52 protein-coding genes and 1 tRNA gene (1 of these 53 running past the window's edge) are annotated in these 56,591 nt (G+C 65.6%); 36 read left to right on the top strand and 17 right to left on the bottom strand.

What is annotated here, in order from left to right:
* Positions 1–609 precede the first annotated feature (609 nt).
* On the top strand, positions 610–2,295 hold the full coding sequence (locus tag QCE69_RS03745) for a diguanylate cyclase (RefSeq protein WP_309929515.1): 1,686 nt from the start codon (positions 610–612) through the stop codon (positions 2,293–2,295).
* A gap of 121 nt (positions 2,296–2,416) precedes the next feature.
* Positions 2,417–2,680: a hypothetical protein gene (locus QCE69_RS03740; protein WP_309807664.1), complete on the top strand. Its 264-nt coding sequence runs from the start codon at positions 2,417–2,419 to the stop codon at positions 2,678–2,680.
* A 39-nt stretch (positions 2,681–2,719) separates the two neighbouring features.
* On the opposite strand, the gene QCE69_RS03735 is transcribed toward QCE69_RS03740, so the two are convergent.
* The gene (locus QCE69_RS03735) at positions 2,720–4,060 is read right to left on the bottom strand and encodes an ATP-binding protein (protein WP_309929514.1); all 1,341 of its coding nucleotides are present in this window, start codon (positions 4,058–4,060) and stop codon (positions 2,720–2,722) included.
* The gene (locus QCE69_RS03730) at positions 4,044–4,766 is read right to left on the bottom strand and encodes a response regulator (protein WP_309914640.1); all 723 of its coding nucleotides are present in this window, start codon (positions 4,764–4,766) and stop codon (positions 4,044–4,046) included. The genes QCE69_RS03735 and QCE69_RS03730 overlap by 17 nt, the downstream gene beginning before the upstream one ends.
* Positions 4,767–5,008: 242 nt before the next feature.
* Between QCE69_RS03730 and QCE69_RS03725 the strand changes: the two genes are divergently transcribed.
* A complete protein-coding gene (locus QCE69_RS03725; protein WP_309914637.1) occupies positions 5,009–5,620 on the top strand; it encodes a periplasmic heavy metal sensor in 612 nt (203 codons plus the stop codon).
* Positions 5,621–5,718: 98 nt separating this feature from the next.
* Here the strand turns inward: QCE69_RS03725 and QCE69_RS03720 are convergent, their stop codons facing one another.
* The gene (locus tag QCE69_RS03720; RefSeq protein ID WP_309914635.1) at positions 5,719–6,417 is read right to left on the bottom strand and encodes a pirin family protein; all 699 of its coding nucleotides are present in this window, start codon (positions 6,415–6,417) and stop codon (positions 5,719–5,721) included.
* Between the two features lie 588 nt (positions 6,418–7,005).
* On the opposite strand from QCE69_RS03720, the gene QCE69_RS03715 reads away from it, so the two are divergent.
* The 5 genes from QCE69_RS03715 (at position 7,006) to QCE69_RS03695 (ending at position 12,365) form a co-directional block, all read left to right on the top strand.
* Positions 7,006–7,692 carry a histidine ABC transporter permease HisQ gene (locus QCE69_RS03715; RefSeq protein ID WP_309929512.1) on the top strand — a complete coding sequence of 229 codons (687 nt, stop codon included), beginning with the start codon at positions 7,006–7,008 and terminating at the stop codon, positions 7,690–7,692.
* 35 nt (positions 7,693–7,727) lie between these two features.
* Entirely contained in the window at positions 7,728–8,441 is a 714-nt protein-coding gene (locus QCE69_RS03710) for an ABC transporter permease (protein WP_309807656.1), read from the top strand.
* A gap of 26 nt (positions 8,442–8,467) precedes the next feature.
* A complete protein-coding gene (locus QCE69_RS03705; protein WP_309914630.1) occupies positions 8,468–9,247 on the top strand; it encodes an ABC transporter ATP-binding protein in 780 nt (259 codons plus the stop codon).
* Between the two features lie 558 nt (positions 9,248–9,805).
* Positions 9,806–10,954, top strand: a complete 1,149-nt coding sequence (locus QCE69_RS03700) for a porin (protein ID WP_309807653.1) — start codon at positions 9,806–9,808, stop codon at positions 10,952–10,954.
* Between the two features lie 274 nt (positions 10,955–11,228).
* Entirely contained in the window at positions 11,229–12,365 is a 1,137-nt protein-coding gene (locus QCE69_RS03695) for a porin (protein WP_309914625.1), read from the top strand.
* 72 nt (positions 12,366–12,437) lie between these two features.
* On the opposite strand, the gene QCE69_RS03690 is transcribed toward QCE69_RS03695, so the two are convergent.
* The 3 genes from QCE69_RS03690 to zwf form a co-directional block, all read right to left on the bottom strand.
* Positions 12,438–14,360, bottom strand: coding sequence for a bifunctional transcriptional regulator/glucokinase (locus tag QCE69_RS03690; RefSeq protein ID WP_309914622.1), 1,923 nt, complete (start codon positions 14,358–14,360; stop codon positions 12,438–12,440).
* Entirely contained in the window at positions 14,341–15,057 is a 717-nt protein-coding gene (gene pgl, locus QCE69_RS03685) for a 6-phosphogluconolactonase (protein ID WP_309929511.1), read from the bottom strand. The genes QCE69_RS03690 and pgl overlap by 20 nt, the downstream gene beginning before the upstream one ends.
* Before the next feature lie 117 nt (positions 15,058–15,174).
* Positions 15,175–16,635 (bottom strand): glucose-6-phosphate dehydrogenase, encoded by a 1,461-nt coding sequence (zwf, locus tag QCE69_RS03680; protein WP_309914615.1) that lies wholly within the window; start codon positions 16,633–16,635, stop codon positions 15,175–15,177.
* A 645-nt stretch (positions 16,636–17,280) separates the two neighbouring features.
* Here zwf and QCE69_RS03675 point away from each other — a divergent pair.
* The 4 genes from QCE69_RS03675 (at position 17,281) to QCE69_RS03660 (ending at position 21,683) form a co-directional block, all read left to right on the top strand.
* The gene (locus tag QCE69_RS03675; protein WP_309807647.1) at positions 17,281–18,534 is read left to right on the top strand and encodes an ABC transporter substrate-binding protein; all 1,254 of its coding nucleotides are present in this window, start codon (positions 17,281–17,283) and stop codon (positions 18,532–18,534) included.
* 194 nt (positions 18,535–18,728) lie between these two features.
* Entirely contained in the window at positions 18,729–19,667 is a 939-nt protein-coding gene (locus QCE69_RS03670) for a sugar ABC transporter permease (protein WP_309914612.1), read from the top strand.
* Positions 19,657–20,514 (top strand): carbohydrate ABC transporter permease, encoded by an 858-nt coding sequence (locus QCE69_RS03665; RefSeq protein WP_309807645.1) that lies wholly within the window; start codon positions 19,657–19,659, stop codon positions 20,512–20,514. Before QCE69_RS03670 ends, QCE69_RS03665 begins: the two co-directional genes overlap by 11 nt.
* A gap of 50 nt (positions 20,515–20,564) precedes the next feature.
* On the top strand, positions 20,565–21,683 hold the full coding sequence (locus QCE69_RS03660) for a sn-glycerol-3-phosphate ABC transporter ATP-binding protein UgpC (RefSeq protein ID WP_309914610.1): 1,119 nt from the start codon (positions 20,565–20,567) through the stop codon (positions 21,681–21,683).
* Between the two features lie 2 nt (positions 21,684–21,685).
* Here the strand turns inward: QCE69_RS03660 and QCE69_RS03655 are convergent, their stop codons facing one another.
* Entirely contained in the window at positions 21,686–21,829 is a 144-nt protein-coding gene (locus QCE69_RS03655) for a hypothetical protein (RefSeq protein ID WP_309929510.1), read from the bottom strand.
* A gap of 161 nt (positions 21,830–21,990) precedes the next feature.
* On the opposite strand from QCE69_RS03655, the gene QCE69_RS03650 reads away from it, so the two are divergent.
* Positions 21,991–24,102, top strand: a complete 2,112-nt coding sequence (locus QCE69_RS03650) for a prolyl oligopeptidase family serine peptidase (RefSeq protein ID WP_309929509.1) — start codon at positions 21,991–21,993, stop codon at positions 24,100–24,102.
* Positions 24,103–24,117: 15 nt separating this feature from the next.
* Here QCE69_RS03650 and QCE69_RS03645 read toward each other — a convergent pair whose 3' ends face one another.
* The gene (locus QCE69_RS03645) at positions 24,118–25,329 is read right to left on the bottom strand and encodes a Bcr/CflA family multidrug efflux MFS transporter (RefSeq protein ID WP_309929508.1); all 1,212 of its coding nucleotides are present in this window, start codon (positions 25,327–25,329) and stop codon (positions 24,118–24,120) included.
* A gap of 151 nt (positions 25,330–25,480) precedes the next feature.
* Between QCE69_RS03645 and QCE69_RS03640 the strand changes: the two genes are divergently transcribed.
* The 4 genes from QCE69_RS03640 (at position 25,481) to QCE69_RS03625 (ending at position 29,266) form a co-directional block, all read left to right on the top strand.
* Complete coding sequence (locus tag QCE69_RS03640; RefSeq protein WP_309929507.1) at positions 25,481–26,029, top strand: hypothetical protein; 549 nt, start codon at positions 25,481–25,483, stop codon at positions 26,027–26,029.
* Positions 26,030–26,194: 165 nt separating this feature from the next.
* Entirely contained in the window at positions 26,195–27,478 is a 1,284-nt protein-coding gene (hemL, locus tag QCE69_RS03635; RefSeq protein ID WP_309929506.1) for a glutamate-1-semialdehyde 2,1-aminomutase, read from the top strand.
* 18 nt (positions 27,479–27,496) lie between these two features.
* On the top strand, positions 27,497–28,609 hold the full coding sequence (gene ribD / locus QCE69_RS03630) for a bifunctional diaminohydroxyphosphoribosylaminopyrimidine deaminase/5-amino-6-(5-phosphoribosylamino)uracil reductase RibD (protein WP_309914592.1): 1,113 nt from the start codon (positions 27,497–27,499) through the stop codon (positions 28,607–28,609).
* Positions 28,610–28,654: 45 nt separating this feature from the next.
* On the top strand, positions 28,655–29,266 hold the full coding sequence (locus tag QCE69_RS03625; protein WP_309929505.1) for a riboflavin synthase: 612 nt from the start codon (positions 28,655–28,657) through the stop codon (positions 29,264–29,266).
* Here the strand turns inward: QCE69_RS03625 and QCE69_RS03620 are convergent.
* Positions 29,190–29,702 (bottom strand): hypothetical protein, encoded by a 513-nt coding sequence (locus tag QCE69_RS03620; protein WP_309914585.1) that lies wholly within the window; start codon positions 29,700–29,702, stop codon positions 29,190–29,192. The two genes, QCE69_RS03625 and QCE69_RS03620, sit on opposite strands and share 77 nt — an antisense overlap.
* Positions 29,703–29,881: 179 nt before the next feature.
* On the opposite strand from QCE69_RS03620, the gene ribBA reads away from it, so the two are divergent.
* Genes ribBA through QCE69_RS03600 form a run of 4 tightly spaced genes read left to right on the top strand, consistent with a single transcriptional unit; the run spans position 29,882 to position 33,237 of the window.
* Complete coding sequence (gene ribBA / locus QCE69_RS03615; RefSeq protein ID WP_309914583.1) at positions 29,882–31,045, top strand: bifunctional 3,4-dihydroxy-2-butanone-4-phosphate synthase/GTP cyclohydrolase II; 1,164 nt, start codon at positions 29,882–29,884, stop codon at positions 31,043–31,045.
* Between the two features lie 51 nt (positions 31,046–31,096).
* On the top strand, positions 31,097–31,606 hold the full coding sequence (ribH, locus tag QCE69_RS03610; RefSeq protein ID WP_309807635.1) for a 6,7-dimethyl-8-ribityllumazine synthase: 510 nt from the start codon (positions 31,097–31,099) through the stop codon (positions 31,604–31,606).
* Entirely contained in the window at positions 31,603–32,040 is a 438-nt protein-coding gene (gene nusB / locus QCE69_RS03605) for a transcription antitermination factor NusB (RefSeq protein WP_309807634.1), read from the top strand. The genes ribH and nusB overlap by 4 nt, the downstream gene beginning before the upstream one ends.
* A 3-nt stretch (positions 32,041–32,043) precedes the next feature.
* Positions 32,044–33,237: a pyridoxal phosphate-dependent aminotransferase gene (locus QCE69_RS03600; RefSeq protein WP_309929504.1), complete on the top strand. Its 1,194-nt coding sequence runs from the start codon at positions 32,044–32,046 to the stop codon at positions 33,235–33,237.
* Between the two features lie 76 nt (positions 33,238–33,313).
* Here QCE69_RS03600 and QCE69_RS03595 read toward each other — a convergent pair whose 3' ends face one another.
* Positions 33,314–34,480, bottom strand: a complete 1,167-nt coding sequence (locus QCE69_RS03595) for a transglycosylase SLT domain-containing protein (RefSeq protein ID WP_309914573.1) — start codon at positions 34,478–34,480, stop codon at positions 33,314–33,316.
* Between the two features lie 588 nt (positions 34,481–35,068).
* Here QCE69_RS03595 and QCE69_RS03590 point away from each other — a divergent pair.
* The 3 genes from QCE69_RS03590 to QCE69_RS03580 are packed head-to-tail and all read left to right on the top strand — an operon-like array spanning position 35,069 to position 38,336.
* Positions 35,069–36,664 carry a UbiD family decarboxylase gene (locus QCE69_RS03590; RefSeq protein ID WP_309914571.1) on the top strand — a complete coding sequence of 532 codons (1,596 nt, stop codon included), beginning with the start codon at positions 35,069–35,071 and terminating at the stop codon, positions 36,662–36,664.
* A complete protein-coding gene (locus QCE69_RS03585) occupies positions 36,661–37,665 on the top strand; it encodes an asparaginase (RefSeq protein WP_309929502.1) in 1,005 nt (334 codons plus the stop codon). The genes QCE69_RS03590 and QCE69_RS03585 overlap by 4 nt, the downstream gene beginning before the upstream one ends.
* A 2-nt stretch (positions 37,666–37,667) precedes the next feature.
* Positions 37,668–38,336: a LysE family transporter gene (locus QCE69_RS03580; protein ID WP_309929501.1), complete on the top strand. Its 669-nt coding sequence runs from the start codon at positions 37,668–37,670 to the stop codon at positions 38,334–38,336.
* A gap of 20 nt (positions 38,337–38,356) precedes the next feature.
* On the opposite strand, the gene QCE69_RS03575 is transcribed toward QCE69_RS03580, so the two are convergent.
* The 3 genes from QCE69_RS03575 to QCE69_RS03565 form a co-directional block, all read right to left on the bottom strand.
* Positions 38,357–39,322 (bottom strand): threo-3-hydroxy-L-aspartate ammonia-lyase, encoded by a 966-nt coding sequence (locus tag QCE69_RS03575; RefSeq protein ID WP_309929499.1) that lies wholly within the window; start codon positions 39,320–39,322, stop codon positions 38,357–38,359.
* A 142-nt stretch (positions 39,323–39,464) separates the two neighbouring features.
* The gene (locus tag QCE69_RS03570; protein ID WP_309929497.1) at positions 39,465–39,755 is read right to left on the bottom strand and encodes a hypothetical protein; all 291 of its coding nucleotides are present in this window, start codon (positions 39,753–39,755) and stop codon (positions 39,465–39,467) included.
* 333 nt (positions 39,756–40,088) lie between these two features.
* Positions 40,089–40,250 carry a hypothetical protein gene (locus QCE69_RS03565; protein ID WP_309807623.1) on the bottom strand — a complete coding sequence of 54 codons (162 nt, stop codon included), beginning with the start codon at positions 40,248–40,250 and terminating at the stop codon, positions 40,089–40,091.
* 830 nt (positions 40,251–41,080) lie between these two features.
* On the opposite strand from QCE69_RS03565, the gene QCE69_RS03560 reads away from it, so the two are divergent.
* From QCE69_RS03560 to trmB, 3 genes are all read left to right on the top strand, one after another.
* A complete protein-coding gene (locus QCE69_RS03560; protein WP_309914558.1) occupies positions 41,081–41,641 on the top strand; it encodes a YggT family protein in 561 nt (186 codons plus the stop codon).
* A 67-nt stretch (positions 41,642–41,708) separates the two neighbouring features.
* Positions 41,709–41,783: transfer RNA gene (locus tag QCE69_RS03555), tRNA-Gly, on the top strand.
* Between the two features lie 93 nt (positions 41,784–41,876).
* Positions 41,877–42,620, top strand: coding sequence for a tRNA (guanosine(46)-N7)-methyltransferase TrmB (gene trmB, locus QCE69_RS03550; protein ID WP_309929496.1), 744 nt, complete (start codon positions 41,877–41,879; stop codon positions 42,618–42,620).
* Between the two features lie 49 nt (positions 42,621–42,669).
* Here trmB and QCE69_RS03545 read toward each other — a convergent pair whose 3' ends face one another.
* The 3 genes from QCE69_RS03545 to QCE69_RS03535 all read right to left on the bottom strand — a co-directional run bounded on the left by QCE69_RS03545 (position 42,670) and on the right by QCE69_RS03535 (position 44,534).
* Positions 42,670–43,503 carry an undecaprenyl-diphosphate phosphatase gene (locus QCE69_RS03545; protein ID WP_309929494.1) on the bottom strand — a complete coding sequence of 278 codons (834 nt, stop codon included), beginning with the start codon at positions 43,501–43,503 and terminating at the stop codon, positions 42,670–42,672.
* 62 nt (positions 43,504–43,565) lie between these two features.
* Positions 43,566–44,156 carry a DUF1439 domain-containing protein gene (locus QCE69_RS03540; protein WP_309929492.1) on the bottom strand — a complete coding sequence of 197 codons (591 nt, stop codon included), beginning with the start codon at positions 44,154–44,156 and terminating at the stop codon, positions 43,566–43,568.
* Between the two features lie 81 nt (positions 44,157–44,237).
* Positions 44,238–44,534, bottom strand: coding sequence for a YkgJ family cysteine cluster protein (locus tag QCE69_RS03535; protein ID WP_309914549.1), 297 nt, complete (start codon positions 44,532–44,534; stop codon positions 44,238–44,240).
* 157 nt (positions 44,535–44,691) lie between these two features.
* On the opposite strand from QCE69_RS03535, the gene hemN reads away from it, so the two are divergent.
* From hemN to QCE69_RS03490, 9 genes are all read left to right on the top strand, one after another.
* Positions 44,692–46,074, top strand: coding sequence for an oxygen-independent coproporphyrinogen III oxidase (gene hemN, locus QCE69_RS03530; protein WP_309929490.1), 1,383 nt, complete (start codon positions 44,692–44,694; stop codon positions 46,072–46,074).
* 187 nt (positions 46,075–46,261) lie between these two features.
* Positions 46,262–47,641 (top strand): amidase, encoded by a 1,380-nt coding sequence (locus tag QCE69_RS03525; RefSeq protein WP_309929488.1) that lies wholly within the window; start codon positions 46,262–46,264, stop codon positions 47,639–47,641.
* Between the two features lie 122 nt (positions 47,642–47,763).
* Entirely contained in the window at positions 47,764–48,282 is a 519-nt protein-coding gene (locus QCE69_RS03520) for a disulfide bond formation protein B (protein WP_309919601.1), read from the top strand.
* 469 nt (positions 48,283–48,751) lie between these two features.
* Positions 48,752–49,768, top strand: coding sequence for a xanthine dehydrogenase accessory protein XdhC (gene xdhC / locus QCE69_RS03515; protein ID WP_309914541.1), 1,017 nt, complete (start codon positions 48,752–48,754; stop codon positions 49,766–49,768).
* A gap of 37 nt (positions 49,769–49,805) precedes the next feature.
* On the top strand, positions 49,806–50,828 hold the full coding sequence (locus QCE69_RS03510; protein WP_309914538.1) for an adenosine deaminase: 1,023 nt from the start codon (positions 49,806–49,808) through the stop codon (positions 50,826–50,828).
* 4 nt (positions 50,829–50,832) lie between these two features.
* Positions 50,833–52,203, top strand: a complete 1,371-nt coding sequence (locus QCE69_RS03505; protein ID WP_309929486.1) for an NCS2 family permease — start codon at positions 50,833–50,835, stop codon at positions 52,201–52,203.
* Between the two features lie 29 nt (positions 52,204–52,232).
* A complete protein-coding gene (gene guaD / locus QCE69_RS03500; RefSeq protein WP_309929484.1) occupies positions 52,233–53,561 on the top strand; it encodes a guanine deaminase in 1,329 nt (442 codons plus the stop codon).
* Between the two features lie 254 nt (positions 53,562–53,815).
* Positions 53,816–54,961: a fimbrial protein gene (locus tag QCE69_RS03495; protein ID WP_309929483.1), complete on the top strand. Its 1,146-nt coding sequence runs from the start codon at positions 53,816–53,818 to the stop codon at positions 54,959–54,961.
* A gap of 102 nt (positions 54,962–55,063) precedes the next feature.
* Positions 55,064–55,504 (top strand): hypothetical protein, encoded by a 441-nt coding sequence (locus tag QCE69_RS03490; RefSeq protein WP_309929482.1) that lies wholly within the window; start codon positions 55,064–55,066, stop codon positions 55,502–55,504.
* A 31-nt stretch (positions 55,505–55,535) separates the two neighbouring features.
* Here the strand turns inward: QCE69_RS03490 and QCE69_RS03485 are convergent, their stop codons facing one another.
* Positions 55,536–56,591, bottom strand: partial view of a 2-aminoethylphosphonate aminotransferase gene (locus QCE69_RS03485; RefSeq protein ID WP_309929481.1) — the 3' portion only. Its footprint extends 9 nt past the window's final position; 1,056 of the gene's 1,065 nt are visible here — the last part of the coding sequence; its start codon lies off the right edge, out of view — the gene reads right to left on this strand; its stop codon occupies positions 55,536–55,538.

The raw sequence follows: 56,591 nt of genomic DNA, 5'->3' as shown, positions 1-56,591 counted from the left end.
TGCGCGCTGCCCATCGTTGCAAGGATCGCCCGAGCCGAACCGAGCGACACTACACCAAGCAACATGACACACACAACCGTAACCACGCCCGCACCCGTCATTCATGCGATGTTTCTGTTGCTCTTCGGCGCGGCAAGGGCACAATGATGGGTCGGCGGGCGTTCCGTGAACGCCTCCCGCGTGCTTTTGCTTCCTTTCAGACGGGCTGCAATCCGTCCCGGCCGGGCAGCGCGGAGAGCGGTGCGCCGGACCACGCGGAGAGCGGCGCGGTCAAGTGGGCGAACCCCTGCGCGTTGCCTGTGTTGGGCGCACGTCGCAGACCGTCACGAGGCGCTTGATAGGCGGCAAAAAACATCGTCCAATCTGGGCTGGTTACAAACAATAAAATGAGCGCCGATGCGATGCGAGACGCCCGATCCGAGCCGGAAGCCCGCCTGTCCCCTGCCCGCCGTCACGGCGTGAGCCTGATTCACGCTGCTGCGAACGAGGCGCCTTGCAAGCCGCGCGCCCGGTTTGCAGGACGCACGCACTCCAGGCTGGCGGATACGCATCGGCCGGGCGGCGCGCCACGCATGCAGGCCGCGTGAACCACCCTTGCGCACCACTTCGATGAACAAGCTCATCCTGCACCGTGTGACCGCGACGCTCGGCCTGGCCGTGCTGGCGTTCGCATGCTGGATTGCCGCGGGCTTGCTGTCGGACCGCATGGTACAGCAGGAGATGACGTCGACAGTGCGCACCGAGCGCAACATGGCGGCGTCGATCGTCGACAACATGGCGCAGATCATCGCGAGCGATCTCGCGCTGTCGCGCGCCATTCCCGCAACGCTCGCCCAAATGGACCTGACCCAGCGCGCCCTGGCGGAGTCGCGGAATTATGCCTCGAACCCGGGCGAGACGGAACTCGAGCGGCGCAACAAATGGGCCGCGCGTCCCGGGCTCGAGAAGGTCAATCTGTTCCTGCACGACGCCCAGGGCTTCTCCGGACTCGATACGATCTGGCTCGTCAACGAACACGGCTACTGCATCGCCTCCAGCAACGCCGGCGACGAGAACAGCTTCATCGGCTTCGACATGAGCGCGCGCGGCTATGTCGCGCGGGCGCTGCTCGGCGGCTTCGTCGAGATGTACGGCGTGGGCCGGCTGTCCGGCGAGCCGGGCATCTTCATCGCGGCGCCGTCCTATCAGGACGGCATCCTGGTCGGCGCGGTGATCGCGAAGGTGAGCATCGACCGGTTGCGCCACTGGGTGTCGCGGGCGGGCACCTTCGTCACCGACGAAAACGGCGTCATCGTGATGGCGCACGACGGCCGGCTCGAATACGAAGCCATGCCCCAGGCGCCCGTCAGCCGCATGACCGCGCGCGAGCGGATCGAGCATTACCGGCGCGACGCCTTTGCCGAACTGCGCCTGACACACGTCGGCGAGCAGATGCGCACCTCCGAACACTGGCTCGCGCCCGCGCTCGCAGAGACCTTCTATGCCGCCAACGGCAGCAACGTGCCCTCGCTGTACGACGAGCGCACCGGCCTGAACTCCGGACTTTCGGCGCATATCGTGCATCCGCTGACGAGCTGGCCGGAAATCAGCCGCAATCACAGCCGCGACCGCTTTCTCGTCTTCCTGACGATGCTCGGCGTGGTGACGCTCGCCATCGTGATCGCCACGTCGTACTCGCGCGAGCGCCGCCTGCACCGCGCCACGCGCGATCTCGCCGAGCAGTTGCAGGCCGCCAATACCCTGCTCTCCGCTGAAGCGCGGCACGACGCGCTCACCGGCGCGCTGTCGCGGCGCTACTTCCTCGACACGCTGCGGCACGAAGTGGAACTGGCGCGTTCGGTCGGCACGCCGCTCTCGGTGGCGATCGCGGATCTGGATCACTTCAAGCAGATCAACGACCGCTTCGGCCATGCGTCCGGCGACCGGGCGCTCGAGCATTTCGTCGAGGTATGCCGGACCCAGCTGCGGCCGAGCGACGCAATCGGACGGCTGGGCGGCGAGGAATTCGGCATCCTGCTGCCGCAGACCGCGCTGGCCGACGCCCAGGCCGTGCTCGAACGGCTGCGCAAGCGCTTCCATCACGAGCATTGCGCGCACTTGCCGGACGACGCGGTGCTGTCGGTGTCCATCGGCATCACCGAACTGGCGCCCGACGACGCGCTCGAATGGATTCTCTCCCGCGCCGACCTGGCGCTCTACGAGGCCAAGTCGCGTGGCCGCGACCGCAGTGAAGTGCGGCCCGCCGACGCCGCGCCGCCCGCCCGCCATCCCGAAGACTCGCTCGCGGGCAAGTGAGCCGCGCGCCGCGGTAATGTCCGGTCATGGCACGGTCATGCGCCCGGCGCGACGCCCGGGCAGCGCGCAGGTATCATCGACATTCGATATCGAATGACGCTGGCCTCAATCGGAGGATTGCATGAAGGGAAATCTGGTGATCGTGTGCCGGGATCAGGACGCGGAAACGTTCGACCACCTGCTCGCCGAATACGGTTCGTATCAGACGCGGCTCTCGTCGACGGCCTGGTTCCTGAAGATCGACCTCGCCCCGGAAGCGATCCAGGACGAGATCCTGTCGCGGCTCGGCAAGTACACGACGCACTACATCTTCGAGGCGTCCACGGTGACCTATAACACGGTGGACAGCGAGGCGGCCTCGGCGCTCGAAACGCTGTTCGACTGAGCGCCGCCGGCGCGACCCTCACGCCGCACCCGCCGCTTTCTACAGCACGCGCTCTTCCGGTTGCGAACCCGTGCGGCGCTCGTCGGCCGGCAGGGTCGCAAGATCGAACGGGAACGTCATCCGGACTTGCAAGCCGCCTTCCGCGGAATTGGCGACTTCACATTCGCCGCCCGCGCGCCGCACCAGCCGCTCGACGATCGCCAGTCCCAGCCCGCTATGGCCGCTGCCGCCGCGCGCCGGATCGAGCCGCACGAACGGCCGGCTGGCATTGATGAGATCGTCGGGCGCAATGCCCTTGCCGTGATCCTTGACCTGCAGAATCCAGCCGCGCGCGCCGCGCTGCGTCCCGATGACGACCGGCGGCGCGCCGTAGGCATGAGCGTTGTCGAGCAGGTTCGACAGCAGCCGGTCGAGCGTGGCCGCCGGCAGCGCGAAGGTCGGACCCGCCTCCAGACTCAGTTGCACCGGCTCGGCGCCCGGCGAGACCGCGCGGTACGCCCGCACGATGCGCTCGCACTGCTGGTCCACCGGAACCGGCTCGCTGCCGTCCGGACGGTCGTGCGCGAACACCAGGAACTGGTCGACGATATGCGCCATGGAATCCACGTCGCGCACCACGCCGTCGCGCATCTTCTCGTCGTCCATCATCTCGGCGCGCAGACGCAGGCGCGCAAGCGGCGTCTTGAGATCGTGCGCGACGCCTGCCAGCATCACCGCGCGGTCGTTTTCGGCCTGCGACACCTCGCGCACCATCTGGTTGAAGCCGTGCGTCAGCTGGCGCAGTTCGCGCGGCCCGCGCTCGGGCACGACCGGCGTCGGCTGGCCCCGGCCGAAACGCTGCACGGCCTGCGCCAGTCCACGCAGCGGATGCTGCAGCTGCCATGCGCCGAACAAGGCCGCGAGCACCGCCGCCGAGAAAATGATCAGGAGCCACACGACCATGCGGTCGCGCGAGCGCGGCGGCCGCAGCGGCTGCACCGGCACGACGATCCAGCCCGCATCCTTGGCGCCGTGTACCCAGACGCTCGGCGGCCCGCCGGGCTCGTTCAGGCGCACTTCGGTGCCCTCCGGCAGACGGTCTCTCAGATCCTCGATGAAGCGCTGCAAAGGCGGCGGCAGGTCTTCATCGGGCGGCCTCGGCACTTCGGCATTGCCCAGCGGGACCACGCGCACGCGCGGCGGCAGCGGCTGGTCCGGCGTGTTGGTGATGTGCTGACGCACCGCCTCGACGAGAAACACGGCTTCCTCGACCGCGAAGCGCGTCTGCACGTTGTCGCGCTCGAAGCGGATGATCGCGAACCACGCGACATGCGACAACACCAGCATGCCGATGACGATGACGACCAGCCGTCCGAACAGCGTGTCAATTGCCCGGCGCATTTTGCTCGCCGTCGGGCACGAACACGTAGCCGCGTCCGCGCACCGTCTGGATGAAGCGCGGCGCCGACGGATCGGTTTCGAGAATGCGCCGCAGGCGCCACACCTGCACGTCGATGCCGCGGTCGGTGCCGTCGTATTCCGGTCCGTGCAGCAGTTCGAGCAGGCGCTCGCGGGTGAGCGTGCGCATCGGGTTGTTGACGAAGATCTTGAGCAGCGCGTATTCGCTGCCGGACAGCGTGAGCGGCTTGTCGTCCTGCTGCAGCGTACGCGACTGGAAGTCCAGTTTGAAGCGGCCGAACGAATACGGCTCGCGCTGCTCCGGCGCCGCGGAGGGCACCGTGCGGCGGCGGCGCAGCACCGCCTGCACGCGCGCGAGCAGTTCGCGCGGATTGAACGGCTTGCCGAGGTAATCGTCCGCGCCGAGTTCCAGACCGACGATGCGGTCCACGTCGTCGGCGCGCGCGGTCAGCATGATGACCGGGATGTCGTCGCCGGACGCGCGCAGTGACTTGAGCGCGGTCAGGCCGTCGACGCCCGGCATCATCAGGTCGAGCACGATCAGGTCGGGCCGCTCGCGTTCGATACGGCGTTCGAGGCCACCGGCATCATGCAGCACCGATACCTCGATGCCCTGCCGGACCAGATAGTCGCGCAGAAGGTCGCGCAGTTCGGCGTCGTCGTCGACGACAAGTATTTGCGTAGTCATGGCTCGAAGTTTAGCGCGTGAGTCAGGCGGCCATCGATGACAGGCACGCCATAAGGGTTACGGGGTGTTACCACGAAAGCAGGGCGTAAACCTGCGTAACAAGCCTGAACCTTGCCGTAACACGGCCCGCGCCATCAACCCCTACGCTGTGTCTCACCGACAAGGGCAACGCCGCAACCGCTGACCGACGTGTCATGCAGGCATTGCTGCCTCGGCTTCAAAACAATCCAGGGAGTATCGAGATGAGCAAGCAATATCGCATTCTGACCGCAGCAGCAGCAGCCATCGCGCTGACGTTCGGCGCCGCGCATGCCGCCACGACTGACGCGCCCCCGCCGCCTCCGGCCGGCGCGGCGATGATGGGCGGCCCTGGCGGCCCCGGCGGTCATGGCGGGCATCACATGGAACAGCGCATGCAGAAGCAGCTGGATGAACTGCACGGCCAGCTGAAGCTGAACGCGGACCAGGAGAAGCTCTGGCAAACGGCGCTCACCACGATGAAGCAGAACCATCAGGCGATGCGTGCGAACTTCAAGCAGATGGGCGAGCAGTTCAAGTCGATGGAAAACCAGCCGATCCTCGACCTGAACGCCATGCACGCCGCGCATCAGAAGGTGGATGAACAGAATGCGCAGCTGCGCGAGCAGACCGCCGCCACGTGGCTGAACTTCTACAACGCGCTGAACGACCAGCAGAAGACCACCGTCAGCACGGCGCTCAAGAAGCATTTCGCCCGGATGCACGCGCACGAGCAGCGCATGCATGAGCGCTGGAACAAGAACCGCGAACGCGCGGACGGCGCACGTCCCACGCCGGGCGCGGCGGCCGGCGCATCGGCTCCTGCGGCGCAGTAAGCGTGTTCCCGAAGTGCTGAAGTCCTGAAGCACTGAAGCAGAAAGGCCGCGGAGCATCACGCTCCGCGGCCTTTTTTTCGAGATGAACGGACCCCGACTTACGCGAGATCGAACAGGAGCACTTCCGCGTTCTCGCCCTGCTCCACCGAGACCTTCTCGATATCCTCGATCATCGCGGCATCGCCTGCGCCGAGCGCCTCGCCGTTCACCGTCACCGCGCCGCGCGCCACGTGCACGTAGACACGGCGGCCCGCCGGCACGTCGAAGTCCGCGCGCTCGGCGCCGTCGAACAGCCCCGCGAAGATACGCGCGTCCGCCCCGAGGCGCACCGAGCCGTCCTCGCCTTCCGGCGACGCGATCACGCGCAGCCGGCCGCGCTTGTCCTCATCGGCGAAACGCTTTTCCTCGTAGCCCGGCGCGCCGCCCGGCGCATCCGGAATGATCCAGATCTGCAGGAAGTGCGCGGTCTCGGTCGGCGAGCCGTTGAACTCGCTGTGCCGCACGCCGGTCCCGGCGCTCATGCGCTGGACGTCGCCGGGACGGATGGTCGAACCGTTGCCCATGCTGTCCTTGTGCGCCAGCGCGCCGTCCAGCACATAGCTGATGATCTCCATGTCGCGATGACCATGCGCGCCGAATCCCTGGCCGCCGGCCACGCGGTCTTCGTTGATCACGCGCAGTGCGCCGAAGTGCATGTGCTGCGTGTCGTAGTAGTCGGCGAAGGAGAAGCTGTGATACGAGTCGAGCCAGCCGTGGTTGGCGTGACCCCGTTCGTTGCTGCGGCGAATCTCGAACATGATGTTTGCTCCCGCCCAAGGCGTTGATTTGCGATGGAGAGAATGTAAGGGCGCCGCCCCCGCCGAACAACGCGTGCAACGGCACTACATCGTTCCGCTGATGCAGGTAATCGGACGCTTCCGGCTTCGTGGCCGCGCGCGGGCCGGGTTCGGGTAAAATACCGCGCTTTTCCGGGGTGGCGAGGGTTTGCAACCCGGCGCGGGGCATCTCTGGCGCGAATTGACAGGTGAACCGGACACCGCGCCCGGGCGTTTCACGCAACGATAAACGATGGCGGCTCAAGAGTTGCTGGCCGGCAAGGGTTAGCGAGAAGGGCAAACCTGCGGCAATGCGCATTTTTGACCATCTAGAATACCGACCGCTGGCCTGTTCGTTGAGAGACGAAAAGCGCGGAACAAGGCGGGCCAGGGAAATACAGCTGCAACGCGCGGGACAAGGCGCGGGCGGCCGGGGAGAAAGATGAGACCATTCGCCATGCGCGCGGCGCCGTCATCCACGGCCGCCGCCGTCCGAAGCCCTCGCGCGAACCGTCGTGCGACGGACTCGTCCCACTGCATGCACGTCAGGCACCTTACCAAGGAATCACCATGTTGCAAGGCTACGGTCCGCTGATCCTCGCGGGCACCTGGCAAACCGTCAAGCTGGCGGTGCTGTCGCTCGCGTTCGCCTTCGTGATCGGTCTCATCGGCGCGGCGGCGAAACTGTCGAAGAACCGCCTGGCGTCCGGGGTCGGCACGATCTATACGACGCTGATCCGCGGCGTGCCCGACCTCGTGCTGATGCTCCTGCTGTTCTACAGCATCCAGATCTGGCTGAACCAGCTGACCGACCTGGTCGGCTGGGACCAGATCGACATCGACCCGTTCCTCGCCGGCATTCTCGTGCTCGGCTTCATCTACGGGGCGTACTTCACCGAAACCTTCCGCGGCGCGTTCCTCTCGGTGCCGCGCGGCCAGCTCGAAGCCGGCGCGGCCTATGGCATGACGCCCTGGCAGACCTTCGCGCGCATCATGTTTCCGCAGATGATGCGCTTCGCGCTGCCGGGCATCGGCAACAACTGGCAGGTGATGGTCAAGGCGACGGCGCTGGTGTCGATCATCGGTCTCGCCGACGTCGTCAAGGCCTCGCAGGACGCGGGCAAGGGCACGCTGCGGTTCTTCTTCTTCACGCTTCTCGCGGGCGCGATCTATCTCGCGATCACCACGATCTCGAATCTGGTGCTGATCTGGCTCGAGCGGCGCTATTCCATCGGCGTGCGCCGCGCCGACCTCTAATACTGGTACTGGTCTAATCACGAGCGTCTGGGATCATGATCGAAATCATCCAGGAATACTGGAAGAACTACCTCTTCACCGACGGCTACCGCATCACCGGTCTCGCGATCACGATGTGGCTGCTGGTCATTTCCATCGGCCTGGGCTTCTGTCTCTCGGTGCCGCTCGCGGTGGCGCGGGTCTCGAAGAACAAGCTGCTGTCGCGCGCCGTCTGGCTCTACACCTACGTGTTCCGCGGCACGCCGCTGTATGTGCAGCTACTGCTGTGCTACACAGGCCTGTACAGCCTGCAGGTCGTGCGCGATCACATGCTGCTCGCCGAATTCTTCCGCAGCGGCATGAACTGCACACTGCTCGCGTTCACGCTGAACACTTGCGCGTACACCACCGAAATCTTCGCCGGCGCGATCAAGGCGACGCCCTACGGCGAGATCGAGGCGGCGCGCGCCTACGGCATGTCGGGCTTCACGCTGTATCGGCGGGTGATCCTGCCGTCGGCGCTGCGCCGCGCGCTGCCCTATTACAGCAACGAAGTGATCCTGATGCTGCACGCCACCACGGTGGCGTTCACCGCCACCGTGCCCGACATCCTCAAGATCGCGCGCGACGTGAACTCGGCGACCTATCAGTCGTTCGAGGCGTTCGGCATCGCTGCCCTGCTCTATCTCTGCATTTCGTTCGCGCTCGTGTGGCTGTTCCGCCGTGCCGAGCATCGCTGGCTCGCTTATTTGCGGCCGCAAGGCAAATAAGTAGTCGAGTCAGTCAAGGACCGTTCATGAACTCCCAGATGCACAAGCTTTTCGTCGACGACATCCACAAGCAGTACGGCAGCAACGAGGTCCTCAAGGGCGTCTCCCTCAAGGCGAAGGCCGGCGATGTGATCAGCGTCATCGGCTCGTCGGGTTCGGGCAAGAGCACGATGCTGCGCTGTATCAACTTCCTCGAGCAGCCGAACCAGGGGCGCATCTTCGTCGATGGCGACGAAGTCCGCACGATGAAGGACAAGGCCGGCGCGCTCAAGGTCGCCGACCCGAAGCAGCTGCGCCAGATGCGCTCGAAGCTGTCGATGGTGTTCCAGCACTTCAACCTGTGGTCGCACATGAACGTGCTGGAAAACGTGACCGAGGCGCCCATCAACGTGCTCGGGCTGCCGAAGAAGGAAGCCGAGGACCGCGCGCGCATGTATCTGGAGAAGGTAGGCCTCGCACCGCGGCTGGAGAAGCAGTATCCGTCGCATCTGTCGGGCGGACAGCAGCAGCGGGTGGCGATCGCCCGCGCGCTCGCGATGCATCCGGACGTCATGCTGTTCGACGAACCGACCTCCGCACTCGATCCGGAACTGGTCGGCGAAGTCCTGAAGGTGATGCAGACGCTCGCCGAGGAAGGCCGGACGATGATCGTCGTGACCCATGAGATGGCGTTCGCCCGCAATGTCTCGAACCACGTGGTGTTTCTGCATCAGGGGCGCATCGAGGAAGAAGGTCATCCCGATGCCGTCTTCGGCAACCCGAAGAGCGAGCGCCTGAAGCAGTTCCTGTCGGGCAGCCTCAAGTAAGCGGCTTTCCGGCTGCGTGGCAGCAACCACCCACTCCAGAAAGAGCGCCCGCGAGGCGCTTTTTTTGCGTCTTCGCGCCGTCGCGTCCGACCGGTTCGCGTCGCAATTCGAACTAGCGCCACGCCAAGCCCGCGTCAATAGGAGACAAACCTGACCCCGAAACTTACATTGCGCTGAAGCCTTGACGGCATAAGGCTTTGCGGGGTGTTTCCCATGCTGTGGGTCATCGCCATAACACATCACCATTGCGTTTTTGACACAAACGAACGGCCTTCATCATTTTTCTTTGGCGCGCATAACGTAATTTGTTAAATTGGTAACGAAAGTACCAAAACGAAGTACCCAAAAAGTAGTTTTACTTCAAAAAGTCCAAAAGAAACTGAGGAACGACACCGATCAACGAATCGGCGTCAGATTCGCGCCCACCCCGCGCGAATCGCTGCAAGCACTACAAGCCCGCGTGTCCTTCCTCTGAAAAACAATTTTCGGTTGGGTGCGCCTGCATCGAACCACACCGCAGCACTTGGGTTCTATTTCTTGACAGGGTTGGAGGAGATGATGAAGAAAGCTTTGCTCGCGTCGGCAGCACTGCTGACGTTCAGCGCGGTGGCGCACGCTCAGAGCAGCGTGACGTTGTATGGCCGCCTGGACGCGGGGCTCGAATATATGAACGGTGTCCCGACCGGTCCGGCCGGCGCACCCGCCACCGGCAGCTCGCACCGCTTCAAGGCGGAAAGCGGCGACTGGGGCACGAGCTTGTGGGGCATGAAGGGTGTCGAAGATCTGGGCGGCGGCTATCGCGCCGTGTTCCAGTTGGAAGGCAGCTTCAACACCATGACGGGCGCGGGCCCGGGCGGCGGCGGTCTCTTCAATCGCTGGGCGACGGTCGGTATGGCGAACAACCAGTTCGGTACCCTGTTGCTGGGTCGTGAGCTCTTCATCGCCAACGGCGTGTGGGACTTCGATCCGTTCGGCCAGTCGAACTGGTCGTCCGCTTCGCTGGTGCGTGGCCGCAACTGGCCGCAATCGAGCAACAACATTTCGTACCAGTCGCCGAAAATCGCGGGCTTCGACTTCTACGGTCAGTACTCGCTCTCGAACGCCACCAACTGGAACGGTAACGGCACGACGCCGCAAGGCCGCGAAGCGGGCGCGTATGTCACGTACACCTCGCCGCTGTTCCAGATTCGCGGCATGTACGATGAAATCCGCAACCCGGCCAACGGTACGCTCGGCGGCGTGTACAACCCGATCGACGGCGGCTCCGGCGGCAACGGCGTGTACGGCTATTCGCGTGAGTACACGGCGATGTTCAACGTGTTCCTCGGCCAGTTCAAGGTCCAGGGCGCCTATCAGGCGATCCGCAGTTCCGGCATGACCGGCCAGCTGCCCGGCCAGCCGACCGCACTCGATCACGAGTGGGGCGGCGTGACGTGGCAAGCCACCCCGGCAGCGGCGCTGATCGCGGCGGTGTATCACGTGAACGGCAACAACGGCGCGGGCAACGCGACCATCTACACGGTCGGCGGTTCGTACAACCTGTCCAAGCGCACGTTGCTCGATCTGCAGGTTGCGACCGTGCAGAACAGCAAGACCGCCAACTACGGTCTGAACGCCAACAACTACGGTTCGGCGGCCTCGACGGACAACCCGTTCCCGGGCCACAGCCAGACCGGCGTGTACGCAGGCATCCAGCACTCGTTCTAAAACACGAGGCGGACAAGAACAGAGCTTCAACAGGTTTTCACGCTGCTGCGAGAGGCGCGTATCGGTGCGGTGCCCGAAAGGGTATCGCACCGTTTTTTATTGGAGCGCCGCGTCTGCATCATCCGGCATGACAGTCCCATGCCGCCGGACAAAATTCGACAAAAGCATCCTGCCGAATAGCATCTTTTCTCCTCCAAAATTCGAGTCGGCGGTTCATCCGGGCGCGCGTCGCGTCCGATCGAATCGCCGTCGATCAAGGATAGTGGAGGAGACCATGAAGAAGGCTTTGCTCGCGTCGGCGGCGCTATGGACGTTCAGCGCGCTCGCGCAGGCTCAAGGCAGCATCACGTTGTATGGACGCCTGGACGCCGGCCTCGAGTACATGACGGGCGTGCCCACCGGCGTCGCGCCGAACGGCGCGGCCACCGGCAGCTCGCACCGCTTTCGCGCCGAGAGCGGCGACTGGGGCACGAGCCTGTGGGGACTGAAGGGCGTCGAGGATGTCGGCAACGGCAACCACGTCGTGTTCCAGCTGGAAGGCAGCTTCAACACGATGAACGGCCAGGGCCCGGGCAACAACGGCATCTTCAACCGCTGGGCCACGGTCGGCCTGAGCAACGACCGCTACGGCACGCTGCGGATCGGGCGCGAGCTGTTCATCTCGAACGGCCTGTGGGACTTCGATCCGTTCGGCCAGTCGGCATGGTCGTCGGCGTCGCTGGTGCGCGGGCGCAACTGGCCGCAGTCGAGCAACAACGTCTCCTGGCAATCGCCGAACGTCGCGGGCTTCGACTTCTACGGCCAGTACGCCTTCTCGAACGCCAGCAGCTGGAATGGCAACGGCACGAGCCCGCAAGGCCGTGAAGCCGGCGCGCAGATCACCTACACCGCACCGCTCTTCCAGGTGCGCGGCATCTACGACGAGATCCGCAACCCGGCTAACGGCTCGCTCGGCGGCGCTTACGCCAACGGCGGCAATGGCGTCTACGCTTATTCGCGCGAATACACGGCGCTGCTCAACGTGTTCCTGGGTGCGTTCAAGCTTCAGGGCGGCTACCAGGCCATCCGCAGTTCGGGCATGACCGGTTTGCAACCCGGCCAGCCTTCCGCGCTCGATCAGGAATGGGGCGGCGTGACCTGGCAGGCAACACCCGCCGCCGCGCTGATCGCCGCGGTGTACCACGTCAACGGCAACAACGGCGCGGGCAACGCCACCCTGTATTCCGTCGGCGGCACCTACAAGCTGTCCAAGCGCACCCTGCTGGATTTTCAGGTGGCGACAGTGCAGAACAGCGGCAGCGCGAACTACGGCCTGAATGCGAACAACGTGGGCAACACGGCCGCGACGGACAACCCGCTGCCCGGCCAAAGCCAGACCGGCGTATACGCCGGCATCCAGCACTCGTTCTGAACGGCCATTCGGCTCATGTGAAAAAGCCGCCGGTGTAGGCCGGCGGCTTTCGCGTCAGAAACAAAGTCGGCGTTATTCCCGCGCCGACCCCGACGCGCCATGACTCAACCAGTCGAGCACCGCGGCCGCGTCATCGTCGCCGGATGCGCGCGCCTTCTCGACCGTCTCGGTGAGCTTGGCGCCCGGCTGCGGCGCCGCGCGACGGATCGCCACGCCGACCGCAAGGATGTCGATGATCAGCAGGTGCAGGATGCGCGAAATCATCGACAACTGCGACTCGCGGATCTCGATGTGATCGGTTTCCAGCGCGACCGTGGCCCGCTTGGCGAGCGGCGTGTTGCTCGACGTGATGGCGATGACCGTCGCGCCCTGCTGCATCGCCACTTCCAGCACGCGCAGCAGTTCCGGCGCCCTGCCCGACTTCGATACCGCGACGATCACATCGCCCTTGCCCAGCAGCGCGGCGGACGCGGCCTGCATGTACAGGTCGCCGTACGCGATGGTCGGGATGCCGAAGCGGAAGAACTTGTAGTGCGCGTCCTGCGCGACGATGTTCGAATTCCCCAGCCCGTAGAACTCGATGCGCCGCGCACCGTTGAGGATGTCGATCGCGCGCTCGACGTTGTCGAAGTTCAGATGCTCGCGCAGTTGCAGGATGGCCGACACCGTGTTGTCGAGCACCTTCGCGCCGAAGTCGGTGGCCGTGTCGCCGAGATGCACCTGGCTGTGACTCACCGGAATCGTGCCGGTCAGCCCGGTCGCGAGCTTCAGCTTGAAGTCGGACAGACCCTGGCAGCCAAGCGAGCGGCAGAAGCGGATCACGGTGGGCTGGCTCACGTCGGCCTTGCGCGCGATGTCGATGATCGGATCGTTGATGATCGAGCGCGGATGGTTCAGCGCGAGGTCGGCCACGCGCCGCTCGGCGGGCGTCAGCGCATCGCGCATCTGGCGGATGCGCTCGAACACCGCCGATGACCCGCTGTTCGCGCGATTCGACAACTGCTCGGACAGGATCGCCGAAACGCCAAGGAACGCCGGATACTCGGCCGTGATGATGAAGGTGGGAATGCCAGCGAGATATTGCTGGAAGCGTCCCTTGGCCTCGAAGCGCTCGCGGAACGGCGACTTGTGGAACAGTTCGCCGAGCTTCAGCACGATGCCGCCGCCGATGAAAATCCCGCCCAGCGCGCCGAGCGTCACCGCGATATTGCCCGCGAAGGTGCCGAGAATGGCGCAGAAGCAGTTGACCGTTTCCAGCGCGAGCGCTTCGCCGTCCAGCGCGCGATGCGTGACGTCGGCGGCGCTGAAGGAGTCCGCGACGTTCACGGCATCCCGTTCAGCCAGCGCCCGGTAGATCAGCTCCAGCCCCTGCCCCGCGCAGACCCGCTCGAACGATACGTGCGGAAACTTGCGGCGCGCGAAGCGCATGACGAGATCTTCGCGTTCGTCGAACGGCGAGAACGTGGCGTGACCGCCTTCGCTGCCGAGCGCGATCCAGCGGTCGTCGGCGGGAATCAGGCCCGACACGCCCAGGCCCGTGCCCGGCCCGAGCAACCCGATCACGCTGTTCTGCCGGCGCGCGCCGCCGCCCACCTGGACGCGCTGCGCGTCGGTCAGGCCGGGCACGGCCATGGCCAGCGCGGTGAAGTCGTTCACGACCAGGAGCGTGTCGAAGCCGAGCGCGCGGCGCGTCGCCTCGATGGAAAAGCTCCAGTCGTGATTGGTCATCTTGACGTGATCGCCGTCGACCGGATTGGCAATGGCGATCGCCGCGTGGTTCACGCGGCTGACCTGCGTGTCCTTCAGATACTGCTGCATCACCTCGGCGATGCCGGGATAATCCGCGCCCGGATAGACGCGGATCTGGCCGATCTCGCCCGGCGCCGTCTCCAGCGCGAAGCGCGCATTGGTGCCGCCGACATCGGCCAGGAGCCTCGGTCCGTCGGCGTGCTGAGCCGCTGCCTTATGCACGCCCTTATGCACACCAGTAGACATCGAGCTTCACTCCTTCAGCATGGGCCAGCGTCGAGATGGCGTTCTTCTGCGGCGCGGCGAGCGCGGCATTCAGGACGTCGAGTTTCTTCTGCCCGGCGATGAACAAATACAGTTGCCCGACCTGCGTCAGCGCCGACATCGACAGGCTCACGCGCGCATGGGGCGCCGCGACCGGATGCACGGCGACGAAACGGTCCGGCGTGCTGATGGCGAAGCCCCACTCGGGGGCGTCGGCGAAGATGGACGCCGTGTGGCCGTCCTCGCCCATGCCGAGCACTGCGACATCGGGCAGACGGCGGCGCGGGTCGGCGTTCAGTTCCGCGACATGGCTTTCGAGCGGCTTCGTCGTGTCCACGAGCGGCAGGAAATAGGCCGCCGCCGCCGCGTTCTGCAGCACGGTGTTGCGCGCGAATTCCGCGTTGCTCGCCGGATCGGTTTCGGGCACCCAGCGGTCGTCGACCAGGGTGACGTCGATATGCGCCCAGTCGAGCGGCTCGTGCGAGAGCGCCTGCAAGAACGGCTTCGGGCTGCTGCCGCCCGATACCGCGAGCGTGGCGTGCGCGCCCTGTCCGGCGGCGTCGGCGTCGGCCGAGGCTGCGCCCCGCGCCGCGAGCGTCGCGCTCAGTGCGTCCGCCACGGCTTTCGCCAGCGCGTCCGAATGGGCGCGAGGGTCATCGAAAGTGTGAAGCTCGATCACTGCTCCTCCTGCTTGTTTTGGTTTATCGATCCGCTTTCTGCCTGCGCCATCGCAATGATGGGCGAAGCGGTCTGGGGTCGCCGCGTGCCTCTGACGGGCGGCGTCGGCGTGACGTCTTCAGTTTTCTTCCTCGAGCCAGCAGGTGCCGTGCTGCGCAAGCATCGCGCTCGATGCCGCCGGCCCCCACGTGCCCGATGCATACGGCTTCGGCTTGTTGGCCGACGACGCCCACGCGTTCAGGATCGGCTCGACCCAGCGCCACGCCGCTTCCTGCTCGTCGCGCCGCACGAACAGCGCGAGCCGGCCATGGATCACGTCGAGCAGCAGGCGCTGATACGCCTCCATCTGTCCTTCCTTGAAGAACTGGTCGAACGCGAGGTCGAGATGCACGCTTGCCAGATTCATGCCTTCGCCCGGCTGCTTCGCGAGGCAGTACAGCCGAATGGACTCGTTCGGCTGCAGGCGGATCACCAGCCGGTTCACGCCCACGCGCGACGCATTTGCCCCCAGCGCCGAATGCGGCACGGCGCGGAAATTCACCACGATCTCCGCGACCCGGTCCGCCAGCCGCTTGCCCGTGCGCAGGAAGAACGGCACGCCCGCCCAGCGCCAGTTCTCGATTTCCACCTTCAGCGCGACAAAGGTTTCCGTGTTGCTGTCGGGGCGCACGCCCTTTTCGGTGGCATAGGCCGGCACCGCCGCGCCGCGGATCACGCCCGCATGATACTGACCGCGCACCGCGACCCGGCTGATGTCGCGCTCGTCCACCGGCTTCAACGCGCGCAGCACGCGCAGCTTTTCGTCGCGCACGGAGTCTGAATCGATGGAATGCGGCGGCTCCATGGTCACGATGGAGAGCAGCTGCAACAAGTGGTTCTGCACCATGTCGCGCAACGCGCCTGTATTGTCGTAGAAGTCGCCGCGCGCTTCCACGCCCAGTTCTTCCGCGATCGTGATCTGGATGCTCTCGACCCACTCGCGCCGCCACAGCGGCTCGAACAGCACGTTGGAAAACCGCAGTGCCAGCAGGTTCTGCACCGGCTCCTTGCCGAGGTAGTGATCGATCCGGTAGATCTGCTCTTCCTCGAAGATCTCGCCGACGGCGTCATTGATCGCGTTCGACGACTTCAGGTCGTAGCCGAGCGGCTTCTCCAGCACGATGCGCGCATTCTTGTTCAGGCCGACGTCCGCCAGCGCGCGGCAGATGGGCACGAACAGCGACGGGCCGGTTGCCAGGTAGAACACGCGCGTGCCGTCGTACTGCGCGAGCACGTCACGTAACGTGACGAAGTCTTCGGCGCGCCCGAGATCGATGCCGACGTACTCAAAGCGTTCGAGAAAGCTGCGCCAGGCCGGTTCGTCCACGCCGCTCTTCGACACATGCGGCTTCACGTGCTCTTCCACCCATGCGCGGTACGCGGCCTGGTCCAGCGATTCGCGCGCGACACAGACGATCCTGCCTGCCGGGTTGAGCATGCCCGCGCGATGGGCCTCGAACAGCGCGGGAAGAATCTTGCGCATGGAGAGGTCGCCGGTGCCGCCGAAGAGGACGAAGATGAAGTTCGAATCGCTTTGCATGGGTCTGAACGTGGGTTCCTGACGCTGGATGAGTCGAAACGGTGGCGCTGCGTTATCGAACTTTCAAGGCCATTACGGGACGATTTCAGCGCTATTCTGAAGCATGCGCTGAAGAATTCCTCTAAACCGGCCGTAGTCCGATAAAATTTTTTTTGACACTGAATTGTAGTTTAACTACAATTCAAATCAAGAGGAAATGTCATCGCAGGGCAAACCCACTGTCAAAGAGAGTCATCGGACAGCGCGCAGTTTCCCCGCCGACCTTCTGAGCGCATGTTATCGGAGCCCCGGAACCCTTGCTTTTCACGCAAGGCGTGCCTTTCAGCTCCAGTGTTCCAGTGCGCTCAGCCTCGCCGCCGTACCCGGCGCGCTCCGCAACTCCGCGCGCCTTGGCCGGCAAAAATCAAAAGAGGAGACAGCAGTTGCGATTCCACCCACTCATCTCTTGAGAGCCGTGCGGCCGCTATCGGTCTGCCGGCCCTGCACGCACGCGGCGTTTCATGCGCCCGCGCCTGCCGCATCCCGCCGACACCGCCGATTCCCGGCCGCCCACGTTGTGCCGTTTTTGACCACTGTTTTTCCAACAATGCTTCTGGCGGCTTCGGGAGCCAATCGTTTCTTGTTCAGGTGTCGAGGAGATAAACAATGAAAGTCCGTAAGCTCATGGGCGCACTGTGCGCCGCAGGTCTTCTGTGCGGTGCGACGGCGTCGGCGGTGCAGGCAGCCGAGGCGGTCTCGGTGCTGCACTGGTGGACGTCCGGCGGCGAATCGAAGGCGGTCGGCGTGCTCAAGGACGACATGACCAAGCAGGGCTATCAGTGGAAGGACTTCGCGGTGGCGGGCGGCGCGGGCGCGGCGGCGATGACCGCGCTGAAGACCCAGGTGATCTCGGGCAATGCGCCTTCGGCCGCGCAGATCAAGGGTCCGCTGATCCAGGAATGGGCCGAGCAAGGCGTGCTCGTGCCGATCGACTCCGTCGCGGGTGACTGGAAGAAGAACCTGCCGCCGGAAATCGACAAGATCATCCACGCAGACGGCCATTACGTCGCCGCGCCCTTCTCGGTGCACCGCGTGAACTGGCTGTACATCAACAAGGCGGCGCTCGACAAGGCCGGCGGCAAGGTGCCGACCAATTGGAACGAGTTCTTCCAGGTGGCCGACAAGATGAAGGCCGCGGGCATCATGCCGATCGCGATGGGCGGCCAGCCGTGGCAAGACCTGACGCTGTGGGAAGACGTGGTGCTCTCGCAGGGCGCGGACTTCTACAAGAAGGCGATCGTCGATCTCGACCAGAAGACGCTGACGTCGCCGCAGATGATTCAGGTGTTCGACACCGTCCGCAAGATCCAGGGCTATTTCGACAGCGGCCGCACCGGCCGTGACTGGAACCTCGCGACGGCCATGGTCATCCAGGGCAAGGCGGGCATGCAGTTCATGGGCGACTGGGCGAAGGGTGAATTCGCCGGCGCGAACAAGAAGGCGGGCACGGACTACATCTGCGCGCCGGTGCCGGGCACGGACAAGGCCTACACCTTCAACGTCGATTCCTTCGTGTTCTTCCAGCAGAAGGACCAGAAGGCCGCGACGCCGGGCCAGCTCGCGCTCGCGAAGACCATCATGACGCCGGAATTCCAGGAGCAGTTCAGCCTGAACAAGGGCTCGATCCCGGTCCGTCTCGGCGTGTCGATGGCTAAATTCGACGACTGCGCGAAGAAGTCCTACGCTGATGAACAGACGGCGATCAAATCGGGCGGCTATGTTCCGTCGCTCGCGCACGGCATGGCTCAGGGCGACGCCGTCGCCGGCGCCATGACGGACGTCGTGACGAAGTTCATGAATTCGTCGCAGGATTCGAAGAGCGCGGTGGCTGCGCTCGCGAACGCCGCCAAGACGAAGTAAGTCAGCTGCACTCCGAAGCGGCGCGCTCATTCGGGCGCGCCGCTTCCACGAACAAGCATCTGCCTCACCCGCATCACGCCAGCTGCAAGCAGCGCCGTTTGCTTCCGCCGAAGCATAGCCATTCCGCCACAGGCGCCAGAAGAAAAGTGCGACAGAGCGCACCGAGCGTCGGCGCATTTTCCAGGAGTCGAGTCGTGACTGCCTCCCTTACCGCGGACAAGAAACCGCAAAACCCGCCGCGTCGCGCGCCGCCCACGTCGGCGCTCGCCGATCGCTGGATCCCGAAGCTGGTGCTCGCGCCCAGCGTCGCGATCGCCCTCGTGTTCGTGTACGGCTTCATCGGCATCACGGGTTATCTCTCGCTGTCGGAGTCGCGGCTGATGCCGCGCTATACCTTCGCGGGCTTCGACCGCTACAAGCAGCTCTTCGCCAACGATGTCTGGTGGACCTCCGCCGCCAATCTCGGCTGGTTCGGCATTCCGTTCATCGCGATCTGCGTGATCCTCGGGCTGTTCCTCGCCATCCTGCTCGACCAGAAGATCCGCAACGAAGGCGCGCTGCGCGCCATCTTTCTCTACCCGATGGCGCTCTCGTTCATCGTGACCGGCACCGCGTGGCAGTGGATCCTGAACCCGGGTCTCGGCCTCGAAAAGGTGTTCCACGACTGGGGCTGGACGAGCTTCTCGTTCAACTGGCTGGGCGACCCGGACAAGGCCATCTTCTGCGTCGTGATCGCGGCGGTGTGGCAATCCACCGGCTTCGTGATGGCGCTGTTCCTCGCGGGATTGCGCGGCGTCGATGCCGAGATCTTCAAGGCCGCGCAAGTGGACGGCGCGACGCTGCCCACCATCTATCGCAAGATCGTGATTCCGAGCATGCGCCCGGTGTTCTTCTCGGTGCTGCTGATCCTCTGCCACATCACGATCAAGACCTTCGACCTGGTGGTCGCGCTGACGGCGGGCGGTCCGGGCACGTCGTCCTCGCTGCCGGCCATCTTCATGTACACGTTCTCGTTCAACCGGGGGCAGCTCGGCGTCGGCGCGGCGTCGTCGATGATGATGCTCGCCACGGTCGTCGCGGTGCTCGTACCGCTCATGTATCTCGAATCGAGGAGCACCCGCAATGCAGCCTAAGATGACCTTGAGCCGCGCCGTCATCTATGCGGTGCTGATTCTCTTCGCGCTCTACTTCCTGTTCCCGATCTACGTGATGCTGTCGACCTCCTTCAAGGATCTCGACCAGTTGCGCACGGGCAACCTGCTGACGCCGCCGACGCACTTTACCTTCGCGCCGTGGGTCAAGGCCTGGCAGGAAGCCTGTACCGGCGTGCGCTGCGACGGCATGCAGCCGTTCTTCATGAACTCGGTGCGCATGGTGATTCCGGCCGTGCTGATCTCATCGTTCATCGGTGCGTTCAACGGCTATGTGCTCACGCACTGGCGCTTTCGCGGCGCGGATGGCCTCTTCACGATGCTGCTGGTCGGCTGCTTCATCCCGTTCCAGGCCATTCTCCTGCCGATGGCGCGACTGCAAGGCTTCCTCGGCCTGTCGAACACGACCACGGGCCTGGTGCTGGTTCACGTGATCTACGGCATCGCGTTCACGACGATGTTCTTCCGCAACTTCTACGTGAGCATTCCGGCCGAGCTGGTGAAGGCGGCGCGCATCGACGGCGCGGGCTTCTTCACGATCTTCACGAAGATCCTGCTGCCGGTGTCGCTGCCGATCTTCATGGTGTGCCTGATCTGGCAGTTCACGCAGATCTGGAATGACTTCCTGTTCGGGATCGTGTTCTCGGGTGTGGACTCCATGCCGATCACGGTGGCGCTGAACAACCTGGTGAACACGTCGACGGGCGTCAAGGAATACAACGTCGACATGGCGGGCGCGATCATCGCCGCGCTGCCGACCATCCTGGTCTACATGATCGCAGGACGTTATTTCGTGCGCGGGCTGACGGCCGGCGCGGTGAAGGGTTGATCGCCGCAATCGCGCGATCCCCTGTTGAAGAGACTACATAGAGGATTCACATGGCAAGCCTTTCCATCCGTGACGTGTACAAGACCTACCCGAACGGGGTGCCGGTTCTCAAGGGCGTCAACATCGACATCGAGGACGGTCAGTTCCTGATTCTCGTGGGCGGCTCGGGCTGCGGCAAATCGACCTTGCTGAACATGATCGCGGGGCTCGAGACGGTCACCAAGGGCGACATCATGATCGACGGCAAGACGGTCAACGACCTCTCGCCGAAGGACCGCGATATCGCGATGGTGTTCCAGTCCTACGCGCTCTACCCGTCGATGAGCGTGCGCGACAACATCTCGTTCGGCCTCAACATCCGCAAGGTGCCGAAGGACGAGCAGAAGAAGATCGTCGATCGCGTGTCGGAAACGCTGCAGATCGGTCATCTGCTGGACCGCAAGCCGGGCCAGCTGTCGGGCGGCCAGCGACAGCGCGTCGCGATGGGCCGCGCGCTGGCCCGCGACCCCGTGATGTTCCTGTTCGACGAACCGCTCTCCAACCTCGATGCGAAGCTGCGCATCGAAATGCGTTCGGAGATCAAGCTGCTGCATCAGCGCTTGGGCACGACGATCGTGTACGTGACGCACGACCAGATCGAGGCGATGACGCTGGGCGATCGCATCGCCGTGATGAAGGATGGCGTCGTGCAGCAGTTCGGCGCGCCGCAGGAAATCTACGACGCGCCGTCGAATCTGTTCGTGGCGGGTTTCATCGGCGCGCCGCCGATGAACTTCATCACCGGCAAGCTGGTGGAAGCGGGCGCGGGCGTCGGCTTGCAGCTGGATACGGGCGTCGCGCAGAAGGTGCTGAACCTGCCCTTCGATGCGGGCCGCCTGCGCGGCAAGCTGGGTCAGGACGTGATCCTCGGCTTGCGTCCGGAACGCATCACCGACTCGCGCAGCGCGCACGATGTCTCCGACACGAGCTTGCAGCCGGTGGACGTGCGCGTCGACGTGATCGAACCGACCGGGCCGGACACGCTGGTGTTCGCCCAGGTGAATAGCAAGCGCATCGTGTCGCGCGTGCACCCGGCGTCGAATCCGCAGCCGCTGTCGAACATGACGCTGCTGTTCGATGTCTCGAAGGCCGTGCTGTTCGATCCGCAGACGGAGGAGCGGCTGGCTTGAAGTCAGCGCTCGAAGGCAGTCTGGACGCCACGGTTCGCCGTGGCGTTTTTTTTGATGCTCGGGATTGAATGGCTGCTGAGGGTTGGACGCTGGAATGGCGGCCGATTGTCGAAACAATTTTCCGGATGTTTCGGATTGCCTTTCATGCTCGACGCGTTGAAGCTTTGCGATCATCGGCGCCGGCCGGGACATATCCGCGTCGCAGCAAGCGAGAACGGCCATGCCCCGCGCTCGCCTCGTCGAAGCATCATCTGGCTAGCGTGGCTGGCACAATCCCTTTTTCGTCACCCGAACCTTCGCATCCCGCATGCCCTTTCTCTCCTCGCATCCCGAACTCGCCTGGCCGGCGTCCGAAGGCGCCGATCCCTTCATCGGCCTCGAGGCCCTCGACGATCCGCGCGCGCAAGCCTGGGTCGAAGCCCAGAACCGCCGCACGGAGACCGCCTTCGGCGCCACGCCCGACGCGCATGCGCTCGCCGCGCGACTGGAAGCTGTGTATACGTCGCAGGACCGCATCGTCGTGTGCACGCGTTATAACGACTGGGGCTACAACACCTGGCAGGACGACGCGCATCCGCTCGGCATCACGCGGCGCACGCCGTGGAGCGCGTGGCTCGCCGGCACGCCCGAATGGGAAACCGTGCTCGATATCGACGCCCTCGACGTCAACACGCGCGAGGACGACGACACGAGCTGGGCGCTCGCCGGCTTCGACCTGCTCTACCCGACCTACGACCGCGCGCTGGTGAGCCTTTCGCCCGGCGGCTCGGACGCGCTCGTGGTGCGCGAGTTCGATATCGAGACAAAGACCTTCGTCACGGACGGCTTCTGCCTGCCCGAAGTCGGCAAGCACGACATCTCGTGGATCGACCGCGATACGGTCTATGTCGGCTGGGACGACAGCCGGACCAACCCGCGCCCCGCGCTCACCACGTCGGGATTTCCGCGCCAGGCGCGGCGCTGGTCACGCGGCACGCCGCTCGCCGATGCGCCCGTCGTGTTCGAAGGCGAACGGCGTGACGTTTCGGCGGGCGTGGACTATCTCCCGATCGAAAAGCTGCATGTTGCATCCCGCTCGACCAGTTTCTTCGACACGCTGAACTACTGGCTGGACGAAACCTCCGGCGAGTGGCGCCAGTACGAGTTGCCCGCGCACGCGGAGATGACCCACTGGCACGGCTGGCTCTTCGTCACGCCGCGCAAGTACTGGAACGCGGGTGGCCGCCGCCATGCGCCCGGCACGCTCACCGTCATCCGCCGCGACGCATTCCTCGCGGGTTCGCGGCAATTCACCGTGCTGTACACGCCGGCCGAGCGTCGGGTGCTCGCCGGAATCGACTTCACGAAAAATTGGCTGATCGTCTCGGCAATGGACGATGGTGAGCCGCGCGTCACGCTGATGCGACCGCCCGCGGACGACGCGCAAGCCTGGCAGACCCGTGCATTCGAGTTGCCGAAGGCAAGTCATGCGTACGTGTCCGCGATCGACAGCGAACGCGACGACACCGTGCTCATCGATGCCGAACATTTCCTGGTGCCGCCGTCGCTGTATTACGCGGATCTCGCAAGCGACGCGCCCTGGCAGTTGCTCGCCCGCCTGCCCGCGCAGTTCGACGCCGGCGGCATGTCCGCCGTGCGCCGGCACGCCATCGCGCCGGACGGGGAGCGCATTCCGTATTGGCTGATCGGGCGTGACGTCGAGACGAACACCGCTGCGCGCCCTTGCGTGCTGTACGGCTATGGCGGTTTCGAAGTCGCGCTGGATCCGGCTTACGACGCGACGACCGGCATCGCCTGGCTCGAACGCGGCGGGCTGTATGCAATGGCGAACATTCGCGGCGGCGGTGAATTCGGACCGGCGTGGCATCAGGCGGCGTTGCGCGAGAAACGGCAGATCGCCTTCGACGATTTCATTGCGGTCGCACAGGCGCTCATCGATTCGGGCGTCACGTCCAGCCGGCAACTGGCCATCCGCGGCGGCAGCAATGGCGGCCTGCTCGTGGGCGCATGCATGGTGCAGCGGCCGGATCTGTTCGGCGCCGTGCTGTCGGAAGTGCCGCTGCTCGACATGGCGCGCTTTCATCAGTTGTTGCAAGGCGCGTCGTGGATCGACGAATACGGCGATCCCGACAACCCCGACGACCTGCGCTTCCTGATGACCTATTCGCCTTATCAGAAGGTGGCGGCGCAGACTGCCTATCCGCCGGCGCTGTTCACTTCATCGACGATGGACGACCGCGTGCATCCGTCGCACGGCCGCAAGATGGTGGCGAAGATGCAGGCGCAAGGACATCCGGACGTGTGGTACGCGGAAACCGGCGAAGGCGGTCACGGCGCGGGCGTGGAGCCGGACGCCGTGGCGCGGACGGAAGCCGCCGCTTTCACGTTTCTCGCGGCGCGAGTGGGTCTGTTGACCTGAACGGGAGTTCGCGGCTCACACCTTCACCGGCGCAGCGTGCGAACGCAGCACCAGCGTGCGCCCGGCGAAGGTCAGCACCCCGCTCACGCCAATCACGATGCCCATGCCGTGCGGCGAGACATCGTGAAACAGACCCACCGCGAGACTCGACAGCGCGCCGAGCGCGAGTTGCATCGCGCCGAACACGGCGGCGGCCGCGCCTGCGTTGTGCGGATAGCGGTGCATCAGTTCGGTCGTGCAATTGGCCGAGAGCAGCCCGACCACGCCGACCACGAAGAACAGGCACACGACGATCGACCACAGGCCGCCCCACCCCGTCAGCGACACCAGCGCGACCGCGAGCGCCGCGGCCACGCTCACGAACGACGCCGCCGAGATCATCTTCATCGCGCCCACCCGGCCGACCCACTTCGTGTTGAGCACATTGCCCGCGATGATGCCCACGATATTGAGCCCGAACAGGAGGCCGTAGAACTGCGGCTTCACATGGAAGTAGTCGATGTAGACGAACGGCGTGGCCGTGATGTACGCGAACATCGACGCGAAGGCCATGCCGCCGCAGATCATGTGGCCCCAGGTGACCGGATCGGTGAGCAGGTGCCGGTAGGCGGCGAACGACTTGGCCAACGCCGAACTCGCGCGCTTCTCCTTCGGCCAGGTTTCCGGCACGCGCAGGAACGCGGTGACGGCGCAGGTCAGCCCAAACAGCGTCAGCGCGATGAACACGACGCGCCAGCCGCCCAGCAGGATCAACTGCCCGCCGATCAGCGGCGCGAGCAGCGGGCCCATCGACGTGACGATGGACAGCATCGACAGCACGCGGGCGGCGTCGGCCGGTGCGTGCGCGTCGCGGGCGATGGCGCGCGCCAGCACCGAGGCCGCGCCCGCGCCCAGCGCCTGCAGGAAGCGCACGAGCACGAGGGCATCGATGGAAAACGCCGCCGCGCACGCGATGCTCGCCAGCGCATACAGCGCAATCCCGCCGAGCAGGACGGGCCGGCGGCCATAGGCGTCGGACATCGGGCCATAGAGCAGCATGCCGAACGAGAAGCCGAACATGAAGCTGGTCAGCGTGCTTTGCGCGGCGGCCGGGCTCGTGCCGAAGGACGCCGCCAGCGCGGGCAGGCTCGGCAGATACATGTCGATCGACAGCGGGCCGCAGGCGGCGAGCGCGCCGAGCAGCAGAATCAAACGGCCGTCGGGCCGGCGCCGGGAGGTGTCGGACATGAGGTTCGCAGGACGGGAAAGGTGGAGGCGGTGCGGCGTTCGGCCGCGCGAGAGAACGGTCATTGTACGCGACGCTTTGTCATGATCCGGCCCTGAACCGCGCCGTGCGCTAAGCTCGACGCTTCTTTCATTCACTCGACGCACCGCCCCGATGACCGCCTTCCTGCTGATCTGGAGCCCCAAGAAGTGGCCATGGCCCGAACTGCCTGACCTGGCGCGCCGGGTGAGCGCGGGGGAAGCCGTCGCCGATGTCTGGGGCTGCGGCACAGCACGCGGCCTGCTGCCGGGCGACCGCGTGTTCGTGCACCGGGTGGCGCAGGAGCCAAAGGGCGTGTTCGCGTCGGGATACGTGACGCGCGCGCCCTACGAGGTGCCGGACGCCGGCAGCAAGCGGGGCTACCGGCTGTGCATCGACTTCGTCTATGACTGGCTCGTCGATGCGCACGAGCAGGTGGTCGTCACGCGCGACGAACTGCGGGCCCATCCCTTTTCGGTGCAGACCTGGGACGCGCAGATGTCCGGCACGCTCATCAAGCCAATGGCCGAAGGCGCGCTGGAGAAGCGCTGGACCGAGCGCACCGGGCGGCGCTCGCGGCCTCCTGTACCGCCGCCCATGACGCAAGCCGCTCCCGCTCCTGCTCCCGAACCTGCGCCCACCGCGAGCCGGACACGCGCCCGCACGCCCCGCAAGCCCGCTTGACGCCCGTCAACGGCCAGGCCCCGACCCGGCCTGGTCGCAACGACTCCGGTACAATTTCAGCACCGTTTTTCGCGTCGGATCGCGCGTTCCGCGGGCCAGCGCCCACCCGGCGCGCGGCCGCTCCGGCGCGGCTCCCGCATTCACCTTCAGCGCAGGCTTCCATCCATGTCCAAGAATCAAGCACTCTTCGAACGCGCACAGCGAACCATTCCGGGCGGCGTGAACTCGCCGGTGCGGGCGTTCCGCTCGGTAGGCGGCACGCCGCGTTTCATCGAGCGCGCACATGGCCCGTATTTCTGGGATGCGGACGACAAGCGCTATATCGACTACATCGGCTCGTGGGGTCCCATGATTCTCGGCCACGTCCACCCGGACGTGCTGGCCGCCGTCCAGCGCGTGCTGGCGCAGGGTTTCTCGTTCGGCGCGCCGACCGAAGCCGAGATCGAGATTGCCGAGGAAATCTGCAAGCTCGTGCCGTCGATCGAACAGGTGCGCATGGTGTCGTCCGGCACGGAAGCCACCATGAGCGCGCTGCGTCTGGCGCGCGGTTTCACGGGCCGCAGCCGCATCATCAAGTTCGAAGGCTGCTATCACGGCCACGCCGACAGCCTGCTCGTCAAGGCCGGTTCCGGCCTGCTCACGTTCGGCAATCCGACTTCGGCGGGCGTGCCGGCCGACATCGCAAAGCACACCACGGTGCTCGAATACAACAACGTCGAGCAATTGAACGAGGCGTTCAAGGCCTTCGGCGCGGAAGTGGCGTCGGTGATCGTCGAGCCGGTGGCCGGCAACATGAATCTCGTGCGCGCGACGCCTGAATTCCTGAACGCGCTGCGCGAGCGCTGCACCGAATACGGCACGGTCCTGATCTTCGACGAAGTGATGTGCGGCTTCCGCGTGGCGCTCGGCGGCGCGCAGGAGGTCTACGGCATCAAGCCCGACCTCACGTGTCTCGGCAAGGTGATCGGCGGCGGCATGCCGGCGGCGGCCTTCGGCGGGCGGCGCGACATCATGGCCCACCTGGCGCCGCTGGGCGGCGTCTATCAGGCGGGCACGCTCTCCGGCAATCCGATTGCGGTGGCCGCCGGTCTCGCGACCCTGCGCCTGATCCAGCGCCCCGGCTTCTACGACGACCTCGCGAAACAGACCCGCAAGCTCGTCGACGGCTTGACGGCCGCCGCGCGCGAGGCCCGGATTCCGTTCTGCGCCGACTCGATCGGCGGCATGTTCGGCCTGTATTTCTCCGAACAGGTGCCGGCGAGTTTTGCGCAGATCCAGCAAGGCAACACGCTGCGCTTCAACGCCTTCTTCCATGCGATGCTCGACGCGGGCGTGTACTTCGCGCCGTCGGCGTTCGAAGCGGGCTTCGTGTCGAGCGCGCACGACGACGCCGTGATCGGCGCGACGCTCGACGCGGCGCGCGGCGTGTTCGCGTCGCTGTCGGCCTGACGCTGCCGGGCCGCGCCGATGTTCTCGCAAACCGATTTCACGCACATGGAGCGCGCGCTCGCGCTCGCTTCGAAAGGCATGTACACGACGACGCCGAACCCGCGTGTGGGCTGCGTGCTCGTCAAGAACGGCGAAGTGATCGGCATGGGTTTCACGCAGCCGGCCGGTCAGGATCACGCCGAGGTTCGCGCGCTGAAGGACGCGCGCTCGCGCGGCAAGGATCCGCGCGGCGCCACGGCCTATGTGACGCTCGAACCGTGCAGTCATTTCGGGCGCACGCCGCCGTGCGCGCACGCGCTCATCGACGCGCGCGTCGAGAAGGTGATCGCGGCGATGGAAGATCCGAATCCGGCGGTGTCCGGACGAGGTCTCACCATGTTGCGCGATGCGGGCATCGACGTGCGCTGCGGACTGCTCGCGAACGAAGCGCATGAGCTGAACATCGGCTTCGTGTCGCGCATGACGCGGCGCCGGCCTTGGGTGCGCATGAAGGTTGCGGCCACGCTCGACGGCCGCACCGCGCTGCCGTCCGGCGACAGCCAGTGGATCACCGGCGAGGACGCCCGCGCCGACGGCCACGCGTGGCGCGCCCGCGCCTGCGCCATCCTCACCGGCATCGGCACCGTGCGCGAGGATGATCCGCAACTGACGGTGCGCGCGGTGGATACACCGCGCCAGCCGCAGCGCGTGCTGATCGACAGCCGTCTGGACGTGCCGCCTGCCGCCCGCATTCTCGAAGGCGCGCCGCCATGGATCTTCCATGCCGCCGACGCCGAGCCCGCGCGCGCCGCCGCGCTGCGCGACAAGGGCGTGGACCTGATCGAGATCTCGAACGAGCAGGGCAAGGTGGATCTGCCCGCCATGCTCACGGCGCTCGCGGATCGCGGCATCAACGAACTGCACGTGGAAGCGGGCCACAAGCTGAACGGCTCGCTGCTGCGCGAAGGCTGCGTCGACGAATTGCTGGTCTATCTGGCGCCGAGCCTGCTCGGCAGCGCGCCCGGCATGTTCGACTTCGCGCCGCCCGCCACGCTCGACGCGCGCCCGCATCTGAAATTTCATCGCATCGACCGCTTGGGCGACGATTTGCGCATTCTGGCGCGCTTCGCCGAAGCCAACGTGGCTAGCTGACGGCATTTCGATCCGTCATTTTCTGATTCAAAAGGAACGCTCCAGATGTTCACAGGTATTGTCGCGGCGATGGGCCGCATCGAAAAAGTCACGCCGCTTGGCGCCCAGGACGCGGGCGTTCGCCTGACCATCACGGCCGGCGGGCTCGACCTGAGCGACGTGGAACTCGGCGACAGCATTGCCATTCAGGGCGCCTGCATGACGGTGATCCAGAAGACGCCCGAGTCCTTCGATGTCGATGTGTCGCGCGAAAGCCTGAACAGGACGGTGGGCCTCGGCGAGGCCGGCACCGGCGTGAATCTGGAAAAGGCCTTGCGCGCGCACGACCGCCTGGGCGGCCATCTCGTTTCAGGACACGTGGACGGCCTCGGCGTCGTTTCGAAATTCGAGCCGGTGGGCGAGTCGCACGAATTGCGCATCGTCGCGCCGAAGGAGATCGGCAAGTATCTCGCCTACAAGGGTTCGGTCACGGTGAACGGCGTGAGCCTCACCGTCAACGCCGTCACCGACCGCCCCGATGGCAGCGAGTTTTCGATCAACCTGATCCCGCATACCGTCGAAGTCACGACGCTGAGCGCGCTCAAGGCGGGCAGCCGGGTGAATCTGGAGATCGATCTGATTGCGCGCTATGTGGAACGGATGATGAGCGCGTCGTGACGGCGCCGGCGCCAGTCTCGCGGATCGACACCAGGTACAGCGTCTCCTGCGCGAGCAGGTAGAGCAGCGCATATTCTCCGGACGGCGCGTCGCCGAACTCGTGCACGTACAGTTCGCCGCCCGCCGCCCTCGCCCGCTCCAGCATCTCGACGAGATAGCCCACACAGAGCGCCGCTTCGAACTGCTCCGGAATCTGCCCGGAAACATCGCGCCCCATGCGCGGCGCGGTCCTGAGCTGGGGAAGCACTTCCGTATCCAGGCGTTCGATCAGAAGGTCGAACGCCTCTGCATTACCCGCCTCGATCCACTGCCGCTCGATTTCGAGCAGCCGCGCCTCGAAATAGTCCGTGATGCGCACCGCCGCGCGATCCGGGGAAAGTGCCGGATCCGCAGCGGTCAGCGCCTGTGATCCGTTTCTGTGCTTCATGCTGATCATGGTTGTCACGCCGTGAGAGTTGAGGTCCAGCCAGTCTCTCAGGCCCGGCGCGCGCGCACCATTCGTCCGAATGGCCTAGGAAATTTCCCGTCCGCCGTTCCGTGGATTTCGCCGCCCGCATGGCGGCCGTGGCGTAAAATACGCCCTTTCCCCGAACCGGACCCTTACGGGACGTCATCATGTCGCTCGCCTCCACTCCTGAGATCATCGCTGAACTGAAAGCCGGCCGGATGGTGATCCTCGTCGACGAAGAAGATCGCGAGAATGAAGGCGATCTGATTCTCGCCGCCGAATTCGTCACCCCCGAAGCCATCAACTTCATGGCGAAATACGGCCGCGGCCTGATCTGCCTGACGCTCACCCAAGAGCGCTGCCAGCAGCTCAACCTGCCCCTGATGACGCAGCGCAACGGCACGCAGTACGGCACCGCGTTCACGGTCAGCATCGAGGCCGCCGAGGGCGTCACCACCGGCATTTCGGCCTCGGACCGCGCCCGGACCATCCAGGCGGCGGTCGCGCCGGACGCGCGCGCCGAACACATCGTTCAGCCCGGCCACGTGTTTCCGATCATGGCGCAGCCCGGCGGCGTGCTGGTCCGCGCCGGCCACACGGAAGCAGGCTGCGACCTCACCGCGCTCGCCGGCCTCACACCCGCCGCCGTGATCTGCGAAGTCATCAAGGACGACGGCGAAATGGCTCGCCTGCCGGATCTCATCGAGTTCGGCGAGCAGCACGGCATCAAGATCGGCTCGATCGCCGACCTGATCCACTATCGCAGCCGCACCGAATCGATCATCGAGAAGGTCTCCGAGCGCACCATGCAGACCGCGCACGGCTCGTTCCGCGCCATCCTGTACCGCGACGAACCCACGCATTCGCCGCACATCGCGCTGGTGCGCGGCACGCCGCGTCCCGAGCAGGAAACGCCGGTGCGCGTGCACGAACCGCTTTCGGTGCTCGACCTGCTCGAAATCGATGCCTCCATGCACTCGTGGACCATCGACGCCGCGATGAAGGAAATCGCCGCGCGCGACCTCGGCGCCATCGTCATGCTCAATTGCGGCGACACGAAGGAACACCTCGTGGCCGTGTTCGAAGCGTTCGACCAGCAGGAAAAGGCCAAGGAACTGCAACGCCGGCCGATCGACTTCAAGACTTATGGCATCGGCGCGCAAATCCTGCGCGACATCGGCGTCGGCAAGATGCAGGTGCTCTCGAATCCGCGCAAGCTCGGCAGCATGTCGGGCTATGGGCTCGAAGTCACCGGCTTCATCCCGATGCCCGGCTGCCCCGCGACCGCCGCGCCCGTCGAGCCGTCCGTCGCCCAGCTGCGCTCGGCCTGACACCGGACCGGACCCGACGCCCCTCTCCAACAGAACCAACGGATTCAATTCATGGAAATCGGACAATATCAGCCGAACCTCGACGGCGACGGCCTGCGCATCGGCATCGTACAGTCGCGCTTCAACGAACCGGTGTGCAACGGCCTCGCCGACGCGTGCATCGAGGAACTGGAGCGTCTCGGCGTGATCGGCGAAGACGTGTTGCTCGTCACCGTCCCCGGCGCGCTGGAAATTCCGCTCGCGCTGCAAAAGCTGGCTGAGTCCGGCCAGTTCGACGCGCTGATCGCGGTCGGCTGCGTCGTGCGCGGCGAGACCTATCACTTCGAACTGGTGTCGAACGAGAACGGCGCGGGCATTTCGCGCATTGCGCTCGACTTCGGCATTCCGGTGGCGAACGCCGTGCTCACGACCGAGAACGACGAGCAGGCCGTCGCGCGCATGACCGAAAAGGGCCGCGATGCCGCGCGCGTCGCGGTTGAAATGGCGAATCTGTCCGTCGCGCTCGAACAGCTCGGCGGCGATGAAGAAGACGAAGACGAAGAAGACGAGGACCGCGCATGAAGAGCGCACGACGCCGTTCGCGCGAGCTCGCGACGCAAGGGCTTTATCAATGGCTGCTGTCCGGTGCGCCCGCCGGTGAAATCGACGCGCAGCTGCGTTCCACGCAAGGTTTCGACAAGGCCGACCAGGAACACCTGGACGCCATCCTGCACGGCGTGATCAAGGAAGCGGACACGTTGTCCGAGCAGTTGCAGCCGTGTCTGGACCGGCCGATCGACCAGTTGTCGCCGGTCGAACGCGCGGTGCTGCTGGTTGCGGCCTTCGAGTTCAAGCATCACATCGACGTGCCGTATCGCGTCGTCATCAATGAAGCGGTGGAACTGACGAAGACCTTCGGCGGCTCGGACGGCTACAAGTACGTCAATGGCGTGCTCGACAAGCTCGCTGTCGCCATGCGTCCCACCGAGGCGCAGGCGCGTGGACGCGGAGCGTAGTAGATGAACCACGCAGCGGAGCCGCTGGTGAGACTGGCGTCGCGGGTTGGCGCCATCGAGCCGTTCTACGTGATGGAGCTGATGAAGCAGGCCCAGGTGCTCGAACGCGCCGGCCGCGACATCATCCACATGAGCATCGGCGAACCGGATTTCACCGCGCCCGAGCCCGTCACCCGCGCCGCCGCCAACGCCCTCACGCGCGGCGTCACGCAGTACACCAACGCGCTCGGCATCCACGCGCTGCGCGAAGCCATTGCGCAGCATTACCGCGATACGTTCGGCCTCGACATCGATCCGGCGCGCATCGTCGTGACGGCGGGCGCATCGGCGGCGCTGCTGCTCGCGTGCATGGCGCTGGTCGATCACGGCGACGAAGTCCTGATGCCCGACCCCTGCTATCCGTGCAACCGGCACTTCGTGTCGGCCGCGGACGGCAAGCCGGTGCTCATTCCGAGCGGTCCGGCGGAACGCTTCCAGCTGACAGCCGGGCATGTCGAGGAATACTGGACCGACAAGACACGCGGCGTACTGCTCGCGTCGCCGTCGAACCCGACGGGCACGTCGATCGAGCCGGATGAACTGCGGCGGATCATCGGCGCGGTGCGTGCGCGCGGCGGCTTCACCATCGTCGACGAGATCTACCAGGGGCTGAGCTACGACGCGAAACCCGTGTCCGCCCTCTCCTTCGGCGACGACGTCGTCACGGTCAACAGCTTCTCGAAGTACTTCAACATGACCGGCTGGCGGCTCGGCTGGCTCGTCGTGCCGCACGCGATGGTCGGCGCGCTCGAAAAACTCTCGCAGAATCTGTTCATCTGCGCGTCGGCGCTTGCGCAACATGCGGCGCTCGCCTGCTTCGAGCCCGAGACGCTCGCGATCTACGAGGCGCGCCGGGGCGAATTCAAACGGCGGCGCGACTACATCGTGCCCGCGCTGCGTTCGCTCGGTTTCGGCGTGCCGGTGGTGCCGGACGGCGCCTTCTATGTCTACGCGGATACCGCCACGGTGCATCATCCCGCCGCCGGCAACAGCGACGCGCTCACGCACGCGATGCTGCATGACGCGGGCGTGGTGCTCGTGCCGGGCACGGACTTCGGGTTTCATGCGCCGCAGCGCTATTTGCGTCTTTCATATGCGACCGCTCATGCGAAGCTCGAAGAGGCGGTGGCTCGGCTGGGGTCCTTGTTCATCCGCTGAACACTCCAGCTTGGCCGAATGAAAAATGGGCACCCTCGGGTGCCCATTTTCATTGGTCAGACGCTTGCGACAGTAATCAGGCGCCGAATTCCGCCGAAGCAACGTGCTTCGTTTCCGTGTCGCCATCGTCCTGCGCGCCCTGCTTCTTCGACGTATCGATCGTCACGTGAACGCGCTTTTCGGGCGTGGCGGACGCCAGCACCTGCTTGGGCGCGGGTTGAACCGGCGCCTGCGGGGCATTGATCGGCACATTGCGGCCGCGTGCGACGTCGCGCAGGCGAGAACGCTCGGCCAGCACCTTGGCGCCGTAGCCGCCGTCGTCCTGCGTCGTCGAGCCGACGTAGAAGCGCAGGCCGCCCGCTACCGAGCCTCCGCGCGCGATGCAATCCTTCAGCACGAGCGCGCCGACCTTGATGTTCGCGAGCGGATCAAGCGCCGCGTGCGAGCCGCCGAAGTACTGGAACTTGTCCGAGTGCACCTTCGACATCACCTGCATCAGACCCTGCGCGCCGACGCCGCTTTCGGCATATGGATTGAAGCCCGATTCGATCGCCATTACGGAGAGCAGCAACAGCGGATCGAGCCCGACTTCGCGGCCCGTATCGAAGGCTGCGCGCACGAGCTCGGTGACCGGCTCTTCCGCCACGCGATAGCGCCGCGCAATGAAGTTCGCGACCAGTTTCTGCTCACGCGTGGAAACCAGCACGCGGTCGTCGCGCGCATCGGCGACGACGCGTTGCGCCGGGATCAGACTCGCCAGCATGCCGACGGACGGCATCGTGCGCGGATCGAGACCGTTCGGCGAAACGGCGAGACTGATGCCGCCGGTCAGCTGGCGGGTGCTGTCGTCGTCGCTGGCAGCCGCACCGAGCGAGGGCGTGACCGCGGCGGGCGCGTTGCCGTTCGCGGCGGGCGCGTCAGCGGCGCTGGCGTGGTTCACGGCCAGGTTCACCGGCAGCATGGCGTCGTTCGCCGGGCGATGCACCGCCGAGAACGGCGGCAGCGGCTGCCCCGCGAGCAGGCGAGCCGGACCGGCCTGCACGGCGGCGGACACGAAAGGCATGACCTTTGCGGCGAGCGTGGTGCGCCACGAAGGCAGCAGCCACAGCGACAACGCCGTGATCACGGCGACGCCGCCGACCAGGCTGAAGAGATGGTGACTCAAACGGCGTCCACGACGCAGCGCGATGCGCACCAGTTGCGCGGCGCGGGTGTCGGAACCCCACGATAACCAAGCGTTCATCGATACTCCCAATGTTGCATGATTAGCGCAGATGAATACGAATAAAGCCCATATCAAAAGCGCAAATCAGACACCGCTCGTTCTTGGCAAGCGTAAGCGGCATCGGGGATACGGCATGCGCCGTCTGGAAGGCCGATCCGGCATGAACACCGGGTTGCGCGGCACGTACTGCATGCCCTGAGTGCGCAGGTGACCTTCGACGCGAAAAACCGGCGTGAGAAACGCCGGCAGTGACAACCAACAGCCATGAGTCGCCGGGCAGGTTCGGCGCAGGCGACGCATGTGCGTCTGTAAAGACCTGAGGCAGCGGTAAAAAGTTTCAAAACCTGCTTTGGATGCCAAGCGATTCTAGCAGGGTTTAATGATCCGTCAATGCTATAGACTTCGGTTTCAATTACTTACAGTTATATTGAACAGTGTTCAGCGCCCGAAAGGCACGTTTTTGCTTCCGTCGACACTGCTTTTCGCTGAATGTCCCCCAACGCACCGACGCGAGCACAGGTAAAATCGACAATCGCCGTGGCGCGCAGCCGTCCCGCCCTGTGCAGAGCTGCCCCGCGGGCGTCCCGAGTTCACCTGCGAGCATCAATGAAATATAAAGACTTGCGCGACTTCACCGCCCGCCTCGAAGCGCTCGGTGAATTGCGCCGCATCCGGCAGTCTGTCTCCCCCGTTCTCGAAATCACCGAAATCTCGGATCGCGTGCTGCGCGCAGGCGGTCCCGCGCTGCTGTTCGAAGCGCCCACCGGCCACACCATGCCCGTGCTGGCCAACCTGTTCGGCACCACGCGGCGAGTCGCGCTGGGCATGGGCATCGAAACGGACGCGCCCGGCAGTGCGGACACGAGCCTTGGCGGCGACGTCGCCGCGCTGGGTTCGCTGCGCGACGTCGGCCGGCTGTTGTCGGCGCTGAAGGAACCCGAGCCGCCGAAAGGCTTGAAGGACGCCGGCAAATTGCTGTCGCTTGCCAAGGCGGTATGGGACATGGCGCCGAAATCGGTGAGCGCGCCGCCGTGCCAGGAAGTCGTGTGGGAAGGCCAGGACGTGGACCTCTATCGCCTGCCGATCCAGACCTGCTGGCCCGGCGACGCCGGACCGCTGCTCACCTGGGGCCTCACGGTCACGCGCGGACCGAACAAGCCGCGCCAGAATCTCGGCATCTACCGGCAGCAACTGCTCGGGCGCAACAAGCTCATCATGCGCTGGCTCGCGCATCGCGGCGGCGCGCTCGATTTCCGTGAGTTCGCGCTGGCGAACCCGGGCAAGCCGTATCCGGTCGCCGTCGTGCTCGGCGCGGATCCGGCAACCATTCTCGGCGCCGTCACGCCGGTGCCGGACTCGTTGTCCGAATATCAGTTCGCGGGGCTCCTGCGCGGCTCGCGCACCGAGCTGGCGAAGTGCCTGACGCCAGGCGTCGACTCGTTGCAGGTGCCGGCGCGCGCGGAGATCGTGCTCGAAGGCTTCATCTATCCACACGACGGCAACCTGCCGGCCGCGCCCGCCGGCGCGCCGCCGCGTCCCTCGACAGGCGCCGCCGCCCGCTACGAACACGCGCTCGAAGGTCCGTACGGCGATCACACCGGGTACTACAACGAACAGGAGTGGTTCCCGGTCTTCACGGTCGAGAAGATCACGATGCGGCGCGACGCGCTGTTCCATTCCACCTATACCGGCAAGCCGCCCGACGAACCGGCGGTGCTCGGCGTCGCGCTGAACGAAGTCTTCGTGCCGCTGCTGCAGAAGCAGTTCACCGAGATCACCGACTTCTATCTGCCGCCTGAGGGCTGCAGCTATCGCATGGCGATCGTGCAGATGAAGAAGAGCTATCCGGGACACGCCAAGCGCGTGATGTTCGGCGTGTGGAGCTTCCTGCGCCAGTTCATGTACACGAAGTTCATCGTCGTGGTGGACGAGGACGTCAACGTGCGCGACTGGAAGGAAGTGATCTGGGCGATCACGACGCGCGTCGATCCCACGCGCGACACCGTCATGGTCGACAACACGCCGATCGACTACCTCGATTTCGCGTCGCCGGTGGCGGGCCTCGGCTCGAAAATGGGCCTCGACGCCACCAACAAGTGGGCCGGCGAGACGAACCGCGAATGGGGCCGTCCCATCGTGATGGACGAGGCGGTGAAACGCCGCGTCGACGGGCTGTGGGCCGAACTCGGGCTCGACGCATGAGCGCGCTTGCAGCGATGCTCTTTCGGGGCGAGATCGTCGAGAACACGCATGCGGCGCACGTCGCCGTCGTCGATGCGCATGGCCGGCTCGTGCATTCGTTCGGCGATCCGCAGCGCATCACCTTGCCGCGCTCGGCGGCGAAGCCGGCGCAGGCGCTTGCCGTGATCGAGACCGGCGCGCTCGAACGCTTCGGCTTCACGGAGGAGGATCTCGCGCTGATGTGCGCCTCGCACAGCAGCGAGCCGCGCCATATCGAACGCGTGCGCGCGATGCTCGCAAAGGCGCAGGCCAGCGAGAGCGACTTGCGCTGCGGCGGCCATCCGCCGATCTCGGACGCCGTGCAGCGCGACTGGATCAAACGCGGCTTCACGCCGACCGCCGTGTGCAGCAACTGCTCGGGCAAGCACGCCGGCATGCTCGCGGGCGCCCGCGCGCTGGGCCTCGCGCTCGCCGACTATCACCTGCCCGGCCATCCGCTGCAGGCGCACGTGAGACGCACGATGGCGCGCGCGGCCGGCTTGCCCGACGATGCAGTGCAATGGGCCATCGACGGCTGCAACCTGCCGACGCCCGCCTTCCCGCTCGCGCATCTCGCGCGGCTCTTCATGACGATCGCCGACGCCCCGCAGGACACGCCGCTCGCACGCATCCACCGGGCGATGACGGCGCATCCCGAACTCGTCGCGGGCGAAGGGCGTTTCTGCACGCTGCTGATGCAGGCCTTCGACGGCACCCTGGTCGGCAAGACCGGCGCGGATGCGTGCTATGCGATCGGCGTGCGGCGCGAGCACGGCACGCTCGGCATCGCGATCAAGGTCGAGGACGGCAATACGGCGGTGCTGAACGCCGTCGTCGTGCACGTGCTCGAACAGCTCGGCATCGGCACTCAGCAGCAGCGCGACGCCCTCGCCGCCTTCCGTCAACCGGTCGTGCGCAACACCATGGGCGTGCCGACCGGCCAGCTCGACGTGCGCTTCACGCTGCATTCCCATCAGGCTTGAACATGCATGCGTGGTCGTTGTTGTCGGACGGATTTTTTCTGTCGCTGTCGCTGTGCCTCGATATCGGCATCGCCAACGTCGCGATCATCTCGCTGGCGTTGTCGCATGGCTTCAGGCCGGGGTTCGTGCTCGGCCTCGGCACCTGTTTCGGCGACCTGTTTTATGCGGCGCTCGCGCTGCTCGGCATGGCGGCGCTGCTGCAGTTCCCTGCCGTGCGCTGGGTGGTGTGGATCGGCGGCGCCGTCGTGCTGTTGTTCCTCACGTGGAAGATGGCGCGCGAGGCGCTCGATCCGGCCTCCGCGCCGCCCGTCGAAGGCGAGGCGGATCTCGCCGTGCCACGTCCCCGGCACTGGAAGGGCTTCGTGCGCGGCTGCCTGCTGGCGGTGTCGTCGCCGAGCGCGATCCTGTGGTTCGCGGCCGTCGGCGGCGCGCTCATCGCCAAGGCGGGCGCGACCAGCGCCGTCAGCGCGTCCCTGTTCCTGACGGGCTTCTTTTGCGGCGGCCTCGCCTGGACACTCTTCATCTGCACGCTGGCAAGCCACGGCCGCAAACGCGCCGGCACGCGGCTGCTGCGCGCGTGTCATGTGATGTCGGCGGTGCTTTTCGCGTACTTCGCGTATAGCGTGATCGTCAATGGATACCGCGACCTGATCGTGCACGCGGCAAGCTGACCCTGCCTTCCTCGGCGCCTTCAGGCAAGGTACTGCGAGAGCTTCGCGAGATCGACATTGCCGCCCGACACGATCACGCCCACGCGCTTGCCCTCGACCGGCACGATCTTCTGCAGGACCGCCGCCGCCGCGAGACAACCCGTTGGCTCGACCACCATCTTCATGCGCTGGGCGAAGAAGCGCAGCGTCTCGATCAGTTGCGCATCGCTCACCGTGACGATGCGCTCCACGTGCTCGCGGATGATCGGAAAGTTATAAGCGCCGACATGCGTGGCCGCGGCGCCATCGGCGATGGTGCGCGGCACGTCGATAGTCACGATCTCGCCGCGCGCCAGCGACTGTTGCGCGTCATTGCCCGCTTCCGGTTCGACGCCTATCACCTTGCAGTCCGGCGCCAGCGCGGCCGCCGCGAGCGCGCATCCGCCGATCAGCCCGCCGCCGCCGAGACACACGAACAGATAGTCGAGCGGTCCGGTTTCCTCGATCAGCTCTTTTGCCGCCGTGCCCTGGCCCGCGATCACGTGCGGATGGTCATAGGGCGGAATGAGCGTCATGCCGCGCTCGTCGGCGAGTTGCCGGCCGATCTCCTCGCGGTTCTGCGTATAGCGGTCGTAGGTGATGACCTCGCCGCCATAGCCGCGTGTGGCTTCCATTTTTGCGGCCGGCGCGTCCTCGGGCATGACGATGGCCGCGCGTATGCCCGCGAGCCGCGCCGACAGCGCAATGGCCTGCGCATGATTGCCCGAAGAGTAAGTGATGACGCCGGCCGCGCGCTGGCGGGCGTCGAAGTGCGACAGGGCGTTCCATGCGCCACGGAACTTGAACGCGCCCATGCGCTGGAAGTTTTCGCACTTGAAGAAGAGGGAGGCGCCGGCGATGTCGTCAGCGGTGCGCGACGTCAGGACCGGCGTGCGATGCGCGAAGCCTTCGAGGCGCCGGGCGGCATCGGCGACGTCATCGTAGGTGGGGGCGGGAAGGGAGGTCATCGGCGGCAACCTGTGCTGGGAGGAAGCGGGAAGGAAGTGGCATTGTCCCAGTTTATGCCGCCCTGCTCCGGGTGCCGGAAACAGCAAGGGCGATGCGCTTTGAAACGCATCGCCCTGTTTTCAGGCTGGTGGTCGGTTGGGCTCAATAACGGTAGTAACCCGGACCGTGCCGATAGTATCCGTGGTGCCGGTAATACGGCCGGCCGTAATAGCCGTAACCGCCATAGACCACCGGGGGCGGCGGCGCATACACCACCGGCGGCGGCGCGACGTAGACAGGCGGCGGCGCCACATATACCGGCGCGGGCGGCGCAGCATAGACCGGATAGGCCGGCACCCCGATGCCGACGCCAATCGACACATGCGCCTGAGCCGCACTCATGAACCCGACGCCGAGCGCGCCGGCCACCAACACACTACCGAGCTTTTTCACTTTCGTTCTCCTCGCCGCTTCGCATCGTTTCCGGCTTGCGCGGAACATGAGCGACGGTACGAAACGAATTTAACGAAAATGCATATTTATCGCTGAGACCATTTGTTGCAAATTGCAAGTTCCTTAACGCTGATTTAGCAGCGAAAGCCGCGCGCGATTCGGCTGATCAGGTGGAATCGCCCGCCGAAGCGGTTCTCGCCGTCAGCGTGAATCCATGCATGGATGGAAAGGAAAGAATGCGTAACGTCTGATTACAAATGAACGAAAAAGCCCCGTCGAACGTCTTCGACGGGGCTTCGATGTGCGGTCGTGAGAGCGTCGTGCGTTGCGCCCTCAACCCACCTTCACATAAGCAAACTCGCGCGTGACATTGGGCGGCACGTAGGCGCCGCTGATGACGACACGGGGCGTCAGGCGCTTCTTCTGATCCCACCAGCAGCGGCGCTGGGTCTGGCTCAAGAAACGCAGATGCTTCCGGTACGAAAAAATGCTCATGGCAACCTCCGAACGTAGCGAATGAAACCTGAGGAAGAGGTTGAAGGCCGGTTGCGCCTGCCTCTTCGATCGAATCCTTCTTTTCTTTAGTATTTCGCGCTGTCCTCGCTCACTTCGTACGCCAGGGAACTCAACACTTGGCATCCACGTGGGCTTGACCACATTCAGCAGAATCCATGCCGTTCTGGCCCGCAACTGCGCGTCGCACGATGGGCCGTCGAACATCGGACGCACCGCTCCGCGTCCGTTTCACTTTATGCAGTCTATCCTGCCAGCATTGCGTGACGCGCGCTGTCGACCCGCGTGTCGAAATCGCAACATGCGCCGCAAATCGGCTTCCAATCGGCCGGGATTCTGAAATTTACGACTTGCTTTCATTTGACTGCCAGGGAAATGAAAATGTCGTCGTTGGCGCAAGCGCCTTGCCGCCCCCAATCGGGACGGCAGCCGTGTTAAGGTGACGACCGGCGCCCCACCGAGAAGGCCCGGTGGGCGGGGAAGTCAAGTCGCCATGAACAGGAAGTCGCGATGTTTCAGGGTCCGCCCCGCGGGAGCTGGCGAGTATTAAGACTCGTCGCGCGCCGCTTCGGCCGGTGACGGTTCGCGACAGCCTGGTAAAACACTCCCGTCCCGAGAATGAACAATGATCAAGGTCAAGCATCCCGAATCGCGCCGCGCGAGCGTGCGGCCCGCTGCCGCAGCCGGCGCCCGTGCCCGCCGCGCACGGAGATGCGGGCTCCATCGCTAGTCCCTGGCATCGTTCGTTTCAAGCTTCTTTCAGTCGACCCGACGCAGCCGCCACGCTGCACACGCAAACAAGAGGACCCGAGATGTTCGGCGAGATCGCCCGTTTTCTGCTCAGCACCGTTTTCACCCTGTTCGGCGCGGCGCTGCTGCTGCGCGCATGGATGCAGGTCGTGCGCATGCCGCCCTACAACCCGGTTTCCAATGCCGTGATGCAGGCCACCAACTGGATCGTGCTGCCGCTGCGCAAGATCCTGCCAGGCGGCAAGATCGACTGGGCCAGCATTCTCGCGGCGCTGATCGCCGCCGCTGTCTACGTCACGCTGATGGTCGTGCTCGCCGGCGTCGACCCGACGCTCATGCTGCCGATGCTCGCGCTCGTCGCCGTGCTGACTGTCATCAAGTGGGCGCTGAACCTCATCATCTGGATGACGATCCTGATGGCGCTGCTGTCGTGGCTCAACCCGCAGTCGCCGGCCATGCCGCTGCTCTTTCAGATCACCGCGCCGTTCCTCGACCCGCTGCGACGCATCCTGCCGCGGCTCGGCGGCATCGACCTTTCGCCGATCCTGCTGTTCGTCATCGTGCAGGTACTGCTGATGGTGGTGACGCGCGTGGCGGTATCGATGACGCTGTTCGGCATCTGAGCGGCGCACGCAATTGCGCCTGCGAAGGCGTTGCGCTTACAATTGCGTGCTCGAGCTTCGGCTCAAAGCGGGCGTCGTATAATGGCCATTACCGTAGCTTCCCAAGCTACAGACGTGGGTTCGATTCCCATCGCCCGCTCCAGGTTTCTCAGCACCAACCACATCAGAACACCCGGCAAAAGCCGCCTCCAGTGTCACACTCGGGCGGCTTTTTGATTTCCAGCATTGCCTCGCCATGAATCAAGATCCCGAGAACGAAGCCGCCGACGGCGCCCCCGACCTTCCCGCCTCCGCCGACGATCCCTCGACGCTGCGGCACCGGCGCATCCGCAGTTTCGTCACGCGGGCGGGCCGCGTATCGATAGGACAGCAGCGCGCGCTCGACGAACTCGGTCCGCGCTACGTCGTGCCCTACGCGCCGCAAGCGGCGGACTGGAATGCCCTCTTCGGCCGCGAGGCGCCGCGCGTGCTGGAGATCGGCTTCGGCATGGGCGCGACGACAGCGGAGATCGCGGCCACGCGTCCCGGCGATGACTTCATCGGCGTGGAAGTGCACGAGCCGGGCGTCGGCGCGCTGCTCAAGCTGATCGGCGAGCAAGGACTCGGCAACATCCGCATCCTGCAGCACGACGCCGTGGAAGTGCTCGAGCACATGATCGCGCCGGACAGCCTCGACGGCGTGCACATCTATTTCCCCGATCCGTGGCACAAGGCGCGTCACCACAAGCGTCGCCTGATCCAGCCGAAGTTCGTCGCGCTGCTCGTCTCGCGCATGAGGCCGGGCGGCTATCTGCATCTCGCGACCGACTGGCAGAACTACGCGGAACAGATGCTCGAAGTCCTTTCGGCAGAACCCGCGCTCGAGAACACCGCCGACGGCTACGCGCCGCGTCCCGACTTCCGGCCGGTCACGAAGTTCGAGCGGCGCGGACTGCGCCTCGGACACGGCGTGTGGGACCTGATGTTCCGACGTCGCTGAACGCAAAAAAGCCACGGCATGCCGTGGCTTTTTTATCGCGCAAAGGGATTCAATCGGCCCAGCTCAGCCCGCCGCTGTAGCCCACGATCAGGATCAGCAGCCCGAAGCCGATGCGGTACCACGCGAACGCCGTGAAGTCGTGCGAGGCGACATAGCGCAGCAGCCAGCGCACGCACACGAACGCGCTGATGAACGCCGCCACGAGCCCGATCGCGAACAAGCCAATATCGCCGACGGTCAGCGTGCGCCAGTACTTGGCCATTTCGTAGAGCGTCGCGCCGAAGATGATCGGGATGGCGAGGAAGAACGAGAACTCCGTGGCAACGCGCCGCTCGAGCCCGAACAGCATGCCGCCGATGATCGTCGCCCCCGAACGCGACGTGCCGGGGATCAACGCGAAGCATTGGGCGAGACCGACCTTGAAGGCATCGGCATAGGCGAGTTCGTCGACCGAGATCACGCGCGGCGCCACGGCGCGTTCCCGCTGGCGCGATTCGGCCCAGAGAATCACGATGCCGCCGACGATCAGCGCCACCGACACCGGCACCGGCGAGAACAGCACCGCCTTGATGTGCTTTTCCAGCAGCAAGCCCAGCACGATGGCCGGAATGGTCGCGATGATGACGTTGAGCGTGAAGCGCCGCGCATCGGTACGACTCGGCAGCCCGGTCACGACCGAGCCGATCTTCGCGCGATATTCCCAGCAGATGGCGAGAATCGCGCCGAACTGGATGACGACGTCAAAGGTTTTCGATTGCGCGTCGGTGAAATTCAGCAGACTCCCAGCAACGATCAGATGCCCCGTGCTTGAAACCGGCAGGAATTCGGTCAAGCCTTCCACGACGCCCAGAACGAGCGCCTTCACCATCAGTATCCAGTCCATCCGCAACCCTTGTTCGCCGATACAGCTGTTGTTTGTCAAGCACCGTACAGGCGGATGTCGGCTTACTTCTCGACGATCTGCGCACGTATGCCGTTTGTAAGGACTGTGATTGTACCGGGTTCGTAAGACACCCCGGCGAACTGGAGTTCTTCGGGCTTGAAGGTGTGGATCTGATAGCGGTCGAGCAGCTGGGCCGCGAGTTGCGCACCGACCGATGCAATCTGTTGGTTGTACTGCCCGGCGTCACCGGTGAACTGCGCGTCGTCAACAGATGGCGCGACGAGAATCACCGAACGGCTGGGGGCATCGTAGGCCAGTTGCGTGGAGAGCGTGAACGTGCCGGCCACGGGATTGGGCATGAAGGGCGTCGCGAGTCGGGCATCGACGCGCACCGTCACGCGATTGCGATCCGGCGCCATGCCGACGACCGGATTGCTCAGCACGACATCGAAAATCTGCGAGGCCGTGCGTTGCAGCGGGAACTTGCGGGCTACGGCTTCCTGGACCTGCTGCGTCGAAAATGTGTAGTGATCCGGAATGAACGGGAAGATGGAGTTCGACGCCGCGCGGGCGGTCGATGTGAGAGCGAGCGTGGGCAGCGACAGCGCTGCCAGCACGAACCGGCGCCGCAGCGGCGCGACGGTGTGCGTCATGCGTATTCCTCCAGTGCTGGGTTCTTCGATGCGTTGCGCCGGATGGCGCGGTTCGATGCGGTTCGGCTTTTGGACCATCGATCAGCGGGACAGTTGCGTCGCGTGGGGCTGCGTAACCCGTTCGAGCGTTTCGATCCACCGAAGCGCAAATTCGCGCGACTCGCCGCACATCTCCGCCGAAGGCTGCAAGCCGCTGCAGCACGCCGGCCTGCGCGGATCGCCGAAGATCGCGCAGCGCAGATCATCGCCGAGCTGCACGCAGCGTTCGCCCGCACGCTTGCCATGCGGCATGCCCGGAATCGGGCTGGAGATGGAAGGCGCGATGCAGCACGCACCGCAGCCCTCGCGGCAGGCGTGAGGCGAAGAGTCGATCGACATGGCGATAAGGAAACGCGCGAACACAAAAAGGCGAAAGCCGCATTGTCCCACGCCGCGTCTTGCGATCCGTCAAACCGGGCATGCCGTTCTGCGACCCTGGCGCGCACGTCCGGCGCCCGACGCCGCCCTACACTCGAACGAATTCCAGAGGCCCGCCATGACATCCGCCGCTCCGTTCTTCCGCCCCGATCTGCTCGCCCGCTACGACGCTCGCGGGCCGCGCTACACGTCGTATCCAACCGCCGTGCAGTTCACCGACACCTTCGATCCCGCTCACTATCGCGCGGCCGCCCGCCGCGGCCAGCCGCACGAAGCGCTGTCGCTGTACCTGCACATCCCGTTCTGCGACACCGTCTGTTTCTATTGCGGCTGCAACAAGGTCGCGACGAAAAATCGCGCGCATGCCCGGCCCTACCTCGAACGCCTGAAGCGCGAACTGGCGCTGCAGGCCACATTGTTCGATCCCGCGCGCCCCGTCACGCAGCTGCACTGGGGCGGCGGCACGCCGACTTTCCTCGCGCACGACGAGATGGCCGAACTGATGGCGGCCACGCGCGAGCACTTCAATCTCGTGCCCGACGAGCACGCGGAATTTTCGATCGAAATCGATCCTCGCGAGGCCTCGGCGGATACGGTCGCGCTGCTGCGCGAACTCGGCTTCAACCGCCTGAGCCTCGGCGTGCAGGACTTCGACGAACGCGTGCAGCGCGCCGTCAACCGCATCCAGCCGCGCGCGCTGACCGAGCGCGTGCTCGATGCCGCCCGCCGGCACGGCTTCCGCTCGGTCAGCGCCGATCTCATCTACGGCCTGCCGCATCAGAGCGTCGAGAGCTTTTCGCGCACGCTCGACGCACTCATCGCGATGCGGCCGGATCGCGTCAGCGTGTTCGGCTACGCGCACCTGCCGGAACTCTTCAAGATGCAGCGGCGCATCGACGCCACCGCGCTGCCGTCGCCGGCCGTGCGCCTCGCGATCCTCGAACGCGTGATCGCGCGCATGAGCGAGGCGGGCTATGTGTACATCGGCATGGATCACTTCGCGCTGCCGGACGACGAACTCGCCCGCGCGCACGCGGCGGGCACGCTCCAGCGCAACTTCCAGGGCTACAGCACGCAGGCGGATTGCGATCTGATCGGCATCGGCGCTTCGTCGATCGGCAAGGTTGGCGACGTCTACGCGCAGAACGCGCGCACGCTCGCCGACTACGCGGCAGCGATCGATGCGGGCACGCTCGCGATCGCGCGTGGCGTGCGCCTCTCGCCCGACGATCAATTGCGCCGCGACCTGATCATGCGCGTCATGTGCGGCGGCGAGCTGCGTTTCGACGAAGTCGCGCAGGCGCACGGCATCGAGTTTCCGGCGGTCTTCGCGGACGAACTCGAACGCCTCGCGCCGATGGCCGACGACGGCCTCATCGAACTCTCGCGCGACGCGCTTCGGGTACTGCCCGCGGGACGCATGCTGGTGCGCAATGTCGCGTCGGTGTTCGACCGTTATCTGGGACAGACCGGCACGCAGCGCTTCTCGCGCACGCTCTGAAGGAAAGTCGGGCATCGGTGAGGCTCCAGGAAGCGTATTTCTTACCTTGCTGGCTTAGAATGACAGCCACTCCGGGCGCCGGAGCCGCAGGCACTGCAAGCAAGACTCCGCGCCCGTCCATTCACGCCGATGCGAAGCGCCGGGACGGTCGAAGGCGCATCGCGAACGGCCCTGCCGCCGCCACCTCATGCCCAGCCCCTCGCCGCAGTTCGCTCCGCTCGCCCAACTCGCCGCCGATCTCCACGCCGGCCGCACGACCAGCCGCGCGCTGGTCGAGACGGCCTTGGAACGGATCGCCGATCCCGCGGGCCAGGGCTCGACCGTCTTCCTGCACGTCGATGCCGATCAGGCCCGTGCCGCCGCCGACGCCCACGACGCGCTGCGCCGCGCCGGCACCGTGCTGTCGCCGCTGGCCGGCATTCCGGTGTCCATCAAGGATCTCTTTGATATCGAAGGCCAGGTGACGCGCGCCGGCTCGACCGCGCTGAACGACCACGCGCCCGCCCGCGCCGACGCCGTGGCGGTCGCCCGCCTGCGCCGCGCGGGCGCGGTGCTGATCGGCCGCACCAACATGAGCGAGTTCGCGTTCTCGGGCCTCGGGCTCAATCCGCACTACGGCACGCCGCATTCGCCGTGGCGCGCCGACGTGCCGGGCGACGCGCGCATCGCGGGCGGTTCGTCGTCGGGGGCGGCGGCCTCGGTCGCGGACGGCATGGCCGCCGTCGCGCTCGGCACCGACACCGGCGGCTCGATCCGCATTCCGTCGGCGCTGTGCGGCATCACCGGCTTCAAGCCCACCGCCAGCCGCATCCCGAAGCAAGGCGGCATTCCGCTCTCCCGCACACTCGATTCGTTCGGACCGATCGGCGTCTCGGTGGCCTGCTGCGCGCTGGTGGACCGCATTCTCGCGGGCCGCGAGCCCGGCGTGCCCGCCGCCCGTCCGCTCGATGGCGTGCGCCTCGGCGTGCTGACGAACTACGTGACGGACGGCGTCGAGGCGCCGGTCGCCGGCGCGGTCGCCGCGGCCATCGATCATCTGGCGGCGGCGGGCGCGGTGGTCGAAGACGTGCGTTTCGCGCCGCTCGACCGGCTGCCGGAGATCAACCGCTATCCGCTGGTCGCGATCGAAGCCTTTGCCTGGCACCGGAAGCTGATGGCCGAACGCGGCGCGCAATACGATCCGCGCGTGCTGGCCCGGCTGAAGCGCGCCGAAGCGGCGAGCGCCGCCGACTACATCGACCTGTGCGAGGCCCGCGCCGCGATGATCGAGGAAGCACGCACGACGCTCTGGCAGCGCTTCGACGCGATCGTCTGCCCGACCGTGCCGGTGCTGCCGCCGCGCATCGCCGACCTCGACGCCGACGACGACCTCTTCACGCGGACCAACGCGCTCATCCTGCGCAATCCGACCACCTTCAATTTCCTCGATGCCTGCGGCCTGTCGCTGCCGTGTCACCCGCGCGGCGACGCGCCCGTCGGCCTGATGCTGGCCGGCGCGCCGAACGCCGACGACGCGTTGCTGTCCATCGGGCGCGCGGTCGAAGCCGTACTCGCCACGACGCGCTGAAGCGGCGGCGCGGCGTCGCGGGTGCGGCGTTCGCGCTAGAATTCACCGTCAAGCGGCGCAACTCAGGCACTTCCTTCTCGAATCGTTGCGGAACAATGAACAACTCTTTACATCACTTCTCGATGCATCAGGGCGACCGCGTCATGCGGCGCGAGCGGCGCCTGCTGGTGCTGTTGGGGCTCGTCTGTCTCGGACTGGTCGGTGGCGCGCTGTATCTGCAGTTCTATCACGGCGAGGACCCTTGCCCGCTGTGCATCATCCAGCGCTATTTCTTCGTGCTGATCGCGGTGTTCGCGTTCCTCGGCGCGGGCTTCAACAACTGGCGCGGCATCGCGCTGCTGGAGACGCTGGTCGCGCTGTCGGCGCTCGGCGGGCTCGCCACGGCCGCGCGGCATGTGTATGTGCAGTCGCATCCGGGCTTCAGCTGCGGGTTCGACGCGCTGCAACCGGTCGTCGACAGCCTGCCGCCGGCGCGCTGGCTGCCGCAGGTGTTCAAGGTCGCGGGCCTGTGCGAGACCCCGTATCCGCCGATCCTCGGCCTCTCGCTGCCGCAATGGTCGCTGATCGCCTTCGCGATCATCTTCGTGCTGGTGCTGGCGAGCCTGCGGTTCAAGCGCAAGCTGCGCGCGACCGCGCGGTAATTCCTGCCGCCCGGGCCGTCCGGGCCGTTCGTTGTCCCGGGCGGGGCGTTCGCGCCGCCCGTCTCCCCGCTCCACCCATCTTTCCCGCCACGCATCAGTCCGACCGCATACCCTTGATACGGAGCCGGCAATATTTTTTTGATATTGCAATGCTAAGGTCATGTCTGGATGGCGATCTACGTGCGCGCAGTCCGTTCTGCCCAGGCAAGCCGTGTTTTTTCCGGTCAGCCCCGAAACGAACGACAACCGCGTAACGCGCGCCGGGTCCGCAATGTCTTCCTGATCATGACAAAGCACACCATCCGCATCCCCTGTCACGTCTCCTCACGCACGGCATCCGCCCGGCCCTTGCACGTCCGGCACCCGGCAGTCTCCGCGTGCGCGTGGGCGCATCGAGCCATCCCGATAAACTACGGATTGCGACGATCCACCCTCACGCCACCCTGATACCTTTCCCGGAGCTCCATCGATGCAAGTTTGGCTGAACGACCTGCAACACCTGCTCGCGCACGGCGATGCCGTCGTGCTCGTGACGGTCGCGCGTGTCGAAGGCTCCGCGCCGCGCGAGCCAGGCACGAAGATGATCGTCACGCGCGAGGATGCGCGCTACACCATCGGCGGCGGCCATCTCGAATGGAAGGCTATCGAGACCGCCCGGCAAGTCCTGAAGGAAGGCATGCGCCGTCCGCACATGCGCAGGCTCGAACGCTTCGCGCTCGGCCCGAGTCTCGGCCAGTGCTGCGGCGGCGCCGTGGTGCTGGCTTTCGAGCGGCTCGACGTCGCCGACCTGAACTGGGTGACCACGCTCGCGAAGCGCACCGCGCAAGGTCTGTCGACCGTGCGCAGCATTTCGTTCGCGCCCCAGCCCGACGCCGTCATGCTGTCCGATCCCGAATCCGCCGCCGCCGACGCCGACTGCCTGCTATGGGACGGCGCCGGTTTCGCCGAAAGCGGACCGCTGCTGACCGAGACCATCGCGCCGCGCGACTTCCAGGTCGTCTTGTTCGGCGCGGGGCATGTGGGCGCGGCGCTCGTGCGCGTGCTCGCGACGCTGCCCTGCCACGTCACCTGGGTCGACGAGCGCGACGCCGCGTTTCCCGCGCCGCAGTTCGTGCCGGACAACGTGACGATCGAGCCGAACGACGCCCCCGACGAAGCCATCGACCGCGCGCCGCCCAACGCCTACTACCTCGTGATGACGCACAACCACACGGTGGATCTGGCGCTGGCGGAGTGCATCCTCCGGCGCGGCGATTTCGCGTTCTTCGGCATGATCGGCTCGTTCACGAAGAAGAAGCAGTTCGAGCACCGGCTCGTGGCGCGCGGCATCGACCCGGCGCGCATTGCGCGGATGGTGTGTCCGATCGGCATCGACGGCATCGTCGACAAGGCGCCCGAGGTGATCGCGGTCGCGGCAGCCGCCCAGCTGCTGCAAGCGGTCGAAGCCAACACGCAGGCGCGTGCGTCGTCGCAACAGAGCGTCTGAGCCCGGACGCGAAACAAGCCCCAACCCATAACAGCCCATGAATCCCACATTCGCCGACAAGATCGCGCACGCGCCCAAGGCCGAGCTGCATATCCACATCGAAGGCTCGCTCGAACCCGAGCTGATCTTCGCGCTCGCGCAGCGCAACGGCGTGCCGCTCGCGTACGACTCCATCGACGCACTGCGCGCCGCCTACGCATTCACCGACCTGCAATCGTTCCTCGACATCTACTACGCCGGCGCGAGCGTGCTGCTGCACGAGCAGGACTTCTACGACATGACGGCCGCCTATGTCGAACGCGCGCTGGCCGATCACGTCACGCACACCGAAATCTTCTTCGATCCGCAGACGCACACCGAACGCGGCGTGCCGATCGAAACGGTCGTGGCCGGCATCGAGCGCGCGCTCGCCGATGCCGAAAAGCGCGGCCTTACGTCGAAGCTGATCCTGTGTTTCCTGCGCCATCTGTCCGAAGAAGACGCGCTCGCCACGTTTGAAAGCGCGCTGCCGCTGTTCGACCGGTACGCGCACCGGCTGATCGGCGTGGGGCTCGATTCATCGGAACGCGGCCATCCGCCGTCGAAGTTCGAACGCGTGTTCGCGAAGGCGCGCGAGCGCGGCCTGAAACTCGTCGCGCATGCGGGCGAGGAAGGTCCGCCGTCCTACGTCTACGAGGCACTCGATCTGCTGAAGGTGGATCGCGTCGATCACGGCGTGCGCAGCATCGAGGACGCGGCTCTCGTTGCGCGACTCGCGGATGCGCGCATCGCGCTGACCGTGTGTCCGCTGTCGAACCTCAAGCTGTGCGTGTTCGACGACATGACCAAGCACACGCTGAAAGACCTGCTCGATCAGGGCGTCGCCGTGATGATCAATTCCGACGATCCCGCGTACTTCGGCGGCTACGTCAACGCGAACTACTTCGCGATCGTCGATGCGCTGAAGCTCGACGATCACGAGGTCTACACGCTGCTGCGCAACAGCCTGGAAGCGTCGTTCGTGACCGACGCGGAGCGCGCGGACATGATCGCGCGCCTGGATGCCTACTGGAAGCAGTGAGCCCATGGACACGACCGCTGCGTCCAACCGGGACATGACCGCCATCGAACGCTTCTTCGGCGTGCGCGCGGCGGGTTCGCGCGTGAAGACCGAAGTCGTCGCGGGCATCACGACCTTCCTCACGGCGATGTACATCATCGTCGTCAATCCGGGCATCCTGTCGCAGGCGGGCGTGCCGTTTCCGGCGGCGCTCACGGCGACCGTCATCGTCAGCTTCCTCGGCAGCTGCGCGATGGGCCTGTATGCGCGCAATCCGGTGCTCGTCGCGCCCGGCATGGGCATGAACGCGCTGTTCGCCTTCGTCATGGTGCACGGCGGCAAGATGCCGTGGCAGACCGCGCTCGGCTGCGTGTTCTGGTCCGGCGTGATCTTCGCGGTGCTCGCGGCCTTCAATGCACGCAAGCTCGTCGTCGATGCCATTCCGGCCAACCTGCGGCATGCGGTGTCGTGCGGCATCGGGCTGTTCATCAGCCTGATCGGGCTCGTCAACGCCAAGTTCGTGGTGAGCGATCCGGTCACGATCGTGCATTCGGCATCGCTGAATCCGGTGGTCATCACCTTCCTGATCGGGCTCGCGGCCACCACCATCCTGGTGGCGCGCAAGGTCACGGGCGCGCTGATGCTGGGCATCGTGTTCACGACGCTCATCGCGCTGCCGATCGGCCGCTGGTGGGGCGACGGCACCGCCTACTGGCCCGCCGCCATCGCGACGAAAACGCTCGTCAACTGGAACGGCCTGTTCGCCGCGCCGGATTTCTCGGCCATCGGCCAGCTCGACCTGATGGGATCGCTCAAGCTCATCTACTGGCCGTTCATCTTCGTGATGCTGTTCACGTCGTTCTTCGACGCGCTCTCCACCTTCATGGCGATTTCCGAAGCCGGCAAGCTCTACGACCAGGACGGCAATCCGCGCAACATCCGCCAGTCGATGATGGTCGACTCCTTCTCGGCGCTCGTGTCCGCGCCGCTCGGCACCAGTCCGGCGAACGCGTATATCGAATCGGCGGCGGGCATTTCGGCGGGCGGGCGCACCGGGCTGGTGGCGGTCGTGGCCGGGCTGTGCTTCCTGCCGTTCCTGTTCCTCTCGCCGCTGCTGTCGCTGATTCCGGCGATCGCCACCGCGCCCGCGCTCGTGCTCGTCGGCGTGTTCATGATGGAAGCGATCACGAAGATCGAATGGCAGCGCTTCGACGAAGCCATTCCGGCCTTCCTCGCGATGATCCTGATCCCGCTGACCTATTCGATCACGGATGGCGTCGCGTACGGCTTCCTCGCGTTCGTCGTGCTGAAGACGGCGACGGGCCGCGCGCGGGAGGTCAAGCCGGCGATGTGGATCATCGCGGCCTTTGCTTTGGTCCTGCTTTCGCAGTTGTAGTCCCTTTACAGAAACGGAGACGTTGCATCATGACTCAGACCGCCTGGCGCGCCCAGTTGCTGACTTTCCGGGAAGATCCCGCGCATGCCGCCGACGGCGCGGTGTATGAGGCCGACGGCCTGTTGATCCTCGAAGACGGCAAGGTGGTCGCGGCAGGCGCGTATGCGTCGGTGCGCGATCAGCTGGCCGCTGACGCGATCGTCCACACGATGCGCGACAAGCTGATCGTGCCGGGTTTCATCGACTCGCACATTCACTATCCGCAGACGGACATGATCGCGTCGCCGGCGCCGGGCCTGTTGCCCTGGCTCAACACCTACACGTTCCCGACCGAACGCGGCTTCGAGAATCCGGCGCTCGCGCGCGAGACGGCGAGCTTCTTCCTCGACGAGCTGCTCGCCTGCGGCACGACCACGGCGCTGGTGTACTGCACGGTGCACAAGCAATCCGCCGAGGCGTTCTTCACGGAAAGCGAGTCGCGCGACCTGCGCATGGTCGCGGGCAAGGTGCTGATGGACCGCAACTGTCCCGAGTTCCTGCGCGACACCGCGCAATCCGGCTATGACGACAGCGCCGAACTGATCGCGCGCTGGCACGGACGCGGCCGTCAGCAGTACGCGCTGACGCCGCGTTTCGCGCCGACCTCGACGGAAGCGCAGCTCGAAGCGTGCGGCGCCCTGGCGCAGCAGCATCAGGACGTGTTCATCCAGACGCACGTGGCGGAGAACACCGACGAGATCAAGTGGGTCGAGAGCCTGTTCCCGGGGCATCGGAGCTATCTCGACATCTACGATCACTACGGTCTGCTGCGCCGCCGTTCGGTCTATGGCCACTGCATCCATCTCGACGACCGCGACCGCGAACGCATGGCGGAAACCGGCGCGGTGGCGTCGCACTGCCCGACATCGAACCTGTTCCTCGGCAGCGGCCTGTTCGACTTCGAGAAAGCCGGTGCGGCCAACATGCCGGTGGCGATGGCGACGGACGTGGGCGGCGGTACGTCGTTCTCGATGCTCCAGACGATGGGCGCCGCGCACAAGATCGCGCGCCTGACCGGCCATCACCTGACGGCGACGCGCATGTTCTGGCTCGCGACGACCGGCGCGGCGCAGGCGCTGGAACTCGATGACCGGATCGGCACGCTCGCGCCCGGCAGCGAAGCGGACTTCGTCGTGCTCGATCCGAACGCGACGCCGCTTCTCGCGCGTCGCACGTCGCGCACGGAGTCGCTGGAAGAGCTGCTGTTTGCGTTCGCGCTGCTCGGCGACGACCGCGCGGTGTTCGAGACGCATGCCGCCGGCAAGCGCGTGCATGCGCGCGACGGGCGCAAGACGGTCATCCTCGACAAGGCAGCGTAGAGCGGCTTCAGGCAGATCGTTCCCGCAACGGCAGCCACCGGACGATTCACGCGTCCGGCGGCCAACGACGCGCATTCCTGGCAATGTCCGCATCATTCAGATTAGTACGATGGCGGACGACGTTTCGGTTTCTTAACATTCGGGCTGCGTGGAAGCCTGACAGAAAGCATCGAGGGCGGTGGCTGTATCGAGCTTGCCTGGCAGCGCCTTCCTGATCGAACACAACGAGGCGTTGCTTCACCGGAAGACCCACGATGTTTTCAGTTACCGAGACCGAAAAGTTATTCAGGCTGTTTCTCAGGCTCGGCCATTGCCGTTCCGGGCTCACGCTGCATGTGCGGACGATCCTGCCTCGCCCCCGCGGTTCCCGATCGAACACACTGACAGCGCGCAAGATCGTCGCGGCGGTTATCTCGCTGTCCGGCATGCTCACCGGTGCCGAATACGCGCATGCTTGCGCGCCGACGGCGACCTTTCCAGACGCATCCGTCTCTTTCCCGGCCACCATCAGCGTGCCCGCCAACGCACCGGTCGGAACGGTCATCGCCACGGTGAGCGGGCCCATCCCGAACACCGCCGGCGCGACCTATAGCGATAACTGCGGCAATGGCGGCGGCAGCGTCTTCTGGGCACTCACGGCCGGCCCCGTTCAGCCGAATCGGATAGGCGCGACCTCGGTTCCGGGCATCGGCTACACCTCGTCGATATCCGGCGGCGGCCTCAGCGGAACAGCCACGATGGACACCGCCATCGACGGCGCGTCGCTACCGAATAATTCGGGCGCCAATTATTTTTCTTCGCAGGTCATGGTTACCGTCAAGCTCGTCGTGACGGGACCCGTCAAGGGCGGCGTGCTCACGTTAAATCCGACCGGGCCCGGAAGCCAGAACGTAGTCGGATACTTTTACGTCGGCATGGCTGGACGCTACGCGTTCCGCGTCCTCTCCCCGAGCGGCGCGACATCCATTACCGCCCGCGGCTGCAACGTCACCACACCGGCCGTGGGCATCACCCTGCCATCCGTCTCGCCATCCAGTCTTTCGAACACCGGCGCCGTGGCGGGCAACACCTTGTTCTCTCTCGGCCTGAACTGCGCCGCCGGCACGTCGGTGAACCTCACGCTGACCGATGCCACCACGCCATCCAACACCTCGAATGTGCTGACCCTGGGAAGCGGATCGACGGCATCGGGTGTCGGCCTGCAGATTCTCAACGGCACCACGCCGATCGCCTACGGGCCCGATTCCAGTGCGGCCGGCAACACCAATCAGTGGTCGGCCGGAACGGCAAGCGGCGGTCCGATGACGATCCCGCTGAACGTGCGATACATCCGCACCGCGAATCCGATGACACCCGGAAAGGTCGCCGGCCTGGCGACGTTCACCATGTCGTATCAATAGTTGCGCGTTTGAACAAAGCGTGTGGTCACGCGCGCGCTCGACAGTCCAAGCACTTTTATTGCATTCTCGTTAAAGTGCAGCCTGTCACGATCCCGCGCCGCCATGAAGAAGCTCGCCGCCCGCATCACCTCGTTTGCGCTATCGCTGGCGCTGGCTTCGTTCAGCGCATTCGCCCATGCGCGTGCCCTCGAAGCACAGCTCGACTGCAAGTCGACGCCGCATGATTTCATCGCGCCGCTGCAGGAAGACAATCTGCTGGAGACGAAGCCGATGCGGATCGAGTCGAACTCGATCAACGCCTTCCGCGCCGTGAAGGGCGCGACGCTGACGGCCTATGGCTTCAAGGTGTACGCGCTGGTCGCGTATCAGAAGGACGATCCGCTCTTCAAGCAGGGCAAGGGCGAGCCGATCGGCGACGCGGCGTATGGCGCGGTCGTCTGGGGCGGCGACGAGGAAGTCGCGCAAAAGGTGCGCGAAGCAGGCAGCGACGCAGTGGTGCACCACGTCGCGCCTTTCATCACGGCGATCTTCTGCAAGCAATAATCGCAAGCAATAATCGCCGGGAACGCAGCGCTCAGCGCAACAGTTCCACGAACGACGAGATCAGCCGGTCCATGTCGGCCGTATCGAGCGCGCCCATGGTCGAGATGCGGAACAGCTCCTTCGACAAACCGCCCTGCCCCGCATAGATCACGAAACCCTTGGCCTTCAGCGCGTCGTGCAGCGTTTCGTACGTGACGCCCTGCGGCAGCCGATACGCCCGCAACACCACCGACGACTCTTCCGGCGCCAGCGCGCTCTCGATGCCGAGCGCCGCCAGCCCCGCGCGCACCTGCTCCGCGAGCCTCGCGTAACGCTGATGCCGCGCGCGCCAGCCGCCCTCTTCCTCGAACTCGCGCAGCGCCTCGACCAACGCGTAGTACGCGTGAACCGACGGCGTGAACGGCGTGTTGCGCTGATCCTGGAGCTTGGCGAGCCGCGCGATGCCGAGGTAGTACGTGCGGCTCGCGGCCTGCGCCAGCGCGGTCCGGCGCGCGATGACGAACGCCGCGCCCGGCACGCCGTGCAGGCACTTGTTGGCCGTCGCGGCGATCGCGGCGATGCCGCCGCCGTCGAAATCGATCGCCTCGGCGCCGAAGCTGCTCACCGCATCCAGCAACAGGCCGACACCGCGCTCGGCACATGCGCGCGACAACTGGTCGAGCGCGTTGAGACGGCCGGTCGTGGTCTCGTGATGGATGATGGCGAGATTCGTGAAGGTCTTGCTGTCGAGCAGGCGGATGATCGCGTCGATGTCCGGCGCCTGCATCCACTCGTGCTTCACGACTTCATGCTCGATGCCGTATTGCTGCGCGATCTGCGCGATGCGCTCGCCGTAGACGCCGTTCTCCACGATCAGCAGACGCCCGCCTTCCGGCACGAGCCCCGCGATCATGCTTTCGACGGCCGCGGTGCCCGAGCCCGTCATCAGCACGGCGCTCCATACGGCCGGATCCAGTTCGTAGGCAGCGACGAGACGGCGGCGCGCCTCATCCTGCAGATCGAAGAATTCCGGCTCGCGATGGCACAGGTCGGTTTGCAGCAGGCTCTTGCGCACGCGTTCGCTCAGCGTGACAGGACCCGGGTTCAG

Origin of the sequence: Caballeronia sp. LZ032 (genome assembly GCF_031451315.1) — a bacterium.
GTDB lineage: Bacteria > Pseudomonadota > Gammaproteobacteria > Burkholderiales > Burkholderiaceae > Caballeronia.
The sequence above is the reverse complement of the archived record's forward strand: the minus strand, read 5'-3'. Positions and strand labels throughout refer to the sequence as shown.

What these genes read in the sequence shown, in the direction of transcription:
- QCE69_RS03510 (WP_309914538.1), top strand. Translation starts at nt 49,806, where the DNA reads ATGAATCCCACATTCGCCGACAAGATCGCGCACGCGCCCAAGGCCGAG.
- QCE69_RS03495 (WP_309929483.1), top strand. Translation starts at nt 53,816, where the DNA reads ATGTTTTCAGTTACCGAGACCGAAAAGTTATTCAGGCTGTTTCTCAGG.
- QCE69_RS03730 (WP_309914640.1), bottom strand. Translation starts at nt 4,766, where the DNA reads ATGACTACGCAAATACTTGTCGTCGACGACGACGCCGAACTGCGCGAC.
- QCE69_RS03665 (WP_309807645.1), top strand. Translation starts at nt 19,657, where the DNA reads ATGCAGCCTAAGATGACCTTGAGCCGCGCCGTCATCTATGCGGTGCTG.
- QCE69_RS03625 (WP_309929505.1), top strand. Translation starts at nt 28,655, where the DNA reads ATGTTCACAGGTATTGTCGCGGCGATGGGCCGCATCGAAAAAGTCACG.
- QCE69_RS03690 (WP_309914622.1), bottom strand. Translation starts at nt 14,360, where the DNA reads ATGTCTACTGGTGTGCATAAGGGCGTGCATAAGGCAGCGGCTCAGCAC.
- zwf (WP_309914615.1), bottom strand. Translation starts at nt 16,635, where the DNA reads ATGCAAAGCGATTCGAACTTCATCTTCGTCCTCTTCGGCGGCACCGGC.
- ribH (WP_309807635.1), top strand. Translation starts at nt 31,097, where the DNA reads ATGGAAATCGGACAATATCAGCCGAACCTCGACGGCGACGGCCTGCGC.
- QCE69_RS03520 (WP_309919601.1), top strand. Translation starts at nt 47,764, where the DNA reads ATGCATCAGGGCGACCGCGTCATGCGGCGCGAGCGGCGCCTGCTGGTG.
- QCE69_RS03590 (WP_309914571.1), top strand. Translation starts at nt 35,069, where the DNA reads ATGAAATATAAAGACTTGCGCGACTTCACCGCCCGCCTCGAAGCGCTC.
- xdhC (WP_309914541.1), top strand. Translation starts at nt 48,752, where the DNA reads ATGCAAGTTTGGCTGAACGACCTGCAACACCTGCTCGCGCACGGCGAT.
- QCE69_RS03575 (WP_309929499.1), bottom strand. Translation starts at nt 39,322, where the DNA reads ATGACCTCCCTTCCCGCCCCCACCTACGATGACGTCGCCGATGCCGCC.
- QCE69_RS03675 (WP_309807647.1), top strand. Translation starts at nt 17,281, where the DNA reads ATGAAAGTCCGTAAGCTCATGGGCGCACTGTGCGCCGCAGGTCTTCTG.
- QCE69_RS03740 (WP_309807664.1), top strand. Translation starts at nt 2,417, where the DNA reads ATGAAGGGAAATCTGGTGATCGTGTGCCGGGATCAGGACGCGGAAACG.
- QCE69_RS03560 (WP_309914558.1), top strand. Translation starts at nt 41,081, where the DNA reads ATGTTCGGCGAGATCGCCCGTTTTCTGCTCAGCACCGTTTTCACCCTG.
- QCE69_RS03540 (WP_309929492.1), bottom strand. Translation starts at nt 44,156, where the DNA reads ATGACGCACACCGTCGCGCCGCTGCGGCGCCGGTTCGTGCTGGCAGCG.
- QCE69_RS03705 (WP_309914630.1), top strand. Translation starts at nt 8,468, where the DNA reads ATGAACTCCCAGATGCACAAGCTTTTCGTCGACGACATCCACAAGCAG.
- QCE69_RS03745 (WP_309929515.1), top strand. Translation starts at nt 610, where the DNA reads ATGAACAAGCTCATCCTGCACCGTGTGACCGCGACGCTCGGCCTGGCC.
- QCE69_RS03655 (WP_309929510.1), bottom strand. Translation starts at nt 21,829, where the DNA reads ATGAAAGGCAATCCGAAACATCCGGAAAATTGTTTCGACAATCGGCCG.
- QCE69_RS03535 (WP_309914549.1), bottom strand. Translation starts at nt 44,534, where the DNA reads ATGTCGATCGACTCTTCGCCTCACGCCTGCCGCGAGGGCTGCGGTGCG.
- QCE69_RS03580 (WP_309929501.1), top strand. Translation starts at nt 37,668, where the DNA reads ATGCATGCGTGGTCGTTGTTGTCGGACGGATTTTTTCTGTCGCTGTCG.
- guaD (WP_309929484.1), top strand. Translation starts at nt 52,233, where the DNA reads ATGACTCAGACCGCCTGGCGCGCCCAGTTGCTGACTTTCCGGGAAGAT.
- QCE69_RS03595 (WP_309914573.1), bottom strand. Translation starts at nt 34,480, where the DNA reads ATGAACGCTTGGTTATCGTGGGGTTCCGACACCCGCGCCGCGCAACTG.
- QCE69_RS03620 (WP_309914585.1), bottom strand. Translation starts at nt 29,702, where the DNA reads ATGATCAGCATGAAGCACAGAAACGGATCACAGGCGCTGACCGCTGCG.
- trmB (WP_309929496.1), top strand. Translation starts at nt 41,877, where the DNA reads ATGAATCAAGATCCCGAGAACGAAGCCGCCGACGGCGCCCCCGACCTT.
- QCE69_RS03660 (WP_309914610.1), top strand. Translation starts at nt 20,565, where the DNA reads ATGGCAAGCCTTTCCATCCGTGACGTGTACAAGACCTACCCGAACGGG.
- QCE69_RS03735 (WP_309929514.1), bottom strand. Translation starts at nt 4,060, where the DNA reads ATGCGCCGGGCAATTGACACGCTGTTCGGACGGCTGGTCGTCATCGTC.
- hemN (WP_309929490.1), top strand. Translation starts at nt 44,692, where the DNA reads ATGACATCCGCCGCTCCGTTCTTCCGCCCCGATCTGCTCGCCCGCTAC.
- QCE69_RS03725 (WP_309914637.1), top strand. Translation starts at nt 5,009, where the DNA reads ATGAGCAAGCAATATCGCATTCTGACCGCAGCAGCAGCAGCCATCGCG.
- QCE69_RS03650 (WP_309929509.1), top strand. Translation starts at nt 21,991, where the DNA reads ATGCCCTTTCTCTCCTCGCATCCCGAACTCGCCTGGCCGGCGTCCGAA.
- QCE69_RS03505 (WP_309929486.1), top strand. Translation starts at nt 50,833, where the DNA reads ATGGACACGACCGCTGCGTCCAACCGGGACATGACCGCCATCGAACGC.
- QCE69_RS03585 (WP_309929502.1), top strand. Translation starts at nt 36,661, where the DNA reads ATGAGCGCGCTTGCAGCGATGCTCTTTCGGGGCGAGATCGTCGAGAAC.
- hemL (WP_309929506.1), top strand. Translation starts at nt 26,195, where the DNA reads ATGTCCAAGAATCAAGCACTCTTCGAACGCGCACAGCGAACCATTCCG.
- QCE69_RS03640 (WP_309929507.1), top strand. Translation starts at nt 25,481, where the DNA reads ATGACCGCCTTCCTGCTGATCTGGAGCCCCAAGAAGTGGCCATGGCCC.
- ribD (WP_309914592.1), top strand. Translation starts at nt 27,497, where the DNA reads ATGTTCTCGCAAACCGATTTCACGCACATGGAGCGCGCGCTCGCGCTC.
- QCE69_RS03720 (WP_309914635.1), bottom strand. Translation starts at nt 6,417, where the DNA reads ATGTTCGAGATTCGCCGCAGCAACGAACGGGGTCACGCCAACCACGGC.
- QCE69_RS03645 (WP_309929508.1), bottom strand. Translation starts at nt 25,329, where the DNA reads ATGTCCGACACCTCCCGGCGCCGGCCCGACGGCCGTTTGATTCTGCTG.
- QCE69_RS03525 (WP_309929488.1), top strand. Translation starts at nt 46,262, where the DNA reads ATGCCCAGCCCCTCGCCGCAGTTCGCTCCGCTCGCCCAACTCGCCGCC.
- QCE69_RS03700 (WP_309807653.1), top strand. Translation starts at nt 9,806, where the DNA reads ATGAAGAAAGCTTTGCTCGCGTCGGCAGCACTGCTGACGTTCAGCGCG.
- QCE69_RS03710 (WP_309807656.1), top strand. Translation starts at nt 7,728, where the DNA reads ATGATCGAAATCATCCAGGAATACTGGAAGAACTACCTCTTCACCGAC.
- QCE69_RS03695 (WP_309914625.1), top strand. Translation starts at nt 11,229, where the DNA reads ATGAAGAAGGCTTTGCTCGCGTCGGCGGCGCTATGGACGTTCAGCGCG.
- nusB (WP_309807634.1), top strand. Translation starts at nt 31,603, where the DNA reads ATGAAGAGCGCACGACGCCGTTCGCGCGAGCTCGCGACGCAAGGGCTT.
- QCE69_RS03545 (WP_309929494.1), bottom strand. Translation starts at nt 43,503, where the DNA reads ATGGACTGGATACTGATGGTGAAGGCGCTCGTTCTGGGCGTCGTGGAA.
- QCE69_RS03600 (WP_309929504.1), top strand. Translation starts at nt 32,044, where the DNA reads ATGAACCACGCAGCGGAGCCGCTGGTGAGACTGGCGTCGCGGGTTGGC.
- ribBA (WP_309914583.1), top strand. Translation starts at nt 29,882, where the DNA reads ATGTCGCTCGCCTCCACTCCTGAGATCATCGCTGAACTGAAAGCCGGC.
- QCE69_RS03715 (WP_309929512.1), top strand. Translation starts at nt 7,006, where the DNA reads ATGTTGCAAGGCTACGGTCCGCTGATCCTCGCGGGCACCTGGCAAACC.
- QCE69_RS03565 (WP_309807623.1), bottom strand. Translation starts at nt 40,250, where the DNA reads ATGAGCATTTTTTCGTACCGGAAGCATCTGCGTTTCTTGAGCCAGACC.
- QCE69_RS03490 (WP_309929482.1), top strand. Translation starts at nt 55,064, where the DNA reads ATGAAGAAGCTCGCCGCCCGCATCACCTCGTTTGCGCTATCGCTGGCG.